The organism is Dialister sp. (assembly GCF_051885895.1).
Classification (GTDB): Bacteria; Bacillota; Negativicutes; order Veillonellales; family Dialisteraceae; genus Dialister.
On sequence record NZ_JBJEXP010000033.1, the window covers coordinates 6,655 to 49,491 of the forward strand.

The following is a 42,837-nucleotide window of genomic DNA, read 5'->3' on the forward strand; positions in this document are numbered from 1 at the left end:
CGCCAGGGGGCACTATGGGTGCTGGACAGTGACCCCATTGGCGATACCACCACCCTCTGAACCCTTCAAACTTTCCGGTTTACATTTCTTTCTCCATCCATTCCCGGCAGAGTTCCAGCATGGGTTCCCGGAAGTCCTTATAGCTCATGAAGGAGAGCTTGACGGTATAGAGGAAAGTGCGGAAGCCCGTATTGGGCACGGTGATGATGGTGTGCACGGACCATTGGTATTTCCCGTTCCCGCCCAGGGTACGGAAGACGCTGGTAGCGGTGCCGTAGGGATCTCTCCGAAGAAGCCGGTAAATGTGGCTCTGGGCCATGAAGCGGCGGTAGCGGGGGAGGTCGTCGGGATAGATCTGGGTTTCGTAGTCACTGTAAAGCCGGCGGAGGCCTTTTCTCTTTGCAGGAAGGTACTTCCTGAAGGGGGTGTTGGAAATGATAGGAGACGCACTGTCTTCTTTCAGGTCCAGCACCGTAATATTCTGGTAGAGGTAGTACAGGTTCCGGAGAATGCCGTCCAGATTGTCGGATTCCTGTTTTTCCAGGCTGATGGTGATATTGGACAGGTGCACCTGGAAGAGGTGGCGGTCTTCTCCTGCCAGGGTGGAAATATGGCGGCCGGCAAGGTGCATGTACCGGTTGTTCTTCGGATAGGTTATGGTCTGGGAGCCGCCGGAGGCAAGGAGGTTTTTGAGGAAGGCGTGGATATTCCGGGCCAGGGAGGAGGAGGGGCTGTTCAGCTCTTCTTCCGAATGGGCGGGCGAAGCGGCTCCTCCGGAAGCCAGGGCTTTCCGGAATTTATGGTTCGCAAAGAGGTAGGAAATCTTTCCTTTGTTCCATTCGACCAGGGCCATGGACTCATCGGTGAGGAAATCAATATTTCCTACCGGGTTATAGTAGTTCTTCAGCGCCCGGTCTTCCACCAGCCATCCCTTTTCGCGGATGCAGTCTTCCAGCTCGGAAAGGAGCATGGGCTTTCCATAGTACCAGCCCTGGATTTTCTCGCAGCCAATGGAGCGGATGAAGAGCATCTGTTCTTCTGTTTCCACCCCTTCTACCAGGGTGTGGATGCCGATGTCCTTGGCCATGCGCACGGTGGACTTGATGATGTCCTTGGCTTTTTTGGTAAAACTGGAAAGAAAGGCCATATCGATCTTGATTTCATCGAAGTGATAATCCTTGAGCACGTTGAGGGAAGAGTAGCCGCTGCCGAAGTCGTCCATCCACATTTCATAGCCGGCGTCCCGGAATTTGTTTATCTGGGTGCTGATGCTGACGCCATCCTTCACGAAGACGCTTTCCGTGATTTCTACGTGGATCATGTGATGGGGCACCCTGTACTTACGCACAATGGCATCCACTTCCTCAAAAATGGAGCCGCTGTAGAAATCGATGCGGGACAGGTTGAAGGAAATGGGAATCACCGGAAGACCGGCATCCATGCGCTTCCTGTATATGCGGCAGATTTCCTCCAGCACATAGAGGTCCAGCTTCTGTATCTGCCTTGATTCTTCCAGGGCGGGAATGAAATCGGCAGGAGAAAGGAGTCCATATACCGGGTCCACCCAACGGGACAGGGCTTCTGCGCTGGAAAGACTGCCGGAAATGGAGCGGATCACCGGCTGGAGGTAGATTTGGATGTATTTCTTGTCCATGGCCTCCTGCAGATGGTCCATGACATAACTCTTGATGAATGCTTTCTTGCCGATTTTCTCGGTGTAGCCCTGCAGATGGAGCTGGTAATTATCCCGGATGCTGTCGGCAGCGGTCTTGGCCAGGTCGCAGGCTATTTCCGGTTTCAAGGAGTCGTCGGCCATGACGTAGAGACCGAATTTCACAGCCAGGTCCACGTCTTCCCGAAGGGCCATGATTTCCCGGTAAGCCTTGTCAATCCGCTCTTCTACACCGGCTTTGTCCGTAAGAATGGCAAAATGGTCATCGGAGAAACGGGAGATGAGGGAATTGGGAAAAGCGGTCTTCAGGATGTGCGCTGTTTCCGTGAGAAACTCATTGCCCCGCTGACTGGAGTAAAGAAGATTGTACATACGGAAATTGTGGATATTCATGTACAGCATGACCTTCCTGTCTTCATTCTGTGAGGGAACAGAGAGGAGGAGAGACGCTTCCTTCAGGAAACGGGTCTGTCCGGGAAGGCCGGTAATTCCGTCGATATCATGGAGCACATACTTGGCGTTGCTGTCCAGGAAGAATACATAAAAAACGGGTCCGATTTTCGGAAGCGTGAGTCGATGGCCGAATTCCTCCATAGTCTTCACCGTTTTGTCCTTTGTGACGATACGGTAATTCACGTAATCAAACACATCGGTGCCGGAAGAAATCTGCCGCTTGATATCCTTCTCTACCTTCTCCACATCATCGGGATGGACGAGACCTTTAAAGGAACCGCCGGTGACTGCCATGAAATCATCCATATCATGACAGCCGAATATATGAATCAGCCAGGAATTGGCATAAAGAATTTCTTCTTTTTCATCAGCCCTGTATACAAGAATACCGCCGGGCATGCCGTCCATGGTATGCTGGAGAATGGATTCATAGGTGGATGCATCTGTCTTCATGAAAAACTCCCAAATGAATAAAAATGCAAAAGAAAAAATAAATGAAAATGACTTATTGTATGAAAAGAAGTTTGTTTACATAAATAATTTTCTGCTTCCTGATCAGAACGGAAGCAGAATCAGTACTATTATAAATCGTTCGAGAAATAAAAGAAATGGAGAAATTCCGTTTTTCCATAAAATGACTGCAAATGATTATGAGATTCATGGCAAAATTGTCTCCTTTAAAGTTGCATTATAGTGAATTTATATAAATTTAATTAAAGAACGGTTAGCATTATTAAATGGCCGGCGGAGATTTTTCATTTCCATTTTTCCGGATTCCGGGCAGTGCGGGCCGGATTCCATTGATGCTTTCCCCGGAAATTCTCTTGACGGGCAGACAGGGAAAGCGTAAAATCTAGTTTGTTTTTACTTTATTTATTATTTTATACATATAGGAAGGCATTGGCATTAGGAAAGGCAAAGGGTAAGGGCAGGTCATGGGTATTCTGGATATTCTGGTGGATGTGGTCAAGCAGCCGGCACTGATTGTTGGTATTTTTTCTTTTATCGGTCTCCTGGCACTGAGGAAACCGTTTCACAAGGTGCTGACAGGCACCCTGAGGCCGGTGCTGGGCTATATTATGATGATGGCCGGCGCCAATATCATTGTGGCCAACTTGGATCCTCTGGGACAGATGATTCATGAAGGATTCCATATCACTGGTGTGGTGCCGAGCAACGAGGCCATTGTGGCTTCTGCCTCCCGCCTTCTGGGCACGGAAACCATGTTCATTCTGGTGGCTGGTCTGATGATGAACCTGGTTATTGCCCGGCTGACAAAGTTCAAATATGTCTTCCTCACTGTGCATCACAGCTTCTTTATGGCCTGCCTGCTTTCGGCGGTGCTGGGCACCATCGGCCTTTCGGGCATTGAACTGGTGCTGGCCGGCGGATTCCTGCTCGGCGCCTGGAGCTCCATTTCTCCCGCCATCGGACAGAAGTATACGAACCGCGTCACCCACGGAGATCATATTGCCCTGGGCCATTTCGGCAGCCTGGCCTACTATATTTCCGCCTGGGTGGGCTCTCGGGTAGGAAAAGCGGAAGATAACATCGAAACCCTGGAAATTCCGGAGAAGTGGGCATTCCTGAAGGATACCACCGTTTCCACCGCCCTGACCATGATTGTGTTTTTCCTGCTGGCAGCCTTTGCGGCAGGCTCTGACTTTGTATCCACCATTTCCCACGGCATGTCTCCTGTCATTTTCGCAGTGATGGCGGGCCTGGAATTTGCGGTGGGCGTGGCAGTGGTCAGCGCCGGTATCAATATGATGCTGGGCGATCTGATTCCCGCCTTCAAGGGCGTTTCTGAAAAGGTCATTCCCAATGCGGTGCCGGCGGTGGACTGCGTGGCCTTCTTCAACTATGCTCCTACAGCCGTGGTGCTGGGCTTTGTATCCTCATTCATCGGCGGCGTGCTGGGCATGCTGATTCTGGGCTTTGCCGGCGGTGTGCTCATCGTTCCGGGACTGGTAGCTCATTTCTTCTGCGGTGCGGCAGCCGGCATCTTCGGCAATGCCACCGGCGGAAGACGGGGCGCGGCAGCCGGAGCCTTTACCAACGGCCTTCTCATTACCTTTGCGGCAGCCCTTCTGATTCCTGTTTTTGAAGGACTGGGCTTTAAAAATACCACCTTCGGCGATTTTGACTTCAATGTGGTAGGCATGGTCCTGTCCATGGCCTATCACTTCCTGGGAACCTTCGGCATTTACGGCGTCATGGCCCTGGTGCTGGTGGTGCTGGTGGCTCCGAATTTCATGAAAACAAAGCACAGGGTCATTAACCAGGACGACGATGAGTGAGGAAACGGAGTGCCTCCGGGAGGCCGGGTGCGGTGAATCTTCCGGGTCCGGGACCGCGCAGCAGTCTCATTCCAAATATCCCCTTGACTTACTGTGCGTTGAAAAGTAAAATATAAAAATACTGACAGGCGTGGATGAAGACGTTCTGCGCAGGCTGATTCCAAAGAGAGCTTCCATCCGGTGAAAGGAAGCGTTCAGCGCGCGGAAGGATCACTTCGGAGCTTCAGGGAAGAAAAGCCCTGACGGGACATCGTTAACTGTACCAAGTGGCCGAAAGGTCATGAGGGTGGTACCACGGGAAATTGATTCTCGCCCCTTGCGGGCGGGAATTTTTTATTTTGGAAATCTCTGATTTCCATAGGAGGAATAAGAATGGATTACAGCAAGACTTTACATCTGCCTGAGACAGATTTCCCCATGCGCGGCAACCTTCCGAAGAAGGAACCGGGCTTTGTTGAATTCTGGAAAGAACATGACCTGTATCATGCCAGACTGGAAAAGAGGAGAAAGGACGGTGCTCCTTCTTTCGTCCTTCATGACGGACCTCCCTATGCCAACGGCAAGATTCATATCGGCCATGCGCTGAACAAGACCCTGAAGGATATCATCCTCAGATACAAGCATATGGCAGGTTATGAAGCCAACTATATTCCCGGCTGGGATACCCACGGACTGCCTATTGAATATGCGGTACTGAAGGATTCCGGTGAAGACAGAGCCAATATGACACCGCTGGAACTCAGAAGAAAGTGCCTGGCTTATGCCAAGAAATGGATTGCCATCCAGAAGGCTGATTTCATCCGCATGGGCGTAGTCGGCGACTTTGATCATCCCTATCTCACCTTTGATCCCCATCTGGAAGCCAAGGAACTGGAAGTCTTTGGCGAAATGGCCAATAAAGGCTATATCTATAAAGGCAAGAAGGCTGTATACTGGTGCCCTCACTGCGAAACGGCACTGGCTGAAGCAGAAATCGAATACAAGGACAGAAAGTCTCCTTCCATTTATGTAAAATTCCCGGCAGTGGACGTGAAGGGCCTTGCTCCGGAAGGCGTACCGAAGGAAAAGCTCTTTGCCGTTATCTGGACCACCACCCCCTGGACCATTCCGGCCAATGAAGCCATCTGCGTAAATCCGAAATTCACCTATGTATGGGTTCACAATAAGGCAGCCGATGAATACTACCTCATGAACAAGGAACTGGCACCGAAGGCCCTGGAAGAATGCAAGGTGGAGGATTATGAATTTGCAGGCCGTGAAATGACCGGCGCTGACCTGGAACTGGCTACCTTCCATCATCCGCTCCTGGATCGTCTTTCCTATGTGCTGGAAGGTAATCACGTTACTCTGGATGCCGGTACCGGCTGCGTACATACAGCTCCGGGACATGGCGTCGACGACTTTGAAGTCTGCCAGGATTACCGGAATAAGGGCAAGCTGGATCTGCCCATCATCTGCCCGGTGGATGAAAAAGGCAGAATGACGGCGGAAGCAGGCCTCGGCCTGGAAGGAAAGACCATCTGGGAAGCAGAAGGCCCGGTGATTTCCGCTCTGGCTCATGCCGGCATGCTCCTTGGAAAGAAATCCCTGCATCATCAGTACGCTCACTGCTGGCGCTGCAAGAACCCCATTATCTACAGAGCTACGGAGCAGTGGTTTGCATCCATTAATGATTTCCGCGACAAAGCGCTGCAGGCAGTGGATGATACCCGCTTCATTCCTTCCTGGGGCCATGACCGCCTGTACAACATGATCCGCGACCGTCAGGACTGGTGCATTTCCCGCCAGCGTTCCTGGGGCGTGCCGATTCCTGCTTTCTACTGCGATGACTGCGGCAAATGGGTCATCACACCGGAAACCATGAAGAAGGTAGAAGAAATCGTAGAAAAAGAAGGCACCGACGCATGGTGGTCTCACAGTGCGGAAGAACTTCTTCCGGAAGGCTTCAAGTGCCCTCACTGCGGCGGCACCCATTTCCACAAGGAAAAGGACATCATGGACGTATGGTTTGATTCCGGCTCCACCTGGAACGGCGTTCTCCGCTATCCTCACAAGGAATGGGAAGGCGTAAAGTATCCCTGCGACCTGTATCTGGAAGGCTCCGACCAGCACCGCGGCTGGTTCCATTCCTCCCTGCTCTGCTCCGTAGCCGTCAACGGCCATGCCCCCTATAAGGCTGTGCTGACCCATGGTTTCACCATGGACGGTGAAGGACGGAAGATGAGTAAGTCCGTAGGCAACGTAGTGGCTCCGCAGGACGTCATCAACAAATACGGCGCCGATGTCATGCGTCTGTGGATTTCCTCCGTGGACTATCAGGGAGATGTCCGTCTTTCCGATAAGATCATCAAGTCCATGAGCGATGTGTACAGAAAAATCAGAAATACCTTCCGCTACCTCCTGGGCAACCTCTATGACTTTGACCCGAAGAAGGACAGCGTAGCCTATGAAGATATGGAAGAACTGGACCGCTGGGCACTGCTCCGGATGGAACAGGTGAAGGAAACGGTGCTCAAGGCCTATGAAGACTATCAGTTCCATGTCATGTACCATGCAGTTCACAATTTCTGCACCGTGGATCTGTCCTCCATTTATCTGGACATCCTGAAGGACCGTCTGTATACGGAAAAGGCAGATGGCAAGCTCAGAAGAAGCGCCCAGACCGCCATGTATGAAATCCTGACCACCCTGGTGCGTCTGGTGGCTCCGGTGCTCTGCTTCACTTCCGAAGAAGTATGGCAGGCTCTTCCGAACAAGGAAGAAAGAGAATGGTCCGTCCATATGGCAGATATGCCGAAGGCCAATGAAAAGTACCTGGACAAGGCACTGGATGAAAAATGGAAGAAACGGCTGGCTGTGAGAAGCGTAGTCACCAAAGCACTGGAAGAAGCAAGACAGGCTAAGACTATCGGCCATCCGCTGGATGCAGAAGTCACTGTCTATGCTGATGGCGATGCATTCAAAGTGCTGAAGGAAATGGAAAAAGAACTGGCTGATTTCTGCCTCGTATCCCAGGCAAAGATTGTAGAAGGCACCGCCTCTGCACCGGAAACGGCAGCTTCCAATGAAGAAGGTACTGTTAAGTGCTCCGTAGCTGTCTGCACCCTTGAAAAGTGCGAACGCTGCTGGAAACGCACCCCCGATGTAGGACAGGACGCTAAACATCCGCATGTATGCGCACGCTGCGCCCATGTACTGGAAGAAATGGGAGAATAATATAGCGTAATCAAAAAAGAGCTGTGAAAATGATGTTTCACGGCTCTTTTTTCGTGGGATGAAGTGAATTAAGAATTAAGAAGGGAGAATTGTGGTGCGGCTCCTTAAATGTTTGAAAGGAGCCGGAGTTTTGATATTAGCGTTACGGGGTTAACTTAGAGATGATAGCAGTTGGCAATTATAGCTTTTTCGGGCGGTTCTTCGTCATTTCGAATCGGTCAGCCAACAATAGCAAGGCCTCTTATTGGGCAGGCTAGGGCCAATATTTGCGCCTGACCTGCATATAAAGACGCTTGCCATTTACCATTTCTACTATAAAGCATATAATATGTAATATAAATAATATAAATATAGAACGTTGAGTCCACAGGAGGCACTACATGAATTCTTTTATCATTGATTCCACTCTTTTCAAAGACCAGGTGGGTACCGAAGAGATGCGCGCTGTATTTTCCGATGAGCAGATGATGCAGAACTGGCTGGACAGCTGGGCGGCTCTGGCGGAAGCGGAGGCGGAAGTGGGCATCGTGCCGAAGGAAGCGGCAGAGGTGATCCGCGCCCATGCTCATTATGAAGAAATGGATTTTGATGCGGTGAGAAAGCAGATGAAAGTGGTGGATCATCCGCTCATGGCGCAGATTGAAGAATTTACCCGTGTCTGCGGTCCCAAGGCGGGCGGCTGGATTCACTGGGGCGCTACTACCCAGGACATTATGGATACAGGTGTGGTACTTTCCCTGAAAAAAGCCTATGACATCATCCTGCGGGATGCGAGGGTCCTTTTGAAGGAAGCACTGGAAAAGGCAAAAATCTACAGAAACCTTCCTATGGCAGGCCGTACCCACGGACAGCATGCGGTACCTATTACCATGGGATACAAATTCGCCATCTGGGCTGATGAATTTGGCCGGTCTCTGGAAAGGCTGACGGAAGGGAAAGACCGGTTCCTTATGGGACAGCTTTCCGGAGCGGCAGGGAGCCTGGCTTCTCTGGGAGATCAAGGTTTGGAAGTACAGAAGCGGTTCTGCCGGATTCTGGGTTTAGCACAGCCCACCATTACCTGGCATGTAGAACGGGACGGCTACGGAGAACTGGCTTCTGACCTGGCTATTCTGGCAGGCACCATTGGAAAAATCGGCAATGAAATCATCAACCTGGAACGGACGGAAATCGGGGAAATCGAAGAAAGCGATGCAAAAGGACGAATCGGCTCCTCCACCATGCCCCAGAAGCGGAACCCCATGACCTGCGAAAACATGGTGGCCAACGTACGGGTCATCCAGAATGACGCTTCCCTGGCACTGCAGGCCATGATCCAGGAGCACGAAAGAGACATGACCTTCTGGCAGTCCGAATGGGTCTACCTCCCGGAAATGTGCATCCTTCTGGCTGGCACCATGGATATGATGAAACGGGTTTTCCTCTCCATGGTGATCCACGAAGACAGGGTCAAAGAAAATCTGTACAGCACCCACGGCCTCATCATGGCGGAACGGTGCATGCTGGAGCTGGGCAAGACCCTGGGCCGGCTCACTGCCCATGATATCCTCCACAGCGCCTGCACCATTGCTTTCAAAGAAAAAAGGCCGCTGGAAACGGTGCTTCTGGAAGACAAACGGGTAACAGACAAACTGAGCAGGAAGGAAATTGAAGAACTGCTGAAGCCGGAAAACTACCTGGGGTCCTGCGGTGCCATGGTAGACCGGGTGGCGGAAAAATGGAAGGACGCCGTAAAGTAATGGCTCCCGTCTGCCGGATAAAGACTGTTCAATTGATGCAAACCATGGTATGATACATACAGTTTCATCATACATACAAAGAGGTACCTGTCTTCGGATAAGGGCCTCTTTTTGTTTTAAGGAAAGCACCGATTCAATGGCAGAATCAAATTTCATATACATTTTTATCCAATGCTGCGTCATAAGCTTCCTTAAATAGACTGCTATTCTCGTCAGCTTATTCATTGCATCGGATAAAAATGCAAAAATAAAATTTGATAACCATTGAATCAGTACTTCCCTTGCGGGGGCGGTACTATGAAATACATTGATTTCCATTGCGATACGATTACAGAACTCCATGATCATCCGGGAAAAGGGTCCCTCCGGCAGAATTCCCTCTATATCGACCTGGAAAAACTGAAAAAAGGAGGATGTTTCATCCAGGACTTTGCCCTGTGGATCGATAAGGCCAAAACGCCTCATGCCTGGCAGCGGTACAAGGATCTGCTGTCTACATTTCAAAAGGAAATAGACACCTGTCGTCAGCAGGTCTGCCCTATCCTCTGCCGGGAGGATATACGGGAAGCGGAAGAGGAGGGGAAAATCGGGGTGCTCCTTTCCGTGGAGGGCGGAGAAGCAGCCGGCGGCAGCGTGGAAAAGCTGGAGACCATGTACAGGGACGGCGTGCGGCTGATGACACTGACCTGGAATTATCCCAATGAAATCGGATTTCCTAACGGCATGGAAGGAAAAGACCGGGGCATTACTCCCAAAGGATGGGAAATCATAGAAGCCATGGAAAGCCTCCATATGATTGTGGACACCAGTCATCTCAATGATGAAGGCACCAGGGAAATCCTCATGACTTCCCATGTGCCGCCGGTAGCATCCCACTCCGATGCCCGGGCTGTCATGCCGCACCGGCGGAATCTGCCGGACAGCCTGATCCGCCTTTTCGGCGATAAAGGGGGACTGATCGGGCTGAACTTTGCCAATCATTTTGTGGGACCGGAGGAGGTGACCACCCTGGAGGGCATTGTCCGCCATGCACGCCATATCCGTGATGTGGGCGGCATCGATGTGCTGGCCCTGGGAAGCGATTTCGACGGCATTGAGCCGAAGCTGGAACTGAAGGACGCCTCTGAAATGGGCCGGCTGGCAGAGGCCCTGGAAAAGGGCGGATTCAGGGAAGCGGAAATCGAAAAAATCTTCTGGTGGAACGGAGAACAGTACCTGGAAAATGTGCTGAGATAGAGGCAGGGTTGTAACCGGCGGCATTTCGGACGCTTTTTTCTCTGCTGAGCCCTTTTCAATTTCCTATTTACAACTTCATACTTATCCGCTATACTGTATACATATTGATATAAAGACAACGGAGCCCTTTTTACCGCATCGGTAAGAAGGGCTTTTGTGTCTTTCATGGCAAAGAGGCTGCACTCATCCCGGATGACTGCGGCCTTTTTCAGTAAGGGGGAGAGACTATGAAAAAACTTCTGAAAGCTGTGCTTACAGGTTCACTGCTGGGACTTACGGTTCTCGGGTTTGCCGGCTGCGGCGGAGGACAGTCCGGAAGTTCTTCCGGCGGCGCTTCCGTGCCGAAGGATACCATCGTAGTAGGCATGTCGGTGGATCCGGAGACCCTGGACCCGGCTGTCACCATGGACAATAAAGGATGGCAGATTACCTATCCCGCCTATGAACGGCTGGTGAAATACAAAGTGGTAGACGGCAAGGCCACTACGGAAGTGGAGCCTTCTCTCGCCAAGTCCTGGACTGTCAGTGACGATGGACTGACATGGACATTCACCCTGGATGAAGGCCATAAATTTGCGGACGGCTCTCCCGTGGACGCCAAGGCAGTGAAATTCTCCATTGAACGAGTGCAGAAAATGAAGAAAGGGCCTTCCGATTATTTCAAAGTAGTAAAATCCATAGAAACACCGGATGACAAGACCGTCGTTTTCCAGCTGGATAAGCCGTTTGCTCCCTTCCTCTATACCCTGGCGGTGAATGGTTCTTCCATTGTGAACCCGAAGGTTATGGACCAGGCCAAGGATAATGATATGGGATCCTCCTATCTGGCTACTCACACCATGGGCTCCGGCGCTTATGAAATCACTTCCTACACGCCCAGCCAGTCCATCAAGCTGGATGCGCAGAAGAACTACTCCGGCAAGGCGCCTGCCATCAAGCATATTCTTTTCAACAGCATCAAGGATCCCTCCGCACAGCGTCTGCAGCTGGAAAAAGGAGATATTGATATTGCCGAAGGCATTCCCATGGATCAGATCGACCAGCTGAAGGACAATAAGGCCATTCATATTTATGAAGATCCGTCCCTTCTCTGCTCTATTGTGTATCTGAATAACCAGAAGCTCCCCACCAGCAACAAAGTATTCCGCCAGGCTCTTTCCTATGCCATTGACTACAATGCCATCATTGACGGCGCCGTGAAAGGCAGGGGCCAGCAGCTCACCAGCGCCGTGCCGGAAGGCATGTGGGGCAAGGACGAATCCATCAAGGGCTACTCCTACAATCTGGACAAGGCTAAAGAGCTGCTGGCAAAGTCCGGTGAAAATGTGACGGAAATCAACCTCCTCTACTCCGGCCATGCAGCCTTTGATGAGGCGGAAGCCCTGATTATCCAGAACAATCTGCAGCAGCTGGGCATCAAGGTGAACCTGGAAAAGGTGGCCTGGGCTACCTTCCGCCAGAGAGCGGACAAGGGAGATTTCCAGATGGCTCTGGGCACCTGGAGTCCGGACTACAGTGATCCCCAGTTCTTCCTCTCCTACTGGCTGGATTCCTCCTACTGGGGACTGCCGGGGAACCGTTCCTTCTATAAGAATGATGAAGTAGACAGCCTTCTCCGGGAGGCCGAGGTCATGACCGATAAAGACGGCAGAACGGACATTTACAAGAAGGTACAGCAGATTGCCTTTGATGACGCTCCCTACCTCTTCCTCTTCCAGACCAAGGTACTGACACCCATGAGAGCCAATATCAAAGGATTTACCTATAACCCCATGCTGGACAGCATGTTTGATTTCGAACACCTTTCCAAAGAATAATTGGCTCTTTCTTTGAAACCGAATTTTCTTAGAAAAAGGACTTTCCCGTAAAGCCCTTTTTCTAGTGGGAGTGTCACTGTGGGCGCCGGTCTGTACTTCCGCAGGCTGACGCGGGTGATGGCTGACGCCTTAACCCCCAGCCCGTAGGGGCTGTCAAAAGGGAGAACCTTTTCTCATGTTTTCGAACTTACAGCCGGCCGCCGTAAGTGTCACTACTGTCCATTTATCATACAAGGAGGGCTTATGATTTCATGGCGATTTATATTTCAGAAACTCATGCATCTGATCCTTGTTTTTATTGGCGTTTCCATTGTCACGTTCTGCATTTCCCATGTCATCCCCGGGGATCCGGCCCGTATGCTGGTGGGACCCCATGCGTCTCCTGAAACGCTGGAAGCGGCCCGTCAGTCTCTGGGACTGGATAAGCCGGTGCTGACCCAGTATGTCCTGTATATGGAAGGACTGGCCCATGGGGATATGGGCATATCCATCCGCACCCAGATGCCGGTATCGGGAGAGCTGGCCCGGTATTTCCCCGCCACTCTGGAGCTCACCCTGGCAGCTATGGTGATTGCCGTACTTTTCGGCATATTCCTGGGCGTGCTTTCCGCCGTTCATCGGGACAGCTGGATTGATCATGTGAGCCGGGTGATTTCCATGGTGGGTGTATCCATTCCTCTGTTCTGGTCCGGCGTGGTGTGCCTTATCCTGTTTTACAAGGTGATTCCCCTGTTCCCTGCTTCCGGCAGGCTGGATACGTTTCTTACGCCGCCGCCGCAGGTGACCGGGCTCTATGTCATTGACGGGCTGATTGCAGGAAATATGGATGTAGTGATTTCCGCCATTCATCATCTCCTGCTTCCGGCGCTCTGTCTGGCCTATGCCCAGCTGGCCATTATCGCCCGGCAGGTGAGGAGCGGCATGGTGGATGTGCTGGAGCAGGACTATATCCGCACGGCACGGGCCTGCGGCATTCCGCGGCATCGGATCATTTACCGCTACGCTCTGAAGAATGCCCTGATTCCGACGGTCACCATTACCGGCCTGACCATCGGCGAGCTTCTGGGCGGCGCCGTGATTACGGAAACCATCTTCGGCTGGCCCGGCATGGGCAAGTATGTCATGGACTCCATTGCCTATCTGGACTTTCCGGCCATTATGGGATTTACCCTGGTGGTCTCCGTTGGCTATGTGGTGATCAATATGGTGGTGGATATGATTTACAATATCCTGAATCCCCAGATCAGCGGAGGTGATGGCAAATGACCGGTGTAAAGGCGGAGGAAATCAGGGAAGAGCGGGAGTCCTTCCTTCATAAATCCCTGGATATCCTTCTGAAAAACAAACTGACCCTGGCCGGCATGGTCATTGTGCTTCTCATCGTCCTGCTGGGAATTCTGGCGCCTCTCATCAGCCCCTGGGACCCCAATCTCATGAATGTGGCCGGACGGCTCCAGGCGCCGTCTATCCATCATTTCTTCGGTACCGATGAAATGGGAAGAGATATTTTTTCACGGATTCTCTACGGCGCCCGCATTTCCATAACCGTAGGGCTTTCTATTGTCATCATTGCCGCCGTCATCGGCGTGGCCATCGGAAGCGTATCGGGCTACTGCGGCGGCCGGGTGGACAGAATCATTATGGCGGTCACCGATATGATCCTGTCTTTCCCTTCCATGGTGCTGGCTCTGGCACTGACGGCCGCCCTTGGCGTGGGGCTGTTCAATACCATGCTGGCGGTATGTATTGTAAGGATTCCTCTCTATGTCCGCCTCATGCGGGGGCAGGTGCTTTCCCTGAAGGAGGAGCCCTATGTAAAAGCATCCAAAACCTTCGGCGCTTCTCCCTTCTGGATCGTGCTTCATCATATTGTGCCCAACTGCCTGTCGCCGCTCATGGTGCAGATGACGCTGGGCATAGGAGATGCCATTCTGATTGCATCTTCCATGAGCTTTATCGGCCTTGGCGCTCAGCCGCCCATGCCGGAGTGGGGCGCCATGATTTCCACCGCCCGGGTCTATGCCATTGATCAGTGGTGGTATGCGGCCTTCCCGGGCCTCTTTATCCTGGTGACGGTTATGGGATTCAATCTGCTGGGCGACGGCCTCAGAGATATTCTTGATCCCAGAAGCGGAGAGTGACTGCTATGGAAAATGTACTTGAAATTGAACATCTGTCCCTGTCCCTTCCGTCTAAAAAAGGGATGATCCCCATTCTGCACGATGTGAATCTGAAGGTGGGAGAAGGAAAAATCATGGGACTGGTAGGAGAATCAGGCAGCGGGAAGTCCATGACCGCCTTCGCGGTGACCCGGCTTCTCCCCGGTGGAGGCAGGGCGGAACTGGATGGTTCCATCCGGCTCTGCGGAAGGCAGCTTCTCGGCATTAACCGAAAGAGCATGGAGGAAGTGCGGGGACGGGATGTATCCATGATTTTCCAGGAGCCTATGACCTGTCTGAATCCGGTCTTTACCATAGGCACCCAGATGACCGATGTCATCAGAACTCACGAAAAGATTTCAAAGGCGGAAGCGGAAAAGAAGGCTCTTTCCATGCTGGAAGAGGTGCACATACGAAATGCGGAGGATGTGATCCGCTGCTATCCCTATGAACTGTCCGGCGGCATGCGGCAGCGGGTGATGATTGCCATTGCTCTTTCCTGCAAACCGAAGCTTCTCATTGCCGATGAGCCTACGACAGCGCTGGATGTGACAGTCCAGGCCCAGATCCTGTACCTGATCAGGGAGGCCTGCCGGAATCTTCGGACGGCAGTGCTTTTCATTTCCCATGACCTGGGGGTCATATCGGAAATCTGCGACTCGATTTCCGTCATGTATTCCGGCCATATTGTAGAGACCGGTGACACGGCTTCCGTTCTTACCCATCCTCTCCATCCCTATACACGGGCATTGATCGGGGCCCTTCCCAAATTTACGGGGGAGAATACCCATGAGCGCCTCACCGCCATTCCCGGCATGGTGCCGGATCCTTCGGAGAAAATGGCAGGCTGCCGCTTTGCGCCCCGCTGTCCCAGGGCCAGTGCCGCCTGCCGGGAAGCACTGCCTCCTTCGCTGGAAGTCCGGCCCGGCCATAAGGTGTACTGCTGCCATCCTGAGGAGGTGTGACATGGATATACTGGAAATCAGAAACGTGACGAAAACATTCCATACCCGCAGTTTCTGGGGAAAGTCCAGGGAAGTGCATGCGCTGAACGGCGTTTCCCTGACCCTTGCCAAAGGAGAATCTCTGGGCATTGTAGGGGAGTCGGGCTGCGGGAAATCAACCCTGGCAGGTCTTATTATCCATCTCTCGGAACCCACTGACGGGGAAATCCTTCTTTATGGAAAGGATATTTCCCATGCTAAAGAAAGAGAAGTAAAGGAAATCCGCAAAAAGATACAGATTGTTTTCCAGGATCCCTATTCCTCCCTGTCTCCCCGCATGAAGATTGGCGATATTCTGATGGAGCCGGCCCGGGTGATGGGAGAATTTTCCGAGGATCATCGGAAGGAACGGGCGGAAATGCTTCTGGAAATGGTGGGTCTTCGGAAAAGCGTCATGGACCGCTATCCCCATGAATTTTCCGGCGGGCAGCGGCAGCGCATATCCATCGCCCGGGCGCTCATGACCAATCCGGAAATTCTGATCCTGGACGAGCCGACCTCGGCGCTGGATGTGTCCGTCCAGGCACAGGTGCTGAATATTCTCATGGACCTTCGGGAAAAGCTGCATCTGACCTACCTTTTCATTTCTCACAACCTGGCGGTGGTGCGCTATATTTCCGACCGCACCGCCGTCATGCAGAAAGGAAGGATTGTAGAAATGGGGGCTTCCGACGAGATTCTGAGCCATCCGAAGGATCCCTATACCAAAGAACTCATCGCAGCGGTTCCCATGATAGGGAAGCCCTTCGTCCCGCCTGCAAGGATTACGGAACTGGGATGACGGGGAGTGAGATAGTGGGACAGTGAGATAATTTCCGGTTTCCTGTGAGCTGCCGGCGATTGTCCGCTGTCTGCCTGCCGCCGGCCGCAGCCTTCTGCGCCGCTGGCAGAGAAGCCGTACCCCTTCGCACCCAAAGGGCGCGGAACCTTTTTTCAAAAGGGAGGTGCCATTCATGCGCATTGACTATGAAAAACTTTCTGCCCTCATCGGGAAGATGATGGACTATTACAGCATCCCCGGCATGGCCATAGGGGTCATAGACAGGGATGAGGTGCATCTGGACAGCTTCGGCATCCGGGATAAAGAAGGGCATCCCTTCGGAACCGATACCATCAGCGGTATCGGTTCCTGCAGCAAGTCCATGACGGCCATGGCAGTGATGAAATTAATGGAGAAGGGGCTTCTGGATATTGATGCGCCTGTTGCTTCCTATATCCCCGGCTTTGCCCTCTGGGATGAAAAGGCTTCTCTCCAGGTGACGCTTCGGGACATGCTCTGCCACAGGACCGGCGTAGGCGGCCATGACGGCGCCTGGCCGGATAATTCCATTTCCCGGGTGGAGTATCTGAAACGGCTGAAATATCTGGAGCCCAATGCACCGTTCCGTACGCTGGCCCAGTACAGCAATGTCATGTATGCGGCCGTAGGCGGCATCATGGAGGCAGTGAGCGGAAAGAAGTGGGAAACCCTTTTGAAGGAGGAAATCTTTGAGCCTCTGGGAATGGACCGTACCTGCTGTCTCATGGATGAAGCGGCGGCGGATCCGAACTGCGCCATGCCCTTCCGGTGGAACCATGGCCTCCGGGAAATCAGCCGCTGGAATATTGACCAGGCCGGCCCCTGCGGCTCTGTAATGAGTACGGCGGAAGATATGGTAAAATGGCTGGCCTTCCATATCCATGGAGGAAGGGAAGAAGAGGCCTATCTCCTGACGCCTTCGGATTTTCTGGAAATGCACAGACCCCAGATTCTCATGGATTATCCCCATGTGAAAGGGGGAAGGAGCCTGGGGTATGGCTTCGGCTGGCGGATCATGGAATACCATGGCGCGGTGGTGCAGCAGCATACGGGAAAAATAGAAGGGTACAGCGCCTTTCAGTTCTATGTGCCTTCCCTGTCCTGCGGCGCTGTTTTCCTGCAGAATCTCCACGCACCGGACAATCCGCTGATTTTTGCCCTGCAGGGCTTCCTGCTGGACGCTTTTCTGGAAAGGCCGGAAGAGGACTGGTACGGCATGTATACGGAACCCGGCAGAAATCATGCGCCGGAGGATATGTACCATCATCTGGAATTTGACTGTCTTCCCGAAAGCAGCGCAAAGGGTCCCCTGTCCCATGACAGGAAGGAATATGAAGGCACCTATTTCCATCCGGGCTACGGCACCTTCAGGGTGACGGAAAAGGAAGGACGCTTTTATCTGCAGGAAAGGGAGGTCAGGGATCGTCCCATGACCCATCTGTACTACGATACCTTTCGGGTGGACAGGGTGAAGGAGGATACGGATCTGTATACGGTGCCTCTGACCTTTTATGCCGATGATGCCGGACGGATTGCGGGATTTCATCTTCTTCTGGAGCCCAGGGTGCATGCCATCCGCTTTGCAAAGAAAAAGGAAATGGTATAATAAAAAGGTTCCATCAGGAATACAAAAATATTATCCATAAGGAAGGAAACATATGACATCATATACCATCAGACAGGGCAGACTGGAAGATGCAGAAGCGCTGGCGGCAGTGGAAGCGGAGTGCTTTCCTGCGGCAGAAGCGGCAACGGCAGAAGAAATCAGGGAAAGACTGGCCGTATATCCCAACCATTTTCTTCTTCTTTTCAGAGAAGGAAAGCTGGTGGGCTTCATTGACGGCATGACCACCGAAGAAAAGGATCTCCGGGACGAAATGTACGAAAAAGCATCCCTCCATAATGAAAAGGGCGCCTGGCAGATGATTTTCGGGCTGAATACCATTCCTGCCTTCCGCCGGCAGGGCTGTGCGGGACGGCTGATTGAGGCATTCAAGAAACAGGCCAGGGAAGAAGGGAAAAAGGGCATCGTCCTCACCTGCAAGGAGCGGCTGGTTCATTATTATGCATCCTTCGGCTTTGTCAACGAAGGCGTTTCCGATTCCACCCATGGCCATGTGGTGTGGTACCAGATGCGGCTTACTTTCTGAAAAGCCGCAAGCGGCACAGAGAAGAATTCACTATAGAATCTATCTATAAGTGGTGAAAAGAAAAGTACCTCAATATAGATAGTATAGTATATTTCTCCGATTTGGCGTCAAGGGCGGCGGCGTCTTTCTTTCCGGAGGCATTTGCATTATAATTAATACATATAGAATTTGCTATGGATTCCAATTCATAAACGGGGGTTAGATTTATGAAACACCCTATGATAGGAGGCCTTGCCCTTATGCTTTGTCTGCTTCCTGCGGCTGCAGGAGCGGTGGACGGCGGACAGGGGACATCTCTTCCAGATAGGAATGAAAACAGCACAATGCAGTTCTCTTCCGCCTTTTCTTCTGAAGGAACCGCCGGGGAATCTGAATCGACCTTATTCTTTAATGATGGATTCGGACGGATGACAGAGTTTGATATGGTATCGGAAAACCAGGTCATGACCCTGACAATCCGGCAGAATATGAGAATTGTATGGAAAGGCAGCTGCCATGTAAAGGATAATGCTTTCTCCGTAGCCCGCAGAGAGAGCAATGGACAGGTCTATTTCCTCATTACCATGGGAGAACACCGGTATCGTGGAGATATTACCAGAGATGACCGATGGGAGCTGAAGGAAGAAAAAGAAGATTTTTCCGATAAAATTTTGAAAACAGAAGTCTGAGGAATACTTTCTTTCTCGGGATGAAGAATATTGCATCTACCCTTTTGACGATATGTAGGGATTTGGTGTATAATAAATTTAAAAGTCGGACTAAATAGCAGACTGTATGCTATGTGAAATTATATGTTGTGAGATAAATGAAAAAGAATTTCATTGGCGTCTTAGAGTAAGGTGAGAGTTATGAAAAGACAGATTCACTTAAAACCGGATGATTTAAAAGGAAGCGATAAGCTGGGGCTGACCTACAACCTGGGTCAGGCACACAAGATGATGCTTCTCCGTCAATCAGGCATTATGAAGAAGTTCGGCCTGACTGCGCGGCAGTCCCTGATTATTGCCTATTTGTCTACCCATAAAAAAGAAGTGGTAACCCAGAAGACTCTGGAAGAACACCTCCATCTGACCAATCCCACCATTACCGTCATGGTGAAATCCATGATTGAAAAAGGTCTGATCCGTAAGGAACGGGTGCCGGATGATGCCCGGAAGTATCGTCTTTTCATGACAGATAAAGCAAAGCAGGTGGAACAGGCCAGCCGGGAAGCATCCAAAGATCTGGATGAATCCTTCTATGAAGGAATTCCGGAAAGCGACATGCAGGTATTCAAGGGCGTTCTGAGCCGTATCATGAAGAACCTGGACATGGGCTGATTGATTTTCATGCAATGAAAAGAACTGTGAGAGGAAGGGCTCACAGTTCTTTTTTTGTGCCATGTATGGCTGCTGTATGCAGGAAGGTGCAGGCGTTCGAGTTGCCGGGGAAGCAGGCACCTCTTTTGCGCGCTTTGACTGGGCTTTTCAAGCTGCGGCAGAGCCGCAGCAGCTTCCGGGCCCGCAGCCTTCTTTTATTTCATCCGTATGATCCGGTCGGCAAAGGCACGGAAGAAGGGGGCCATCACTGCGTCATCCATATTTTCCGGATGCCACTGCACGGCGGTGATGAGCTCGTTGTCCCGGCTTTCCACCGCTTCAATGACGCCGTCCCGGGCATGGGCGGTTTCCTTCAGAGAGGGAGCCAGCTTTTTGATTCCTTCCCGGTGCCTGGAATTGACGTAAAGGCCGTCGCCAAGAATATCATGAAGACGGCTTCCCTTCTCGATTTCCACGTAATGGGTGGCGACCTGTCCCGGCGCTTTCTGCATATGCTGGATAAAGGCCTTGGGGTTCTGGGTGGGCATGTCCTGCCACAGGGTGCCGCCCAGGGCTACATTCAGAATCTGCAGTCCCCGGCAGATGCCGAGAATGGGCTTTCCCATTTTCAGGCAGGCCCTGATCAGGCCGATTTCAAAGATATCCCGCTTTTCGTAGGTAGGCCCGATGCACCAGAGCGGCTCTTCCCCGTAAAACCGGGGAGACGGATTGGGGCCGCCGGGAAGGACGAGGGCATCAAAGGTTTCGACAAATTCCTCCGGATCCGCATAGGTATCATAGGCCAGAATAATGGGCAGAAGGCCGGCTTTTCCCAGTGAATCCAGCAGGGGGCGGGGCGCATAGTCGGCCATCCGCTGATTGATGGGTTTCATATCGGCCAGAAGTGTATCGGCAGTCACTGCAACGATTGGTTTATTCAAGATGAATTCCTCCTTTTGGGAAAAATATTTTAACTATTATTATAGCAATCATATCATAAGTGAGACAGGGAGGCAGGGAATGCAAGTAAGATAGCGGAAATAGTGAGAGGGCTGTCCGCTTACCGCCTGCTGCCGGACGGGGGCTGCATTCCGGCAGGGACGCCTGCTCAGGCGATTCCGCGGCGAAGCCGCATTCCTGTATACCCGAAGAAAGAGCGCAGAACCCGCAGAACGGGGCCGCTTTTCTTTCACAAATAGCGGCCCATGTGATAAAATAACTTAGAAGTATTGTCTTTTTTAGGAGGTGTTACGTTGTTCGCCTACGCGTTCACGTTTCTGACGGCCCTGGTGGTCACCTTTGTACTGACACCGCTGGTGAAGAATCTGGCCATCCGTATCGGCGCAGTAGACAAGCCGGATGCCAGGAAGGTCCATCACGGACTGATTCCGCGGCTGGGAGGCCTTGCCATTTACGCCGGCTTCATGGTATCTGCAGTGGCAACCATCGGCTTTACCTATGAAATGGTGGGAATCATGCTGGGAGCTACATTCCTTATCATTGTAGGCATTGCGGACGATGTGGTATCCCTGCCGCCGAAGGTCAAGCTTTTGGGGCAGATTATTGCAGCTGCCATTCCGGTGGTTATCTTCAATATTAACATTGACTGGATTCATATTCCCCGTCTGGGAATTATTTACCTGCCGGAAATCATATCCCTGCCTCTCACCATTTTCTGGATTATCGGCTTTGTCAATACGGTGAATCTGATTGACGGCCTGGACGGCCTGGCTGCAGGCATTGCCACCATCGCCTCCATTGCCATTGCCCTTCTGGCATTCCAGATGGGACAGTGGACGGCAGCGGCTGCCATGGTAGCCATGACCGGCGCATGCCTTGCCTTTCTCCAGTATAATTTTAATCCTGCCAAGATCTTCATGGGCGATACAGGCTCCATGTTCCTGGGCTATATCATTGCCGCCGTATCGGTGATGGGCTCCATGAAGACGGCAGCGGCAGCGGTGCTCGTGGTTCCGCTGGTGGCCCTGGCTGTGCCCATTACGGATACCTTCCTTGCCATTATCCGCAGAAAAAGCAGCGGCGTACCGATTTTTTCGCCGGATAAGAATCATCTCCATCACCGCCTTTTAGCCAAGGGGCTGACTCAGAAGCAGGTAGTGCTTATTATGTATGCGCTCACCGCCTTTTTCTCCTTTGTGGCGCTGCTGGTGATTCATCTCCGCACCCTTCTGGGCATTGCCATTGTCGTCATTGCACTTATCCTTTTCATTCTGTGGGCCAGAAAGCTGGGGGTTATGAAAGAAATTGTTCCTTCTCCCTACCAGCTGGAGCATAGCAAAAAAGAAAAAGACAAGAAAAAATAAGATAAGACTGTTCATTGCTGCTTCGCTTTTCAGGGAAGAGAAGCAGCTGTTGATTTTTAAAGAGGGTATATCATGAAAGTAATGACTATTTTCGGCACAAGGCCGGAAGCCATCAAGATGGCACCTGTTGTCAAGGAACTTTTAAAGCATAAGGAAATCGAAACAAAAGTATGCCTCACTGCCCAGCATCGTGAAATGCTGGATCAGGTGGTCGAGCTTTTCGATCTTCCTGTGGATTATGACCTGGATATCATGAAGAGCGGACAGACCCTCTATGATATCACCGCCCGGGTGCTTCGGGGACTGGAAGAAGTGCTGAAGCGGGAAAAGCCGGACTATGTACTGGTGCACGGCGATACTACAACAACCTTTACCGCAGCGCTGGCAGCCTTTTACCAGCAGATCAAGGTCGGCCATGTGGAAGCAGGTCTCCGCACCGGCAACCTCCTTTCTCCCTATCCGGAAGAAGCAAACCGTCAGCTCACCGGCGTCCTGGCCAATGTCAATTTCGCACCTACGGAAACAGCCCGCCAGAACCTGCTGAAGGAAAACAAAAAGGACAGCTCCATATTCGTTGTGGGCAATACGGTGATTGATGCCCTTCTGAATACCGTCAAAAAGGATTACCACTTTGAAGATCCGGAAATTGAAGCCATTGAAGAACATAAGCGGGTGATTCTTGTCACCACCCACCGCCGTGAAAACCTGGGAGACCCCATGCATCACGTGTACCGTGCCCTCCGCCGCCTGGTGGAAGCGGTGCCGGATACGGAGGTGGTATTCCCGGTGCACCGGAATCCCCTTGTCCGCGAGGCCGTTTCCGAAGAACTGGAAGGCGTGCCCGGCATCCATCTGGTAGAACCCATGGAATATGAACCCTTTACCAACCTCATGGCAAGAAGCGCTATCGTTCTCACCGATTCCGGCGGAATCCAGGAAGAAGCGCCCAGCCTGGGCAAGCCGGTGCTGGTGCTCAGGGATACCACGGAAAGACCGGAAGCGGTAGAAGCCGGTACGGTCCGCCTGGTCGGTACAGATGAAGAAAAGGTATTTGATACAGCCTACAGACTTCTGACCGACGAAAAGGAATACAAATCCATGGCCGAAGCGGTGAATCCCTACGGCGATGGACATTCCGCAGAACGTATCGTGGACGCCCTTTTATGGATAGAAGGAATTAGTGACAAAAAACCTACTAAATTTATAGCCAAGTGACAATGGTTATGGTATACTGAGACAGTATAAATGCAATTTTGTGTTTAACGTGCCTGTTTTTGTAAATGCAAATCCGGCTCAGCCGGTCACGGTGGAGAGGATATGGAAAGAAGGAAAGACAGGAAAAAAGGGCCCGATGATTTTGATCCGCTGCACAGCATTGCGGTGGCATCAGGGGCAGGCCTGACCATTCTTGTTTCCATCGGCGTAGGGCTCTGGCTGGGATTGAAGTGTGACGAGTACCTGGGGACATCTCCCCTGGGAGTCATCCTCCTGTCCATCCTGGGAGCTATGTCCGGTATGTATTCGGTGATTAAACAGATTTTGGGAAAGAAATAGCATGAATTTTGATCTGACATTTCCAAAGTATGCATCCCGCATGACAAAGTACCTTCTTGTATTTCTGGCAGCCGGCACGGTTATACTGTTTGCGTGGAAAGGCTGGACCTATGGCGTCGCCTGGGCCCTGGGGACCCTTTTCCATATCATTTTCTATAGATTGATGGTGGTCAAGTTTAACCAGTGGGTTAAAGCTGAAAGGGAGCCGGAATTTATCGGACAGCATCTATTCATGTTTACTACAATGCGGTTCATTCTGGAAATACTATGTGCCCTGGCGGTGATATTCAGCCCGCTGGATATACTTGCCTTTTTAGGTGGCTTACTTACACTGCCCGTCGCGACTCTGGCCGAGCGCGTGGTCGGTTTAATTAAGGAATAGAAACTTTTCTTGACATCCTTGTAAGAGAGAGGGGGTGAGATTATGCATCTGCACACAGGTACACACGCTGTAGAGCAGCTTTTCGGCATGTCTGTCAACATGGACACCATTTTTACTACATGGCTTACAGCCCTTATCGTTTTCATCCTTGTCTTTGCTGCAACCCGGGGCAAATCACTGGTTCCCGGAGGCTGGCAGAACATGGTGGAATGGCTTATTGAAGGTTTGTGCAATCAGTTTGACAGCAATCTGGGACATAAATACCGCCAGGTGGTCAACATCCTTCTGACCTTTTTCCTGTTCATTTTTACGGCCAACCAGATCGGCCTTCTGCCTACGGAACATCTGACTGCTTCCCCTACCAATGATGTGAATACCACACTGGGTCTGGCTATTGCCAGCTCTCTGCTTCTCCACTTCTATTTCATCAAGAATAAGGGTGTGGGACATTGGCTGAAGCACTTCTTTGAACCGTTCCCGGTTTTCGTACTGATGAACCTCATTGAAGAGATTGCAAGGCCGGTTACGCTGGCTATGCGTCTATTCGGCAACATTCTTGCCGGGGAAATCCTGCTGGAAATTCTGTATTTCCTCTGCCCGTGGTTCGTACCTATGATCTGGATTGCTTTCAGTTTGTTTGTCGGAGCAGTTCAGGCATACATTTTCACCACCCTGGCTTCCGTGTATATGAAGGAAAGCCTCTGATTCCGGTGGAGCGCAGCACCGCTGCATAATAAACGGAACGGCACCGTCCGTCCAAACGGCCCAGTCCATCGGCACCGTCCGCATCCGGAAAAAATTTTATGTGATTCTCAGGAGGAATTATTATTATGGATCAGACAATCGTCGCACAGTATTCTCTTCTCGCAGCAGCTTTCATCGCTGGCCTGGCATCTATTGCAGCTGCCTTCTCCGATTCCAAAGCAGCTTCCCATGCTCTCGAAGGCATGACCCGTCAGCCTGAAATGGCAGGCAAGCTCTTCACCAACATGCTGGTTGCTATCGGCCTTATCGAATCTATCCCGATTATTGCTATCGTTATCGCTCTGGTTCTCGTATTCGCTAACCCATTCCTTAAATAATATTACCCACTAATATTACCTTAAGGAGGGATCGAATTGGTAGAACTGAATGGTACACTGCTGATTCAGATCATCAACTTCGTTATTCTGTGTGCAATTCTTGGTCATTTCTGCTATAAACCGGTGCTGAAAGTTCTTGATGAACGTAAGAACCGCATTAAGAATGACCTGGATTCCGCTGCTGCTTCCAAGGCAGACGCTGAAAAGCTGAAGGAATCCTATGAAGAACAGCTCCGCGACGCACAGGCAAAAGCCCAGGAAATTGTGGACAAGGCTGTTAAAGAAGCCAAAGTCCAGGCAGATGCCCAGATTAAAGAAGCTCATGCCGCTATTGAAAAGGAAAAGGAAAACGCAACCAAACAGATTGAAAGAGAACGCAAGGATGCTCTTGAAGAATTGAAATCCCAGGTTGCCGGCCTTTCCTGCGAAATTGCAGCTAAGATCATCAGCAAAAATATGACGCCGGAAGCAAATGACCGGCTGATTGCGGAAAGCATCGCAAAGCTGGATGCCCGCAAAGCAGGTAAATAATCATGGATAAGAACGTAATCCTTGCAAAAAAGTACGGACGTGCTATCTATGAGATCGCTGCTGAACAGAACAGCTTGAAACAGACAGAAGAAGATCTGGTGCTGATTGCAGATGCTATCCGCAAAAATCAGAACCTCAAGGATTTTCTGAATCATCCTCTGCTTGCCAGGGATGTCAAGAAAGATACGTTAAAGAAACTCTTTGCAGACAAGGTACAGCCGGTTGTCCTGCAATTCTGCTACGTGGTTATGGACAGAGACCGTTTTGAGGTATTCCCCATGATGGTCGACTACTACGTGACCATGGCTCATCAAGGCATGGGCGTTGAAGAAGCAGTGGTTACATCTGCTCTTCCGCTCAGCAAGTCTCAGGCTGAAACGCTGAAGGAAAAACTTGCTGCCATTACCGGCAGAAAGATTATCCTGAAGCAGAAAGTGGACGCAGCGCTGATCGGCGGCTTTACCGTCCAGGTGGGTGACCGCCTGATCGATGGTTCCGTTGCCAGATCCCTGCAGACACTGAAAGCGAAAATGATGCAATAATTGAGGTGACTTATAGGAAATGAAAATCAGTTCAGATGAAATCACATCTGTCATTAAAAAACAGATTGAAAACTACAAAGTAGACCTCAATGTCGATGAAGTTGGTACAGTCCTTGAAGTCGGCGACGGCATTGCCCATGTATATGGCCTGCAGAACTGCATGGCCGGCGAACTCCTTGAACTGCCGAACGGCGTTTACGGCATGGCACTGAACCTGGAAGAAAGCAACGTAGGTGCCGTACTTCTGGGCCACTCTGAAACCATTAAGGAAGGGGACACTGTTAAGAGAACAGGTCACCTGATGCAGGTACCGGTAGGCAACGCAGTTATCGGCCGCGTTGTTAACGCACTGGGCCAGCCGATTGATGGCAAAGGGGAAATCAAAACCGACGAATACCGCGACATTGAAATCAAAGCACCGGGAATTGCCGACAGACAGCCGGTTAACGTTCCGCTGCAGACAGGTCTTAAAGCTATTGACTCCATGGTTCCGATCGGACGCGGCCAGCGCGAACTGATCATCGGCGACCGTGGTACCGGTAAAACCGCTATCGGCATTGATACCATCCTGAACCAGAAGGGTCAGAACGTTATTTGTATTTATGTATCCATCGGCCAGAAGAACTCCAACGTTGTTCGTGTATACGAAAAACTGAAGTCCGCCGGCGCTATGGATTATTCCATCATCGTCCATGCAGGCGCATCCGAAGGCTCCCCGATGCAGTACCTGGCACCATATTCCGGTGTCTCCATCGCAGAACACTTCATGCACCAGGGCAAAGATGTCCTCATCATTTATGATGACCTCTCCAAACACGCTGTAGCATACCGTGCAATGTCCCTGCTGCTCCGTCGTCCACCGGGACGTGAAGCATATCCGGGCGATGTATTCTATCTGCATTCCAGACTGCTGGAACGTGCAGCCCGCCTCTCCGATGCACTGGGCGGCGGCTCCATTACAGCACTGCCGATCATTGAAACTCTGGCAGGCGACGTAGGCGCTTACATTCCGACCAACGTAATTTCCATTACCGACGGCCAGATTTATCTGGAAACCGGCCTCTTCTACTCCGGCGTTCGTCCGGCAATCAACGTAGGCCTTTCCGTATCCCGTGTAGGCGGCGCCGCACAGATTAAAGCCATGAAACAGGTAGCCGGCACCCTCCGTCTGGACCTTGCCCAGTACAGAGAACTGGCAGCCTTCGCACAGTTCGGCTCCGACCTTGATCCGGCCACCAAAGCCCAGATCGACCGCGGCCAGAGAACCACCGAAGTGCTGAAACAGCCGCAGTACACCCCGTATCCTGTTGAAGACCAGGTACAGGCCATCTACGTAGCTGTTAAAGGCTACCTCGATGATATCGGTGTAGATGAAGTCGTAGACTTCGAACACCAGATTCTCGCATTCCTCCACAGCAGCCATCCGGAAATCGGCGAAGACATCGTGAAGACAAAGAAACTGACCGATGCCAACGAAGAAAAACTGAAGGCCGCTATTGCAGAATTCAAAGAACGCTACAACGCTAACAAAGCTGAAAAGTCTGACAAGGTAGAGGGGTGATCTGATTGGAAAGTACGCGTGATATAAAAGGGCGCATTAAATCTGTCACCAACATCCAGCAGATCACAAAAGCAATGAAGATGGTAGCCGCTGCCCGTCTGCGCAAAGCAGAAGAAAAAGCAAACGGTTCCCGTCCCTATGCTGAAAAAATCGGAGAGCTCCTGCGCCGTGCTTCTTCGGTAACACCCGGTTTTACCAGCCCGCTCCTTAGAGAAGGGAAAGTAAAGAAGGTCGGATATCTCGTCATCAGCGCAGATAAAGGCCTTGCCGGTGCTTATAACTCCAATGTTATGAAGCAGACCATGCACGAAATCTCCGGTAAGGATCGCTCATCCTATGCACTTTATGTGTGCGGCAAACAGGGTAGAAACTACCTTAAATTCCGCGGGTATGATCTTGACTCCTACCACTTCGGATTTTCAGATAAACCTCAGGCCCAGGATTCCATCGATGTAGCCAAGGAAATGGTGGACTACTTCGTCAAGGAAGAAGTGGATGAAGTTTATATTATTTACACCAGATTTATTACTGCTCTCCGTCAGCAGGTGCGGGTAGAAAAACTTCTGCCGGTACAGAACCCCGCTGATGAGGCAGACAAGGAAGCAAACGGACAGCCCGCTGCGGAAGAACCCTATATGTTCCTTCCTGATGCAGCCTCCGTCCTTTCCAAACTGCTTCCTGAATATGTACAGGTCCAGGTTTACAACGCCATGCTCCAGTCTGCCGCTTCCGAACTGGGAAGCCGTATGGCCGCCATGTCCGCTGCTACCGACAACGCAACCGAAAGAATCGCCGACCTCAACCTTACGTACAACAAAGCCCGTCAGGCTCAGGTCACCAACGAAATTTCCGAAATTGTCGGCGGCGCAGCTGCGCTGGAATAACCTATATCGATTAAGGAGGAATGCTTCTTCATGGCAAATGAACAGGAGATGCAGGTAGGTAAAGTCGTTCAGGTCATCGGCGCAGTTGTCGATATTGCCTTCGACGATGACAAAGAACTTCCTGCCATCTATAATGCAATCCATGTAAAAGACGACAAAGGCAGCGTTCCTGTAGATGTTATCTGTGAAACCATGCAGCATCTGGGTGACGGCGTAGTCCGTACCGTTGCAATGAGCTCCACAGATGGCATGGTACGTGGAATGAAAGCTGTCGACACCGGCCGTGCAATCGCTACCCCGGTAGGCGACGGCGTCCTTGGACGTATTTTCAACGTATTAGGCCAGACAGTAGATAAAGACCCCACTCCGGTGGCAGCAAAAGACTACTGGCCGATTCACCGTCAGGCACCGGCCTTCAAAGACCAGTCCCCGGCAGCTGAAATTTTCGAAACCGGCATCAAAGTCGTTGACCTGATCTGCCCCTACGCAAAAGGCGGTAAGGTTGGTCTGTTCGGCGGTGCAGGCGTAGGCAAGACAGTCCTGATTCAGGAACTGATTCACAACGTAGCATCCGAACATAACGGCTGCTCCGTATTCTGCGGCGTAGGCGAACGTACCCGTGAAGGCAACGACCTCTGGGGCGAAATGAAAGACTCCGGCGTATTGAACAAGGTTGCCCTTGTTTACGGCCAGATGAACGAACCGCCGGGAGCTCGTATGAGAGTTGCCCTGACCGGCCTGACCATGGCAGAATACTTCCGTGATAAAGAACACCAGGACGTACTTCTCTTCGTAGATAACATTTTCCGTTTCGTACAGGCAGGTTCCGAAGTATCCGCACTTCTCGGCCGTATGCCTTCAGCCGTAGGTTATCAGCCTACACTGGCTACCGATATCGGCGAACTGCAGGAACGAATCACTTCTACCAAAGAAGGCTCCATTACATCCGTACAGGCAGTCTATGTACCGGCCGATGACCTCACCGACCCGGCTCCGGCTGGCGTATTCACCCACCTGGATGCTACCACCGTATTGAACCGTTCCATTGCAGAACTGGGTATTTATCCGGCAGTAGATCCGCTGGACTCCACTTCCCGTATCCTTGATCCGAACGTCCTTGGCAAGGAACACTACGAAGTAGCCCGCGGCGTACAGGCTATTCTGCAGCGTTACAAGGAACTGCAGGATATCATCGCCATCCTCGGTATGGAAGAACTTTCCGACGACGACAAGGTCATTGTTGCCCGCGCCAGAAAGATTCAGAGATTCCTGTCTCAGCCATTCTTCGTAGCTGAACAGTTCACCGGTTCCCCGGGAAGATATGTACCGCTGAAAGAAACCATCAGAGGCTTCAAGGAAATCCTTGCAGGCGAACATGATGATCTGCCGGAAGGTGCATTCTACATGGTGGGCACCATTGATGAAGCAATCGAAAAGGCTGAAAAGATGAAGAAAGGGGAATAAGCCATGGCTGATACCCTTACTAATCCTATGCATGTGGAAGTCATCAGTCCGGACGGCGCCATCTACAGTGATGACGGCGTAGACATGGTGGTTGCCCGTGCAGAAGATGGCGAATTCGCCGTAATGAAACGCCATCTTCCCCTTGCTGCTGCCCTGACCATGTGCGTTGTGCGCATCAAAAAGGCAGACCAGGAGGAAAGAATCGCTGTATTTGGCGGATTCCTTGAAACCAAAAACAGCAGGGTTAATGTCATTGCTCCTCTGGCTGAACTGGCAGAAAACATTGACGTAGCCCGTGCCCAGGCGGCTAAAAAGCGCGCCGAAGACCGGCTGGCTCACCGCACCGAAGACCTCGATGTGGAAAGAGCAAAACTGGCTCTCATGCGTGCCCTCATCCGTCTGTCCGCAACGAAAAGTCTCTAATTCCAACAAAAAAGCTGCAGATTTTCTGCAGCTTTTTTGCTTGCCATAAAAGGGGCTTTATCCGGCCTTTCGGAAATGATTTCTGCAGGAACCTTCTGCAGGCAGGGGACGATGAAAAAGAGAAGCTTTCCTTTCTGTTCGGTCTGCTCCGTTTTTCTTTCCTTCATGGTATATACTATAGGTAACTAAATGACAGGAGAAGCAGTACTTTCCGAAGAAACCGGAAATGGAGAAAAGCTCATTCTTCCCAGGTGCGCTGCTCCGGATTTCTTTCAAAGGAGACTCTATGAAGATAAAGAAACAATGGATTCCGGCTGCCGGCCTTTCGATTCTTCTGGGCTTTGGCGGAGGTTTTTCCTCCCGGGCGGAAGGAACGGTCTCTTCGCCTTCTGCCGGGGCAGACCTGGGCGCAGACCAGGCGGTCACTTCCATGAAAGCATTGGGCTTTGTGGATACCGACGGCTCAAAGCTGAAAGCGGTGGTGCTTTCCTATGACAGGGACATTCCCACTGCATCCGTGACAAAAGATACCTATCAGGTGACGGACTACGGAACCACACTGACGGAAAGGGACCTGACCCAGGGGAACAGTCCCGGTACCATCACAAAGGTATACGTCAATGACCGGCCGGAGACTTCTGCCAAAGGCGGCACTGCCTCCGGACGGTATGTGGTGATTGAAGTGAATACGGACTACCAGACAGGTCGGTTTCCCCGGTCCTACAGGATTACCATGGCCGCTTTGGTGAAACAGGTGAAGCCGGTCTCCACCGGCAGGGGGACCATCCAGCCTTCTGTAGATGGAACGAAAAACTACACTCCGTTCACCTATGTCAGCTATGATCCCCAGACAGGGAAAAACAGGGCGCCGGAGGAATACAACTATGCCGTGGACGGTACCTATACCATCAGCGGCCTGTCAGGCTATGAACTCCATACCCTGAAAAAGGGAAATGCCTTTCATGCGTACCACTGCTTTGATGAGGCCAATGGAAAATACTGGGACTTTGACCTTCCCTATGCCATCTACGTGCCGAAAGACTACCATCCTTCCGGAAAATACGGACTGGTGCTCCACATCCATGATGCAGGATCCATGGACAGCGATCCCATGTTGACACTGACAGAATCCCAGGCCGCTGCCAACTATGCTTCCGACCGGTTCCAGGAGGAAGCAAAGGAAAAGGGACTGGACGGGGTCATTGTACTCTGTCCCGCCATTGCGGAATTCTACCCCATGGATAAGGCGCATCCCGAATACAGCCTCCGCATGGCCAGGGACAACTGGACCCTGAGCTGCGCTGCCCCTGCCATATGGGAACTGATGGACCAGGTGACCCGCACCTATTCCATCGATAAAGACAGGATTTACGGAAGCGGACAGTCCATGGGCGGCATGACCGTCATGGCCATGGCAGCGCAAAGAGACAACTATTTTGCCGCTCTCCTTCCCATGAGCTGCAAATGGGGAAATAATTATGACAAGTCCTATCCCTTTAACGGAGAAACCTGTTATAATGCCCCGGCTGACGGAACCATCATATGGAACAGGGACAGCCATGGAAACCCCTGCGACTATAACAACTGGTTCTACATGATTTCCGATGACAATATCCTCTATTTGAATACAAAAGGAGAGAATGTGGAATATCGGATTCTCTACCATGACCTGGCCGGTGTGGACATTCCATCGGAGGACCTGGTGCTGGACAGCAGCACCACTCCGGAAAAACGGAGCAGTACCATTCGTTCTCTGGTTTCCCGAAAGAATAAAACCGGCATTTATCAGGCAGTGCTTACAGGAAATGTAAGCCACATGTCCGCCTGGTTCTACGGCCACGGCACGCCGGCCTGCTATGACTGGCTTCTTTCCCAGACAAGGAAGACGGAAATGGCAAGGAAGAAACTGCCTCTGAACAGGCCCTTTGTCCCGGCAGAGGAGCAGATACAGAATGAAGACCGCCTCTTTTATCAGGACAGGAAAAATCCGGATAAGAAAATCTACTATCCCACCGGAAAACGGGACAGCGGAACCGGTGACTACAACTCCGGGCTCACCGCTCTGGGAAGCGACAGCGTACTGGCACCGGGCTGGAAATCCCGTTGAACCGAAAGCAGCCAAAGAGAGACAGATTTCATGCTGTCTCTCTTTGGCTTCTGGAAAAGCCGGCCTGCTGCTCGCAGGGATGGATTCCGTATGGTAAGATGAAGGAAAAGAAAGGAGACGAAGATACCTATGACAGTCAAGTACCACCTGCTGGTGCTGCTGATGGCATTTTTCCTCTTTCTTTCGGGAAGCAGTGCTTCTGCAGACTATACCGAATGGAAAGACAGCACCTATGATTTTACAAAAGTGAAAACTCTCTATATTGGAGAAATGGATACGTCCGCTTTTCCCGAAATGGGAAGCGCCATGAAATGGAAGCTGAAGGAAGAATTTTATAAAAGGACGTCCGGGGTGAAGGGTCTTTCTCTGCTGATGGAACAGCCGGGGCCCCGGGGAAGAGCCGCTCTTTCGGCACAGGAAGAGAACAGTATGATCGAAGGATCGGAAACGGCTGTACCTGAAGAGGCAGTCTCCGGCAAAGCGGACATTTATATCCTGCCCCGTCTGGAACAGTACAGTGTCAACTCCTATCTTCTCCCTGCCCATACGGAATGGAGAAGCAGAGAAGTCCGGGAAGGATGGCGTGACAGAGACGGCCGCTGGCATGAATTCTACCGCACCGTCACCTATCCTGAATATGTGCCGGACCTCTGGGTGCCCTGTGCCCGGGTGGATGTAACCTTTGAATGGTATGATGTTAAAACGGGAAATCTGGTGGCCTCCAGCGAAGACAGCCGTGTGAGGAATGGAGAAAATAATCCCCTCAGCCTTTACCGGCGGGCGATTGACCGGTTTACGAAAAATATGAAAAAGACGGTGAAACAGTGAGCCGGTGGGACTGCGGCGGCAGCATTTCCCAAAGCAGGTGAATGCAAAGGGGGAAGGCGCTGCCTGGCGTTTCGGCAGCTAAGCCGCCGTCAGACGTTAGAACCCTTCCCGGCTGGGAGGGAGCGGCCTCTGAATTCTCTACCCTATTCTATGGTATAATAAAGGCAAGAAAGAATAAGCTGAAATCATAATAATAACAAAAGGAGGAAGAACCATGGACGAAATTTTCAGAAGAGGAACCTGCCGTTATTTCAAGGAGAAAACGCCGGTGCCGGATGAGGAGCTTCTTACCCTGGTGAAGGCGGGCATGCAGGCCCGGGCTGTAGGCAACCAGAAGTCAAGAGATTTCATCATTGTCACCCGTGAAGACCTGGTGAAAGCCATTTCCCATAACAGCATTATTGCCGGCCCTGCCAGAAAGGCATCGGCAGCCATCGTCATCGTAGGGAAGAAGGAAGGCATCTCCTTCCCTGAGGAATGGACCTTCGACTGCTCCGCCGCCGCCCAGAATATCCTGATTGAAGCGGAACATCTGGGACTGTCCACCCTGTGGATGCAGGTATACCCCTATCAGGACAGAAAAATCCACCTCTGCCATATCCTGGACATTCCGGACGAACTGGATCCCTTCTGCATTATTGCCGTAGGCTATGCAGACAAGGCGCCGGTGCGCCTTAACCGCTATGATCCGGACGCCGTCTTCCTGGACCTTTACGGCAGCCATAAGAAGACCGTGTACACCGGAAAATAATCACCCTCATTTATCACATGAAAGAAGGTTCTGCTGTTTCCTTCAGGATGCAGCAGAACCCTTTTTTATTTCATGGAGATACCATATATCCTCCCTTGGATTTCTCAACTTTTTTGATTTCCTGCGCTTCCAGGCAAAGCCCTGTTTTCTATTCCCTTGTTTTTATTTGACGGGTTGTGTTATAATAAACATATCGAATTAATTAAATATAATTATATTAAAGGAGATCAGAAGATGATTACAGAAATTCACAGCAGCGAACAGTTTGATACAGAAATTACCAATCACAAGGGCTACAGCCTCATTGATTTCTGGGCTACCTGGTGCGGCCCCTGCCGCATGATGGCTCCGGTTATGGAAAATGCGGAAAAGGTTCTCGGAGACAAGATTCATTTCTGCAAGGTGGATGTGGACGAACTGCAGGATCTGGCCGGTCAGTTTGATATTATGTCCATTCCTACCATTATCCTTTTCAAGGACGGGGAAGAGGTCAACCGTATGATTGGCGCTGTTCCGCAGGAGGAATTCATCAGCCAGCTGGAAAATATGATGAAATAACAGGATGGAATAAAAAGAGCTGCTCTATGAGCAGCTCTTTTTATTATGGAAGATAAGTAAAACAGGTATAGTAAAACATTAATAGATAAAATGTTTATAGAAATTTAAAAATAAAAAATGAAAAAAGAGCTTGCAACTTTGAAAAAAGATGATATAATATGTACATAAGTTGACCGATGGTCAACTGAAAAGCATAACACGGATGCCCCGGATTCAAATCCCCATGAAAAAAGGAAACACCGATGCTGTGCGAAGAAAAGGAGGTGCGTTGATTCTTATCATTTTTACCTTGGATTTTCTTGATAATAATTTACCCTCTCTCCAAAAACCTGTTGGTTTCCCCGCCGACAGGTTTTTTATTGTGCCTCGGGAGTACTAAATGATAATAGAATAGCCTAAAATCGTACTCTGCGAAAAGTATGCTCTGCAGGCCTGCCTCTTCAGGATGACCGGTTTCCGAGCTGCAGGAAAAAAGACAGCCTTGACAGCTGTTACAAATGCATATTATTTTTCTTTGCACTGCTTATAAGGAAGTTTTATTAGGAAAAAAGAAAGAGGAATAGTATATTTAAACCAGCACCATCTAATTATGTGCACTTCAAATTACATTTTATTATGAAAGGAGGGGCTCATGGAAGAAAAGGAAAAAGCGGTGGAACGTCTGCTGGCCGGTTACCGGCGGTACTATACCATTACCCGCTTTGATGGAGGAAGGGAGGAAGAGACCCGTGGGCTGCGGGAGGCGGCTCATATACAAAAACCTTTCTTTTCAGGAAAAGCAGCGCTGGCTGCGGTGTGTGAGTACTATGAACAGGGGGAGAAATATTTCCTCTTTCATTCCGCCCAGCTCTGGTCTACAGCACAGGAAGAATTTGTCTTTCTGTTCAAGGTGCCTCATCTGACTATGGCGGTGTTCAAGGAACTCCGGGATTATGCCTATCACACAGGCATGGACATGGCCCATATCGGGCCCGGTCATATGTACACCTATATTTCTCCCGTTTTCATCTGTGATTCCATGGATGAGGAAGCAGGAAAGGCACTGGTCAGGTGCCGTTACTATAAAACATTCCGCTTTTCCTTCCATGGCTGGATGGAATACCATGCAGGAGCATTGGAGCTTGGCAGCGGCCAGTTTTATTTCAACCGGGCAGGAAGGTGCATGGAAAAGGGACTGAAAAAAGTATTATCCGATTATCCACTTCCCGGAAGGACACCGGTTTCATCCATGAATCGAATTTCATGATCCCTATGTTTCCCTGAAGGGATCCGGGAAGAAAATCAAGTATTGACTGCATCAGCGCTTTTCCCGGCAGAACAAAAGCCGGAGGCCTGATTTCTCTGCCGGCTCTGCAGAGCCGGTGTTTCAACCCTCACGAAAGGGGGCTCATTTATGAATACTCTGGTATTACTGGCAGTTTGTTTAGTCATTCTTTTATGCGGATACATTTTCTATGGCCGATGGCTGGTGAAGCAGTGGGGCGTAGGCCAGGGGGACATTCCCACCCCGGCGCACACCATGGAAGACGGTGTGGACTATGTGCCCGCCAAAGCGCCTATCCTCATGGGCCATCATTTTTCATCCATTGCCGGTGCCGGCCCTATTACCGGACCTATCGGCGCTGCCATGTTCGGCTGGCTTCCGGTGACCCTGTGGGTGCTGGTGGGCGGTATATTCTTCGGCGGCGTCCATGACTTCGGCGCCCTTTTCGCATCGGTGCGCCATAACGGACAGTCCATCGGGGAAATCATTTCCGCCAATATGTCCAAACGGGCCAAGCAGCTTTTCATTATTTTTTCCTACCTCACCCTGATTCTGGTGGTAGCCGCCTTTGCAGCCATCGTAGCATCCACCTTTGGAGCTGTCTATGAAAACGGCGTACTGAACGAAGCGAAGAGCGCCACCCAGGCTTCCGTAGCCATGGTTTCCCTGCTCTTTATTGCAGTAGCCATCATTTTCGGATTTGCAGTATACCGCCGCCACACCGGCATGGTGATGTCCACCATCCTGGGCGTGGGAGCCATTGTACTCTGCATGGCCATCGGCATGAATTTCCATCCTTTCTATTTCTCCACCCACACCTGGATGTGGCTCATCGGACTCTACATTACCATTGCATCGGTCACTCCTGTATGGATTCTCCTGCAGCCTCGTGACTACCTGTCCTCCTTCCTGCTTTACGCCATGCTCATCGTGGCAGTGGTAGGCATCGTAGGCGCCCATCCGGATATTAAGCCGGAGCTGTTCCCTGCCTATGCAGGATTTGCAGTAGATAACGGCAACGGTATCCAGTACCTGTTCCCCATTCTCTTTACCACCGTAGCCTGCGGCGCCATTTCCGGATTCCATTCCCTGGTTTCCTCCGGCACCACATCCAAACAGCTGGATAAGGAATCGGATGCAAAGCCCATCGCCTACGGCGGCATGCTGCTGGAATGCGTCCTTGCCATCATTACCCTCTGCGCCATTGCCTATGCCAGAGAAACAGGCCATGTAAAAGGGGCCACCGATATTTTTGCCGGCGGGATTGCTGCCATGATTGCTGCGATTCCCGGACTGGAATCCATGGAAAGCAGCATGTACACCCTGCTGGTGCTCACCTATTCCGCTTTCTGCCTGACCTCTCTGGATACGGCCACCCGCCTGGCCCGCTTCATGTTCCAGGAATTCTGGCTCGAACCGGGACAGACGCCTAAGGATATTGACGGAACCTTCAAGAAAATCATGGTCAATCCCTACTTTGCCACCATCCTTACAGTGGTACTGGGTGTCCTTCTGGGCATGGGCGGCTTCATGAAAATCTGGGGCCTCTTCGGTGCGGCCAACCAGCTCCTGGCAGGCATCGGCCTTCTGGCTGTGGCAGCCTGGCTGGGCAATGCAGGAAAGAATAATAAAATGTTCCTCATTCCCATGACCTTCATGATGATTGTTACCCTGAGCTCCCTGGTGATTATCGTAAGAAACCAGATCCTCATGATTCTGAACGGCGCCTCCGACTGGGGCCCCTATGCCCAGGCAGGCATCGGGATCCTTCTCATCGGTCTGGCTCTGGAACTGGCGGTAGAAGGCTACCGCACCATTATCCATCAGCGGAAGCAAGCCAGGCTGGAAAAAGCAGCGGAATTTCCTTCCGGACTGAATGACATGGAAGATTAGATGAAAACAATAAAAGCAGCGGAACCGGAAGGAACCGCTGCTTTTTTGCGTGGGAAAACAGGGGAGATAGTGAGACCGCTATCCGCTATGAGACAATCAGACAGCAGAAGGCAACATTCCTGTTCGCAAAGGAGGCGCCGCTTTTGCGGCAGGTTGTATAGAAGGGTTGTGTTTGCTTACGCTCAGGGGGCGGCATCGCTGCCGCCGCGAAGCGGAATTATAAAAATTCATCGCCCGTCAGGGCGATACCATCACCCTCAGTCTGAAAGGCTGGTCAATCCTAAGAACCTTCCCCTCTGAACCTTTTGAACCCTTATGCCCTTCAGGGCGTGTCCCACAGCCATACCATCCCCGGGCAGCACCCTGTCAGCATTTCTTCCATTGTAAAATAATTTATTGGATATTACCTGAAAAAAGTGTACAATAAAGGCAAAGATTGAATTTTTCGGGGGGGTACCTTCTCCTGGTGAGATAGATATGGAATGATTACAGGGAGGACCTTATGGACCAGAGTAAAGGTGTACTGCAATATCTGGACGATTTTCCAGGGGGTGTCTGTCTTGTTTCCAGAGACAGGGAGGAAAGGATACTGGCGGTGAATGATGAGCTTCTCCGGATTTTCGGGTGTGATTCGGAGGAGGATTTCCTGCATTTTACAGGCGGTCATTTCCGCGGCCTTATGGCGGCGGCTGATTACCATTCCGTGGCGGAAATGTACGGTGGAGAAGAAAGGAATGCAAATTATAATTTCTACGGCTTCCCCAGCTTTGACAGGGACGGTCATTTCCAGCGGATTGAAGGCATTATAGGAACGGCGGAGGATGCAAAGCTGGGACCTATGTGGGTGCTGGGACTGGTGAAGAGTGATGCGCGCCACAGGGCTCTGGAACGGGACCTGGATACAGGGCTTCTTGGGAGATATGGCTTTTACCAGGAGGCGGTCCGTATCAGGAAAGAGGATGAAGCGGCCGGCATGTTCGGATGCCGAGCAAACGTGTATATCACTCTTGTCCATTTTTCTACTTTTAATGCCAGTTATGGTATGGAGTCGGGCAGCCGGCTGCTGAAGAAAATCGGAGGCATCCTCCGCTCCTATTTCCCTGACGCCGTCATCGGTCATCCGGCTATGGACGATTTCTGCATTTTGGCGCCCAGGGATCATGTATTGGAGAAACTGGAGAAAGCGCTGAAGGATGTAAACGGTCTTATCGGCGACGCCTATGTACAGTGCAAGGCAGGGGTAGTGCTATTTGACGATGACCATGTGTCTTTTGAAATGCTGCAGAAACTTGACTGGCAGGGACCTCTGGACATGGGCAGGCTGGCGGCGGAATCCATCAGGAATGACAGCGGCCGCTCCTGGGCTTTCTATACGCCGGACATGGGACAGAAGGTGGTGGATACCACCTTTGTGATCCGGAATTTTGAAAGGGCTTTGGAAGAGGGCGCCATTAAGGTGTACTACCAGCCTGTTATCCGTGCCCTCACAGGAAAACTCTGCGGCATGGAAGCCCTGGCCCGGTGGAAGGACCCGGAGAAAGGCATGATTTATCCCGGAGTCTTTATTCCCATATTGGAAAAGATGAAGCTCATCCACCATCTGGACTGCTACGTCATTGAGGAAACTGCCAGGCTCTACCGCCGTCTGAAGGAAGAGCACCGGCCCATTATCCCTGTATCAGTGAACCTGTCCCGGGTGGATTTCGACGTGATGAAGCCCTTCGATTTTCTGGAGCGCATCGTATCCATGTACCAGGTGCCCCGCAGCTTCTTCCGCATCGAAGTGACGGAGTCCGCCCTCACCTTGGACCGCAGCCTGCTGAAAAAGGAACTTATCCGTTTCAAACAGGCAGGCTACCAGCTGTGGCTGGACGACTTCGGCAGCGGCTACTCCACCCTCAACGTGCTGCAGGAATTTCCCTTTGACGAACTGAAAATCGACATGGCCTTTTTAAGAAATTTCAACGAAGAGAGCCGCAAGATTATCCGCTCCATCATCCTCATGGCAAAAACCCTTTCCATCCATACCCTGGCGGAAGGAGCGGAAACCAAGGAGCAGGTGGAATTTCTGAAAGAATCGGGCTGCGAACGGATTCAGGGATATTTCTACGGCAGACCCATGCCTTTTGCTGACATGGCAGCACTCATTTCCAAGGGCACCTATGTGCCGGAGACAAGGCAGGAAGCCATGGTGATGAACAGGGTGGGCCTGGTGAATGTACTCACCGATAAGCCCATAGGCCTTTTCCTGGACACGAAGGATAAGCTGGTGGTGCTCCTTAAAAACGAAGCTATGCTCAGGGAAACGGCTACGCTGAACCAGGGGGACCATATCTTCTTTGAAGGGGATGTGCTGCCCCACACCCATGCCGTCTATCCCTGGTTCCTGGCCCTCATCGAAGGAAGCAGGAAAAGCGGAAAAATACAGACCGCCAATGCTGTGAGAAACGGCTGTATGCTGAAATGCGAGGCCCTGGTGGCTGCCGGCAGCCAGACCCTCTGCGGCGGCACCCTGTCCATTTACAATATGTCTGTGCAGGGAAAAAATACACCGGTGGAGAAGCTGAATACCCTTTACCGGCAGATGATGCGCATATTTGACTCCATTTATGAAGTGAACGATAAAGAGCAGGAAGTGGAAGTCATTCTTACGCCCCTGCCTATCCTGAAGCCCGGCTCCACCCTCACGAAAAAGCAGTGGAAGCAGCTGATTACATACGTGCATCCGGAAGACAGAAAAGAGTTTGCAGCATTTATAAACACCGACTCTATCAGGAAAAATGCAGAAACTTCATCCCGACAGGCCGCTTCCGCCCATTTCCGCATCAAAAACGGAAGCGGGCAGTATGAATGGAAAGAAGTGGTTGCCCTTGTGCTGGGAGAACCGGCAGAGGGCCGTGTCCTGATAGGCATAAAGCAGACAAACCTTACACCTCTGACCATGGGGGAAAGAGAAAAAATCATGACCCGCTATGCTTCCCCCTGGGGCATGACCTGGCAGGACGAATCGAAATTGACGGCAGAAGCCCTCTTTGCTAATACCCTGCGGAAGAAATCGGATTTCAAATTTTTCTGGAAAGATAAAAACCGCCGTTTCCTTGGCGCCAGCCAGGCCTTCCTTGACTACTACGGATTTCCTGATGAATCATCCATCCTCGGAAAGACAGACGAAGATATGGGCTGGCATCTGGGTGACAATACCTACAAGAAGGAAGAAGAAAAGGTGTTGCAGGAAGGAAAGACATCCTGCTACGTAAGAGGAAAATGCATCATCCGGGGCCGGCTCCACACCATCCGCGCTGCCAAGGTGCCTGTTTACAAAGGCAATGAAATCATAGGTCTGCTGGGCTGGTTTGTGGATATGGATGAAGAAGCCAGGCTGAAGGGAAAAGATGATGCCCGCCGCTTTATCGATGAAGAATCGGGCTTTTTGAGCTACCGGGGCATTACCATTTCTGCAGAGCACTACGCTGATGCCCTACGCACCTCCGGCGCCGACTATGAGGGCATCCTTCTGGAAATCCCGGTCATTGAAGACTTCGGCAGAGACTATGGGGACAGGAGTCGGCGAAAACTGGTACAGGCCATCGGCAGGACCATCCGCAGAGCCTTCGGCGGTACCGCCGTCATCGGACGGGTAGGAGTCAACAGCTTCCTCATCATTCAAAATGCAGAAGATAAAGAGACCGTCCGGAGAAAACTGAAGCAGCTCTCTACTGCCATCGGCACCATCCGCTCCATAGACGGCTGCCCCTGCACCCTCTTCGTCAAGGGCGCCTGGGCCTATGGCAGTGAAATCAAAGATATAGACGACATGCGTGCTATCCTCCTTGGAAGACTGGCCCGCTGCTGAAAAAAGGCGCTCCCTCCTTCGAGAGAACGCCTTTTGCGTTGGGGAAAATGGTAATTATCTTGCGTCCCCTTTAGGGGAAGAGGGCCACGAAGTGGCGAAGGGGTGGACGATGGTAAGCAAAGAGAAGAAACGCAGCTAAAATCTTTCTTACCTTCCGGCGGCTCCCCCTTTGGTGGCTGCGCCACCACCTTCCCCCCTCTTCGAGGTGGGACTATGGGTGCTGGGCAATGTGCCACATGAATCTACAGGAAAGTATAGAGAGGTTTATTCTGTCCCCCGAATGGGGGTGGCAAGCGAACTTGGTTCGTAGGGGAGCAAAGCGACCTGAGAACCAAGTTCGCTTGCCCGTGGAAAAGTCCGGCGAAGCCGGATAAGGGGTGGCTGTGGAGGTCCTGCATAGGACCTCCAAGTCAGCCGAAGTTGGCCCTTAACCTGCCCATAAAAGGGCCTTCCTTTTGGTCGGCTGACCGTGTGAGCGGCTGATTCAGCAGGATGGTAAGCAAAGAGGTGAAACGCAGCTAAAATCGTTCTTACCTTTCCGGCGGCTCCCCCTTTGGCGGCTGGCGCCACCACCTTCCCACCCCGCTAAAGCGGTGGGACTATGGATGCTGGGCAGTGGTGTACATTTGCGTGTGGAACAGTAGCGGATGAAAACCGTACAACCGGGCTGCGCCCGTCGGAAATGCACCCCTATTGGTGCTGCGCACCACTTCCACCTAAAGGTGAAACGACTCACTACATTTTGCGTGTCGCTGGAGCTCCTTCAAAATGTGTTCGCTGTGCATCCTAAAGGGAAGCATGTCACTGGATTCTTGGTCGACTGCGTCTCCCTACGAATCCAGTTCCCTTGCCACCCCGGAGGGGGAAGTTTTAGCGGCGCTATGCTTTGTGATGCTTATGAGTTCATTGGTTCTCTGCGTGTTGTTGTGCCCCCGCTGAAGCGGTGGGACTATGGACGCTTGGCAATGTGCCGCATTCCCATAAAAAAGCGGC

Annotated in this window: 35 protein-coding genes; 33 read left to right on the top strand and 2 right to left on the bottom strand. The window is 51.4% G+C overall.

The features are described 5' to 3' along the window. Positions 1-79 precede the first annotated feature (79 nt). Positions 80-2,578: an EAL domain-containing protein gene (locus tag ACI4N7_RS02555; RefSeq protein WP_439731804.1), complete on the bottom strand. Its 2,499-nt coding sequence runs from the start codon at positions 2,576-2,578 to the stop codon at positions 80-82. Here ACI4N7_RS02555 and ACI4N7_RS02560 point away from each other — a divergent pair. From ACI4N7_RS02560 to ACI4N7_RS02625, 14 genes are all read left to right on the top strand, one after another. Further along, entirely contained in the window at positions 2,577-2,819 is a 243-nt protein-coding gene (locus tag ACI4N7_RS02560; protein ID WP_439731805.1) for a hypothetical protein, read from the top strand. The genes ACI4N7_RS02555 and ACI4N7_RS02560 overlap by 2 nt on opposite strands. A 241-nt stretch (positions 2,820-3,060) precedes the next feature. Continuing rightward, positions 3,061-4,425 carry a PTS ascorbate transporter subunit IIC gene (locus ACI4N7_RS02565; RefSeq protein WP_439731806.1) on the top strand — a complete coding sequence of 455 codons (1,365 nt, stop codon included), beginning with the start codon at positions 3,061-3,063 and terminating at the stop codon, positions 4,423-4,425. Between the two features lie 372 nt (positions 4,426-4,797). Beyond that, a complete protein-coding gene (gene ileS, locus ACI4N7_RS02570) occupies positions 4,798-7,641 on the top strand; it encodes an isoleucine--tRNA ligase (RefSeq protein ID WP_439731807.1) in 2,844 nt (947 codons plus the stop codon). Between the two features lie 380 nt (positions 7,642-8,021). After that, positions 8,022-9,380, top strand: a complete 1,359-nt coding sequence (gene purB / locus ACI4N7_RS02575) for an adenylosuccinate lyase (RefSeq protein WP_439731808.1) — start codon at positions 8,022-8,024, stop codon at positions 9,378-9,380. A gap of 297 nt (positions 9,381-9,677) precedes the next feature. After that, positions 9,678-10,616, top strand: coding sequence for a dipeptidase (locus ACI4N7_RS02580; RefSeq protein ID WP_439731809.1), 939 nt, complete (start codon positions 9,678-9,680; stop codon positions 10,614-10,616). A 227-nt stretch (positions 10,617-10,843) separates the two neighbouring features. After that, positions 10,844-12,433 (top strand): ABC transporter substrate-binding protein, encoded by a 1,590-nt coding sequence (locus ACI4N7_RS02585; protein ID WP_439731810.1) that lies wholly within the window; start codon positions 10,844-10,846, stop codon positions 12,431-12,433. Between the two features lie 243 nt (positions 12,434-12,676). Continuing rightward, the gene (locus ACI4N7_RS02590; protein WP_439731811.1) at positions 12,677-13,699 is read left to right on the top strand and encodes an ABC transporter permease; all 1,023 of its coding nucleotides are present in this window, start codon (positions 12,677-12,679) and stop codon (positions 13,697-13,699) included. After that, entirely contained in the window at positions 13,696-14,574 is an 879-nt protein-coding gene (locus ACI4N7_RS02595; RefSeq protein ID WP_439731812.1) for an ABC transporter permease, read from the top strand. The genes ACI4N7_RS02590 and ACI4N7_RS02595 overlap by 4 nt, the downstream gene beginning before the upstream one ends. Before the next feature lie 5 nt (positions 14,575-14,579). Next, entirely contained in the window at positions 14,580-15,557 is a 978-nt protein-coding gene (locus ACI4N7_RS02600; RefSeq protein ID WP_439731813.1) for an ABC transporter ATP-binding protein, read from the top strand. A 1-nt stretch (position 15,558) separates the two neighbouring features. Beyond that, the gene (locus ACI4N7_RS02605; protein WP_439731814.1) at positions 15,559-16,377 is read left to right on the top strand and encodes an ATP-binding cassette domain-containing protein; all 819 of its coding nucleotides are present in this window, start codon (positions 15,559-15,561) and stop codon (positions 16,375-16,377) included. Positions 16,378-16,549: 172 nt separating this feature from the next. Further along, entirely contained in the window at positions 16,550-18,001 is a 1,452-nt protein-coding gene (locus ACI4N7_RS02610) for a serine hydrolase (protein ID WP_439731815.1), read from the top strand. 52 nt (positions 18,002-18,053) lie between these two features. Next, positions 18,054-18,545, top strand: a complete 492-nt coding sequence (locus tag ACI4N7_RS02615; RefSeq protein ID WP_439731816.1) for a GNAT family N-acetyltransferase — start codon at positions 18,054-18,056, stop codon at positions 18,543-18,545. Between the two features lie 206 nt (positions 18,546-18,751). Continuing rightward, a complete protein-coding gene (locus ACI4N7_RS02620) occupies positions 18,752-19,213 on the top strand; it encodes a hypothetical protein (RefSeq protein ID WP_439731817.1) in 462 nt (153 codons plus the stop codon). Positions 19,214-19,393: 180 nt separating this feature from the next. After that, positions 19,394-19,864, top strand: a complete 471-nt coding sequence (locus tag ACI4N7_RS02625) for a MarR family winged helix-turn-helix transcriptional regulator (RefSeq protein ID WP_439731818.1) — start codon at positions 19,394-19,396, stop codon at positions 19,862-19,864. A gap of 194 nt (positions 19,865-20,058) precedes the next feature. On the opposite strand, the gene ACI4N7_RS02630 is transcribed toward ACI4N7_RS02625, so the two are convergent. Then, positions 20,059-20,784, bottom strand: coding sequence for a gamma-glutamyl-gamma-aminobutyrate hydrolase family protein (locus ACI4N7_RS02630; protein ID WP_439731819.1), 726 nt, complete (start codon positions 20,782-20,784; stop codon positions 20,059-20,061). A 312-nt stretch (positions 20,785-21,096) separates the two neighbouring features. Between ACI4N7_RS02630 and ACI4N7_RS02635 the strand changes: the two genes are divergently transcribed. From ACI4N7_RS02635 to ACI4N7_RS02725, 19 genes are all read left to right on the top strand, one after another. Continuing rightward, complete coding sequence (locus ACI4N7_RS02635; protein ID WP_439731820.1) at positions 21,097-22,167, top strand: glycosyltransferase family 4 protein; 1,071 nt, start codon at positions 21,097-21,099, stop codon at positions 22,165-22,167. Positions 22,168-22,239: 72 nt separating this feature from the next. Further along, positions 22,240-23,382 (top strand): non-hydrolyzing UDP-N-acetylglucosamine 2-epimerase, encoded by a 1,143-nt coding sequence (gene wecB, locus ACI4N7_RS02640; protein ID WP_439731821.1) that lies wholly within the window; start codon positions 22,240-22,242, stop codon positions 23,380-23,382. Between the two features lie 102 nt (positions 23,383-23,484). Then, on the top strand, positions 23,485-23,721 hold the full coding sequence (locus ACI4N7_RS02645; protein ID WP_439731822.1) for an AtpZ/AtpI family protein: 237 nt from the start codon (positions 23,485-23,487) through the stop codon (positions 23,719-23,721). 1 nt (position 23,722) lies between these two features. Continuing rightward, a complete protein-coding gene (locus ACI4N7_RS02650; RefSeq protein ID WP_439731823.1) occupies positions 23,723-24,103 on the top strand; it encodes an ATP synthase subunit I in 381 nt (126 codons plus the stop codon). A gap of 42 nt (positions 24,104-24,145) precedes the next feature. Beyond that, positions 24,146-24,808, top strand: a complete 663-nt coding sequence (atpB, locus tag ACI4N7_RS02655; protein WP_439731824.1) for a F0F1 ATP synthase subunit A — start codon at positions 24,146-24,148, stop codon at positions 24,806-24,808. Positions 24,809-24,933: 125 nt separating this feature from the next. Beyond that, positions 24,934-25,185 carry a F0F1 ATP synthase subunit C gene (atpE, locus tag ACI4N7_RS02660; protein ID WP_439731825.1) on the top strand — a complete coding sequence of 84 codons (252 nt, stop codon included), beginning with the start codon at positions 24,934-24,936 and terminating at the stop codon, positions 25,183-25,185. A 36-nt stretch (positions 25,186-25,221) separates the two neighbouring features. After that, positions 25,222-25,716 carry a F0F1 ATP synthase subunit B gene (gene atpF, locus ACI4N7_RS02665; RefSeq protein ID WP_439731826.1) on the top strand — a complete coding sequence of 165 codons (495 nt, stop codon included), beginning with the start codon at positions 25,222-25,224 and terminating at the stop codon, positions 25,714-25,716. Positions 25,717-25,718: 2 nt separating this feature from the next. Next, positions 25,719-26,258, top strand: coding sequence for a F0F1 ATP synthase subunit delta (locus ACI4N7_RS02670; protein ID WP_439731827.1), 540 nt, complete (start codon positions 25,719-25,721; stop codon positions 26,256-26,258). Positions 26,259-26,277: 19 nt separating this feature from the next. Next, the gene (gene atpA, locus ACI4N7_RS02675) at positions 26,278-27,819 is read left to right on the top strand and encodes a F0F1 ATP synthase subunit alpha (protein WP_439731828.1); all 1,542 of its coding nucleotides are present in this window, start codon (positions 26,278-26,280) and stop codon (positions 27,817-27,819) included. 5 nt (positions 27,820-27,824) lie between these two features. Beyond that, a complete protein-coding gene (atpG, locus tag ACI4N7_RS02680; protein ID WP_439731829.1) occupies positions 27,825-28,703 on the top strand; it encodes an ATP synthase F1 subunit gamma in 879 nt (292 codons plus the stop codon). A gap of 30 nt (positions 28,704-28,733) precedes the next feature. Next, the gene (gene atpD, locus ACI4N7_RS02685; RefSeq protein ID WP_439731830.1) at positions 28,734-30,167 is read left to right on the top strand and encodes a F0F1 ATP synthase subunit beta; all 1,434 of its coding nucleotides are present in this window, start codon (positions 28,734-28,736) and stop codon (positions 30,165-30,167) included. Positions 30,168-30,170: 3 nt separating this feature from the next. Further along, the gene (locus ACI4N7_RS02690) at positions 30,171-30,590 is read left to right on the top strand and encodes a F0F1 ATP synthase subunit epsilon (RefSeq protein ID WP_439731831.1); all 420 of its coding nucleotides are present in this window, start codon (positions 30,171-30,173) and stop codon (positions 30,588-30,590) included. A gap of 286 nt (positions 30,591-30,876) precedes the next feature. Next, positions 30,877-32,697 (top strand): alpha/beta hydrolase-fold protein, encoded by a 1,821-nt coding sequence (locus ACI4N7_RS02695; protein WP_439731832.1) that lies wholly within the window; start codon positions 30,877-30,879, stop codon positions 32,695-32,697. A gap of 129 nt (positions 32,698-32,826) precedes the next feature. Continuing rightward, positions 32,827-33,525, top strand: a complete 699-nt coding sequence (locus tag ACI4N7_RS02700) for a hypothetical protein (protein ID WP_439731833.1) — start codon at positions 32,827-32,829, stop codon at positions 33,523-33,525. Positions 33,526-33,739: 214 nt separating this feature from the next. After that, on the top strand, positions 33,740-34,276 hold the full coding sequence (locus ACI4N7_RS02705; protein WP_439731834.1) for a nitroreductase family protein: 537 nt from the start codon (positions 33,740-33,742) through the stop codon (positions 34,274-34,276). Positions 34,277-34,510: 234 nt separating this feature from the next. Further along, positions 34,511-34,834, top strand: a complete 324-nt coding sequence (trxA, locus tag ACI4N7_RS02710) for a thioredoxin (RefSeq protein ID WP_439731835.1) — start codon at positions 34,511-34,513, stop codon at positions 34,832-34,834. 631 nt (positions 34,835-35,465) lie between these two features. Then, complete coding sequence (locus ACI4N7_RS02715) at positions 35,466-36,080, top strand: hypothetical protein (protein WP_439731836.1); 615 nt, start codon at positions 35,466-35,468, stop codon at positions 36,078-36,080. A 147-nt stretch (positions 36,081-36,227) separates the two neighbouring features. Then, positions 36,228-37,991 carry a carbon starvation CstA family protein gene (locus ACI4N7_RS02720; protein WP_439731837.1) on the top strand — a complete coding sequence of 588 codons (1,764 nt, stop codon included), beginning with the start codon at positions 36,228-36,230 and terminating at the stop codon, positions 37,989-37,991. A gap of 502 nt (positions 37,992-38,493) precedes the next feature. Further along, positions 38,494-41,844, top strand: a complete 3,351-nt coding sequence (locus ACI4N7_RS02725; protein ID WP_439731838.1) for an EAL domain-containing protein — start codon at positions 38,494-38,496, stop codon at positions 41,842-41,844. Positions 41,845-42,837 lie beyond the last annotated feature (993 nt).

Excerpts from the sequence above, each read along its gene's own strand:
- ACI4N7_RS02560 (WP_439731805.1), top strand. The coding sequence starts at position 2,577 with ATGAAAAACTCCCAAATGAATAAAAATGCAAAAGAAAAAATAAATGAA.
- ACI4N7_RS02555 (WP_439731804.1), bottom strand. The coding sequence starts at position 2,578 with ATGAAGACAGATGCATCCACCTATGAATCCATTCTCCAGCATACCATG.
- ACI4N7_RS02565 (WP_439731806.1), top strand. The coding sequence starts at position 3,061 with ATGGGTATTCTGGATATTCTGGTGGATGTGGTCAAGCAGCCGGCACTG.
- ileS (WP_439731807.1), top strand. The coding sequence starts at position 4,798 with ATGGATTACAGCAAGACTTTACATCTGCCTGAGACAGATTTCCCCATG.
- purB (WP_439731808.1), top strand. The coding sequence starts at position 8,022 with ATGAATTCTTTTATCATTGATTCCACTCTTTTCAAAGACCAGGTGGGT.
- ACI4N7_RS02580 (WP_439731809.1), top strand. The coding sequence starts at position 9,678 with ATGAAATACATTGATTTCCATTGCGATACGATTACAGAACTCCATGAT.
- ACI4N7_RS02585 (WP_439731810.1), top strand. The coding sequence starts at position 10,844 with ATGAAAAAACTTCTGAAAGCTGTGCTTACAGGTTCACTGCTGGGACTT.
- ACI4N7_RS02590 (WP_439731811.1), top strand. The coding sequence starts at position 12,677 with ATGATTTCATGGCGATTTATATTTCAGAAACTCATGCATCTGATCCTT.
- ACI4N7_RS02595 (WP_439731812.1), top strand. The coding sequence starts at position 13,696 with ATGACCGGTGTAAAGGCGGAGGAAATCAGGGAAGAGCGGGAGTCCTTC.
- ACI4N7_RS02600 (WP_439731813.1), top strand. The coding sequence starts at position 14,580 with ATGGAAAATGTACTTGAAATTGAACATCTGTCCCTGTCCCTTCCGTCT.
- ACI4N7_RS02605 (WP_439731814.1), top strand. The coding sequence starts at position 15,559 with ATGGATATACTGGAAATCAGAAACGTGACGAAAACATTCCATACCCGC.
- ACI4N7_RS02610 (WP_439731815.1), top strand. The coding sequence starts at position 16,550 with ATGCGCATTGACTATGAAAAACTTTCTGCCCTCATCGGGAAGATGATG.
- ACI4N7_RS02615 (WP_439731816.1), top strand. The coding sequence starts at position 18,054 with ATGACATCATATACCATCAGACAGGGCAGACTGGAAGATGCAGAAGCG.
- ACI4N7_RS02620 (WP_439731817.1), top strand. The coding sequence starts at position 18,752 with ATGAAACACCCTATGATAGGAGGCCTTGCCCTTATGCTTTGTCTGCTT.
- ACI4N7_RS02625 (WP_439731818.1), top strand. The coding sequence starts at position 19,394 with ATGAAAAGACAGATTCACTTAAAACCGGATGATTTAAAAGGAAGCGAT.
- wecB (WP_439731821.1), top strand. The coding sequence starts at position 22,240 with ATGAAAGTAATGACTATTTTCGGCACAAGGCCGGAAGCCATCAAGATG.
- ACI4N7_RS02645 (WP_439731822.1), top strand. The coding sequence starts at position 23,485 with ATGGAAAGAAGGAAAGACAGGAAAAAAGGGCCCGATGATTTTGATCCG.
- ACI4N7_RS02650 (WP_439731823.1), top strand. The coding sequence starts at position 23,723 with ATGAATTTTGATCTGACATTTCCAAAGTATGCATCCCGCATGACAAAG.
- atpB (WP_439731824.1), top strand. The coding sequence starts at position 24,146 with ATGCATCTGCACACAGGTACACACGCTGTAGAGCAGCTTTTCGGCATG.
- atpE (WP_439731825.1), top strand. The coding sequence starts at position 24,934 with ATGGATCAGACAATCGTCGCACAGTATTCTCTTCTCGCAGCAGCTTTC.
- ACI4N7_RS02670 (WP_439731827.1), top strand. The coding sequence starts at position 25,719 with ATGGATAAGAACGTAATCCTTGCAAAAAAGTACGGACGTGCTATCTAT.
- atpA (WP_439731828.1), top strand. The coding sequence starts at position 26,278 with ATGAAAATCAGTTCAGATGAAATCACATCTGTCATTAAAAAACAGATT.
- atpD (WP_439731830.1), top strand. The coding sequence starts at position 28,734 with ATGGCAAATGAACAGGAGATGCAGGTAGGTAAAGTCGTTCAGGTCATC.
- ACI4N7_RS02690 (WP_439731831.1), top strand. The coding sequence starts at position 30,171 with ATGGCTGATACCCTTACTAATCCTATGCATGTGGAAGTCATCAGTCCG.
- ACI4N7_RS02695 (WP_439731832.1), top strand. The coding sequence starts at position 30,877 with ATGAAGATAAAGAAACAATGGATTCCGGCTGCCGGCCTTTCGATTCTT.
- ACI4N7_RS02700 (WP_439731833.1), top strand. The coding sequence starts at position 32,827 with ATGACAGTCAAGTACCACCTGCTGGTGCTGCTGATGGCATTTTTCCTC.
- ACI4N7_RS02705 (WP_439731834.1), top strand. The coding sequence starts at position 33,740 with ATGGACGAAATTTTCAGAAGAGGAACCTGCCGTTATTTCAAGGAGAAA.
- trxA (WP_439731835.1), top strand. The coding sequence starts at position 34,511 with ATGATTACAGAAATTCACAGCAGCGAACAGTTTGATACAGAAATTACC.
- ACI4N7_RS02715 (WP_439731836.1), top strand. The coding sequence starts at position 35,466 with ATGGAAGAAAAGGAAAAAGCGGTGGAACGTCTGCTGGCCGGTTACCGG.
- ACI4N7_RS02720 (WP_439731837.1), top strand. The coding sequence starts at position 36,228 with ATGAATACTCTGGTATTACTGGCAGTTTGTTTAGTCATTCTTTTATGC.
- ACI4N7_RS02725 (WP_439731838.1), top strand. The coding sequence starts at position 38,494 with ATGGACCAGAGTAAAGGTGTACTGCAATATCTGGACGATTTTCCAGGG.